The organism is Aquibium sp. A9E412 (assembly GCF_030398335.1).
GTDB lineage: Bacteria > Pseudomonadota > Alphaproteobacteria > Rhizobiales > Rhizobiaceae > A9E412.
This window is the reverse complement of the sequence record NZ_JAOAOP010000025.1, coordinates 1-51419: the sequence shown is the minus strand read 5'-3', so window position 1 is coordinate 51419 and position 51419 is coordinate 1. Positions and strand designations below refer to the sequence as shown.

Annotated in this window: 49 protein-coding genes; 28 read left to right on the top strand and 21 right to left on the bottom strand. The window is 72.6% G+C overall.

The annotated features are described in order from the left end of the window. The 4 genes from N1F89_RS11280 to N1F89_RS11265 all read right to left on the bottom strand — a co-directional run. Positions 1-371 (bottom strand): ATP-binding cassette domain-containing protein (locus N1F89_RS11280; RefSeq protein ID WP_290084157.1); only part of this gene is annotated, 371 nt, incomplete at its 3' end. Continuing rightward, positions 368-1234: an ABC transporter permease gene (locus tag N1F89_RS11275; protein ID WP_290084155.1), complete on the bottom strand. Its 867-nt coding sequence runs from the start codon at positions 1232-1234 to the stop codon at positions 368-370. The genes N1F89_RS11275 and N1F89_RS11280, both read right to left, overlap by 4 nt. After that, complete coding sequence (locus tag N1F89_RS11270) at positions 1231-2190, bottom strand: ABC transporter permease (protein ID WP_290084153.1); 960 nt, start codon at positions 2188-2190, stop codon at positions 1231-1233. The genes N1F89_RS11275 and N1F89_RS11270 overlap by 4 nt, the downstream gene beginning before the upstream one ends. A gap of 76 nt (positions 2191-2266) precedes the next feature. Next, a complete protein-coding gene (locus N1F89_RS11265; RefSeq protein WP_290084151.1) occupies positions 2267-3748 on the bottom strand; it encodes an ABC transporter substrate-binding protein in 1482 nt (493 codons plus the stop codon). Between the two features lie 117 nt (positions 3749-3865). Between N1F89_RS11265 and N1F89_RS11260 the strand changes: the two genes are divergently transcribed. Next, the gene (locus N1F89_RS11260; protein ID WP_290084149.1) at positions 3866-4189 is read left to right on the top strand and encodes a type II toxin-antitoxin system RelE/ParE family toxin; all 324 of its coding nucleotides are present in this window, start codon (positions 3866-3868) and stop codon (positions 4187-4189) included. Continuing rightward, positions 4186-4470: a helix-turn-helix domain-containing protein gene (locus N1F89_RS11255; RefSeq protein WP_290084147.1), complete on the top strand. Its 285-nt coding sequence runs from the start codon at positions 4186-4188 to the stop codon at positions 4468-4470. The genes N1F89_RS11260 and N1F89_RS11255 overlap by 4 nt, the downstream gene beginning before the upstream one ends. 133 nt (positions 4471-4603) lie before the next feature. Here the strand turns inward: N1F89_RS11255 and N1F89_RS11250 are convergent, their stop codons facing one another. Continuing rightward, positions 4604-5884, bottom strand: coding sequence for an acetylornithine deacetylase/succinyl-diaminopimelate desuccinylase family protein (locus N1F89_RS11250; protein WP_290084145.1), 1281 nt, complete (start codon positions 5882-5884; stop codon positions 4604-4606). Positions 5885-6112: 228 nt separating this feature from the next. On the opposite strand from N1F89_RS11250, the gene N1F89_RS11245 reads away from it, so the two are divergent. From N1F89_RS11245 to N1F89_RS11230, 4 genes are all read left to right on the top strand, one after another. Further along, a complete protein-coding gene (locus N1F89_RS11245) occupies positions 6113-6520 on the top strand; it encodes a L,D-transpeptidase (RefSeq protein ID WP_290084159.1) in 408 nt (135 codons plus the stop codon). 144 nt (positions 6521-6664) lie between these two features. Next, on the top strand, positions 6665-9511 hold the full coding sequence (locus N1F89_RS11240; protein ID WP_290084143.1) for a molybdopterin oxidoreductase family protein: 2847 nt from the start codon (positions 6665-6667) through the stop codon (positions 9509-9511). A gap of 931 nt (positions 9512-10442) precedes the next feature. Then, complete coding sequence (locus tag N1F89_RS11235) at positions 10443-11213, top strand: 4Fe-4S dicluster domain-containing protein (protein WP_290084141.1); 771 nt, start codon at positions 10443-10445, stop codon at positions 11211-11213. Between the two features lie 5 nt (positions 11214-11218). Next, entirely contained in the window at positions 11219-12139 is a 921-nt protein-coding gene (locus N1F89_RS11230) for a DmsC/YnfH family molybdoenzyme membrane anchor subunit (protein ID WP_290084140.1), read from the top strand. Positions 12140-12240: 101 nt separating this feature from the next. On the opposite strand, the gene N1F89_RS11225 is transcribed toward N1F89_RS11230, so the two are convergent. The 8 genes from N1F89_RS11225 to N1F89_RS11190 all read right to left on the bottom strand — a co-directional run bounded on the left by N1F89_RS11225 (position 12241) and on the right by N1F89_RS11190 (position 18695). Further along, a complete protein-coding gene (locus tag N1F89_RS11225; RefSeq protein WP_290084138.1) occupies positions 12241-13176 on the bottom strand; it encodes a lipid A biosynthesis lauroyl acyltransferase in 936 nt (311 codons plus the stop codon). After that, entirely contained in the window at positions 13173-14201 is a 1029-nt protein-coding gene (locus tag N1F89_RS11220; protein WP_290084136.1) for a zinc-binding dehydrogenase, read from the bottom strand. Before N1F89_RS11220 ends, N1F89_RS11225 begins: the two co-directional genes overlap by 4 nt. 43 nt (positions 14202-14244) lie before the next feature. Next, complete coding sequence (locus N1F89_RS11215) at positions 14245-15525, bottom strand: beta-ketoacyl-ACP synthase (protein WP_290084135.1); 1281 nt, start codon at positions 15523-15525, stop codon at positions 14245-14247. A 10-nt stretch (positions 15526-15535) separates the two neighbouring features. Then, the gene (locus N1F89_RS11210; protein ID WP_290084132.1) at positions 15536-16723 is read right to left on the bottom strand and encodes a beta-ketoacyl-ACP synthase; all 1188 of its coding nucleotides are present in this window, start codon (positions 16721-16723) and stop codon (positions 15536-15538) included. A 67-nt stretch (positions 16724-16790) separates the two neighbouring features. Further along, positions 16791-17072 (bottom strand): acyl carrier protein, encoded by a 282-nt coding sequence (locus tag N1F89_RS11205; protein ID WP_290084131.1) that lies wholly within the window; start codon positions 17070-17072, stop codon positions 16791-16793. A 166-nt stretch (positions 17073-17238) separates the two neighbouring features. Further along, positions 17239-17409: a hypothetical protein gene (locus N1F89_RS11200; RefSeq protein WP_290084129.1), complete on the bottom strand. Its 171-nt coding sequence runs from the start codon at positions 17407-17409 to the stop codon at positions 17239-17241. A 42-nt stretch (positions 17410-17451) separates the two neighbouring features. Further along, a complete protein-coding gene (locus N1F89_RS11195) occupies positions 17452-17637 on the bottom strand; it encodes a hypothetical protein (RefSeq protein ID WP_290084127.1) in 186 nt (61 codons plus the stop codon). A gap of 104 nt (positions 17638-17741) precedes the next feature. Further along, positions 17742-18695: a DMT family transporter gene (locus N1F89_RS11190; protein ID WP_290084126.1), complete on the bottom strand. Its 954-nt coding sequence runs from the start codon at positions 18693-18695 to the stop codon at positions 17742-17744. Positions 18696-18773: 78 nt separating this feature from the next. On the opposite strand from N1F89_RS11190, the gene N1F89_RS11185 reads away from it, so the two are divergent. The 6 genes from N1F89_RS11185 (at position 18774) to N1F89_RS11160 (ending at position 25043) form a co-directional block, all read left to right on the top strand. Continuing rightward, complete coding sequence (locus N1F89_RS11185; RefSeq protein ID WP_290084124.1) at positions 18774-19496, top strand: SDR family oxidoreductase; 723 nt, start codon at positions 18774-18776, stop codon at positions 19494-19496. Between the two features lie 129 nt (positions 19497-19625). Then, complete coding sequence (locus N1F89_RS11180) at positions 19626-20174, top strand: TRAP transporter small permease subunit (RefSeq protein WP_290084122.1); 549 nt, start codon at positions 19626-19628, stop codon at positions 20172-20174. 11 nt (positions 20175-20185) lie between these two features. Then, a complete protein-coding gene (locus tag N1F89_RS11175; RefSeq protein WP_290084120.1) occupies positions 20186-21808 on the top strand; it encodes a TRAP transporter large permease in 1623 nt (540 codons plus the stop codon). Between the two features lie 49 nt (positions 21809-21857). Beyond that, complete coding sequence (dctP, locus tag N1F89_RS11170) at positions 21858-22922, top strand: TRAP transporter substrate-binding protein DctP (RefSeq protein WP_290084118.1); 1065 nt, start codon at positions 21858-21860, stop codon at positions 22920-22922. Positions 22923-23103: 181 nt separating this feature from the next. After that, positions 23104-24000, top strand: a complete 897-nt coding sequence (locus N1F89_RS11165) for a PfkB family carbohydrate kinase (protein WP_290084117.1) — start codon at positions 23104-23106, stop codon at positions 23998-24000. Further along, positions 23997-25043 carry a tagatose 1,6-diphosphate aldolase gene (locus N1F89_RS11160; protein WP_290084116.1) on the top strand — a complete coding sequence of 349 codons (1047 nt, stop codon included), beginning with the start codon at positions 23997-23999 and terminating at the stop codon, positions 25041-25043. Before N1F89_RS11165 ends, N1F89_RS11160 begins: the two co-directional genes overlap by 4 nt. A 4-nt stretch (positions 25044-25047) precedes the next feature. On the opposite strand, the gene N1F89_RS11155 is transcribed toward N1F89_RS11160, so the two are convergent. Further along, positions 25048-25602 carry a histidine phosphatase family protein gene (locus tag N1F89_RS11155; RefSeq protein WP_290084115.1) on the bottom strand — a complete coding sequence of 185 codons (555 nt, stop codon included), beginning with the start codon at positions 25600-25602 and terminating at the stop codon, positions 25048-25050. Positions 25603-25650: 48 nt separating this feature from the next. Between N1F89_RS11155 and N1F89_RS11150 the strand changes: the two genes are divergently transcribed. Together N1F89_RS11150 and N1F89_RS11145 are read left to right on the top strand one after the other, a co-directional pair. After that, positions 25651-27057: a hypothetical protein gene (locus N1F89_RS11150; RefSeq protein ID WP_290084114.1), complete on the top strand. Its 1407-nt coding sequence runs from the start codon at positions 25651-25653 to the stop codon at positions 27055-27057. Next, positions 27005-28153: a Gfo/Idh/MocA family oxidoreductase gene (locus tag N1F89_RS11145; RefSeq protein WP_290084112.1), complete on the top strand. Its 1149-nt coding sequence runs from the start codon at positions 27005-27007 to the stop codon at positions 28151-28153. The genes N1F89_RS11150 and N1F89_RS11145 overlap by 53 nt, the downstream gene beginning before the upstream one ends. Positions 28154-28384: 231 nt before the next feature. On the opposite strand, the gene N1F89_RS11140 is transcribed toward N1F89_RS11145, so the two are convergent. After that, positions 28385-29119 carry a GntR family transcriptional regulator gene (locus tag N1F89_RS11140; protein ID WP_290084110.1) on the bottom strand — a complete coding sequence of 245 codons (735 nt, stop codon included), beginning with the start codon at positions 29117-29119 and terminating at the stop codon, positions 28385-28387. A gap of 139 nt (positions 29120-29258) precedes the next feature. Here N1F89_RS11140 and N1F89_RS11135 point away from each other — a divergent pair, with 139 nt between their 5' ends. The 4 genes from N1F89_RS11135 to N1F89_RS11120 all read left to right on the top strand — a co-directional run bounded on the left by N1F89_RS11135 (position 29259) and on the right by N1F89_RS11120 (position 33944). Further along, positions 29259-29546 carry a UxaA family hydrolase gene (locus tag N1F89_RS11135; protein ID WP_290084108.1) on the top strand — a complete coding sequence of 96 codons (288 nt, stop codon included), beginning with the start codon at positions 29259-29261 and terminating at the stop codon, positions 29544-29546. Between the two features lie 82 nt (positions 29547-29628). Continuing rightward, positions 29629-30810: a UxaA family hydrolase gene (locus tag N1F89_RS11130; protein WP_290084106.1), complete on the top strand. Its 1182-nt coding sequence runs from the start codon at positions 29629-29631 to the stop codon at positions 30808-30810. An 89-nt stretch (positions 30811-30899) separates the two neighbouring features. Beyond that, positions 30900-31856 carry a tripartite tricarboxylate transporter substrate binding protein gene (locus tag N1F89_RS11125; protein WP_290084104.1) on the top strand — a complete coding sequence of 319 codons (957 nt, stop codon included), beginning with the start codon at positions 30900-30902 and terminating at the stop codon, positions 31854-31856. A gap of 105 nt (positions 31857-31961) precedes the next feature. Next, positions 31962-33944, top strand: a complete 1983-nt coding sequence (locus N1F89_RS11120) for a tripartite tricarboxylate transporter permease (protein WP_290084102.1) — start codon at positions 31962-31964, stop codon at positions 33942-33944. Between the two features lie 17 nt (positions 33945-33961). On the opposite strand, the gene N1F89_RS11115 is transcribed toward N1F89_RS11120, so the two are convergent. Continuing rightward, positions 33962-35134, bottom strand: a complete 1173-nt coding sequence (locus tag N1F89_RS11115) for a serine hydrolase domain-containing protein (protein ID WP_290084101.1) — start codon at positions 35132-35134, stop codon at positions 33962-33964. Positions 35135-35265: 131 nt separating this feature from the next. On the opposite strand from N1F89_RS11115, the gene N1F89_RS11110 reads away from it, so the two are divergent. The 4 genes from N1F89_RS11110 to N1F89_RS11095 all read left to right on the top strand — a co-directional run bounded on the left by N1F89_RS11110 (position 35266) and on the right by N1F89_RS11095 (position 39798). Further along, positions 35266-36195 carry a hydroxyacid dehydrogenase gene (locus N1F89_RS11110; protein ID WP_290084099.1) on the top strand — a complete coding sequence of 310 codons (930 nt, stop codon included), beginning with the start codon at positions 35266-35268 and terminating at the stop codon, positions 36193-36195. Then, the gene (locus N1F89_RS11105; protein WP_290084097.1) at positions 36192-37202 is read left to right on the top strand and encodes an Ldh family oxidoreductase; all 1011 of its coding nucleotides are present in this window, start codon (positions 36192-36194) and stop codon (positions 37200-37202) included. Before N1F89_RS11110 ends, N1F89_RS11105 begins: the two co-directional genes overlap by 4 nt. A 22-nt stretch (positions 37203-37224) precedes the next feature. Beyond that, entirely contained in the window at positions 37225-38682 is a 1458-nt protein-coding gene (locus N1F89_RS11100) for an NAD-dependent succinate-semialdehyde dehydrogenase (RefSeq protein WP_290084096.1), read from the top strand. 90 nt (positions 38683-38772) lie between these two features. Beyond that, positions 38773-39798 carry an aldose epimerase family protein gene (locus tag N1F89_RS11095; RefSeq protein WP_290084095.1) on the top strand — a complete coding sequence of 342 codons (1026 nt, stop codon included), beginning with the start codon at positions 38773-38775 and terminating at the stop codon, positions 39796-39798. A 36-nt stretch (positions 39799-39834) separates the two neighbouring features. Here the strand turns inward: N1F89_RS11095 and N1F89_RS11090 are convergent, their stop codons facing one another. Next, the gene (locus N1F89_RS11090) at positions 39835-40764 is read right to left on the bottom strand and encodes a sugar kinase (protein ID WP_290084093.1); all 930 of its coding nucleotides are present in this window, start codon (positions 40762-40764) and stop codon (positions 39835-39837) included. A 318-nt stretch (positions 40765-41082) separates the two neighbouring features. Here N1F89_RS11090 and N1F89_RS11085 point away from each other — a divergent pair, with 318 nt between their 5' ends. Together N1F89_RS11085 and N1F89_RS11080 are read left to right on the top strand one after the other, a co-directional pair. Then, on the top strand, positions 41083-41511 hold the full coding sequence (locus tag N1F89_RS11085; RefSeq protein WP_290084091.1) for a FixH family protein: 429 nt from the start codon (positions 41083-41085) through the stop codon (positions 41509-41511). 8 nt (positions 41512-41519) lie between these two features. Continuing rightward, a complete protein-coding gene (locus N1F89_RS11080) occupies positions 41520-42722 on the top strand; it encodes a cytochrome c peroxidase (protein ID WP_290084089.1) in 1203 nt (400 codons plus the stop codon). Positions 42723-42823: 101 nt separating this feature from the next. Here N1F89_RS11080 and N1F89_RS11075 read toward each other — a convergent pair whose 3' ends face one another. Further along, positions 42824-43276 carry an Lrp/AsnC ligand binding domain-containing protein gene (locus N1F89_RS11075; protein WP_290084087.1) on the bottom strand — a complete coding sequence of 151 codons (453 nt, stop codon included), beginning with the start codon at positions 43274-43276 and terminating at the stop codon, positions 42824-42826. Between the two features lie 150 nt (positions 43277-43426). On the opposite strand from N1F89_RS11075, the gene putA reads away from it, so the two are divergent. Continuing rightward, positions 43427-47050, top strand: a complete 3624-nt coding sequence (putA, locus tag N1F89_RS11070) for a bifunctional proline dehydrogenase/L-glutamate gamma-semialdehyde dehydrogenase PutA (RefSeq protein WP_290084085.1) — start codon at positions 43427-43429, stop codon at positions 47048-47050. A 173-nt stretch (positions 47051-47223) separates the two neighbouring features. On the opposite strand, the gene N1F89_RS11065 is transcribed toward putA, so the two are convergent. The 3 genes from N1F89_RS11065 to rirA form a co-directional block, all read right to left on the bottom strand. After that, positions 47224-47769 carry a hypothetical protein gene (locus N1F89_RS11065; RefSeq protein ID WP_290084083.1) on the bottom strand — a complete coding sequence of 182 codons (546 nt, stop codon included), beginning with the start codon at positions 47767-47769 and terminating at the stop codon, positions 47224-47226. Between the two features lie 208 nt (positions 47770-47977). After that, positions 47978-48292: an antibiotic biosynthesis monooxygenase gene (locus N1F89_RS11060; protein ID WP_290084082.1), complete on the bottom strand. Its 315-nt coding sequence runs from the start codon at positions 48290-48292 to the stop codon at positions 47978-47980. Positions 48293-48336: 44 nt separating this feature from the next. Then, positions 48337-48801 (bottom strand): iron-responsive transcriptional regulator RirA, encoded by a 465-nt coding sequence (gene rirA / locus N1F89_RS11055; RefSeq protein WP_290084080.1) that lies wholly within the window; start codon positions 48799-48801, stop codon positions 48337-48339. Between the two features lie 233 nt (positions 48802-49034). On the opposite strand from rirA, the gene phaP reads away from it, so the two are divergent. Genes phaP through N1F89_RS11040 form a run of 3 tightly spaced genes read left to right on the top strand, consistent with a single transcriptional unit; the run spans position 49035 to position 51302 of the window. Next, positions 49035-49466 (top strand): TIGR01841 family phasin, encoded by a 432-nt coding sequence (gene phaP / locus N1F89_RS11050; protein ID WP_290084078.1) that lies wholly within the window; start codon positions 49035-49037, stop codon positions 49464-49466. Positions 49467-49494: 28 nt separating this feature from the next. Next, on the top strand, positions 49495-50805 hold the full coding sequence (locus N1F89_RS11045; protein WP_290084076.1) for an alpha-hydroxy-acid oxidizing protein: 1311 nt from the start codon (positions 49495-49497) through the stop codon (positions 50803-50805). Then, positions 50802-51302, top strand: a complete 501-nt coding sequence (locus N1F89_RS11040) for a MaoC family dehydratase (RefSeq protein WP_290084074.1) — start codon at positions 50802-50804, stop codon at positions 51300-51302. Before N1F89_RS11045 ends, N1F89_RS11040 begins: the two co-directional genes overlap by 4 nt. Positions 51303-51419 lie beyond the last annotated feature (117 nt).

The following is a 51419-nucleotide window of genomic DNA, read 5'->3' as shown; positions in this document are numbered from 1 at the left end:
GCCTCGGCCTCGGCGCGGCCGGCGCCGGTGTGCCAGCGGATGCCCTCGGCGACCTGCTCGCCGATCGTCTTGACCGGGTTGAGGGCGGTCATCGGCTCCTGGAAGACCATGCCGACGTCGTCGCCGCGCAGCCGGCACATGGCCCTCTCGGAGGCGGCCAGGATGTCGGTGCCGTCGAAGCGGATGCCGCCCGCGGCGCGCGCGGCGTGCGGCAGAAGCCGCATGACGGCGAGCGCGGTCATCGACTTGCCGGAGCCCGATTCGCCGACCAGGCCGAGCACCTCGCCGGCCTCGATGGCGAGGTCGACCTGGCGCAGGATGGGCTGGCCGGCGATCGACACCGACAGCCCGTCGATCTCGAGCAGGCTCATCGTTGCCGCCTCAGCCGCGGGTCGAGCACGTCGCGCAGCCCGTCGCCCAGGAGGTTGAGGCCGAGCACGGTGACGACGATGGCAAGACCGGGAAACAGCGCCAGATGGGGCGCCACGATCATCCGCGTCTGGGCGTCGAACAGCATGCGCCCCCAGGACGGCATCGGCGGCTGGGCGCCGAGCCCGAGATAGGACAGCGCCGCCTCGGCGAGGATGCCGAGCGCGAACTGGATGGAGCCCTGTACGAGAAGCAGGCTGACGATGTTGGGCAGGATGTGCTCGACCGTAATCAGCGTCTTGCCCTTGCCGGCGGCACGAGCGGCGAGGATGAACTCGCGCGGCCACAGCGCCAGCGCGCCGGCGCGCGCCACGCGCGCGAACACCGGCACGTTGAAGATGCCGATGGCGACGATGGCGTTGATCGCGCCGGGGCCGAAGATGGCGGTGATCATGATCGCCGACAGCAGTGCGGGGAAGGCGAAGACCAGGTCGTTGAAGCGCATCAGCATCTCGTCGACGAGTCCGCCGCGGGCCGCCGCCCAGCAGCCGAGCGGCACGCCGATGCCGATGCCGATGCCGACGGCGACCACGGCGACGGCGATCGAGTTGCGCGCGCCGACCATGATCATCGACAGGATGTCGCGGCCGAAATGGTCGGTGCCGAACCAGTGTTCGGGCGAGGGCGTCTGCAGGCGGTCGCCGAGCGCGAGCTCGGTCACGTCGTAGGGCGTCCACACGAAGGAGACGAGCGCCATGCCGGCGACGAGCAGCGTGACGGCGAAGCCGGCGAGGAAGGAGCGGTTGGCAAACGCCAGGCGCAGGAAGGCGCGCGGGCTCTCCGGCGGGGCGGCGGTCTCGCTCATGGGCGGCGCGTCCTCAGCCGCGGGTCGACCAGCGCGTAGCACAGGTCGACCGCCAGGTTGACGAGGATGACGCTGGCGACCAGCAGCATGACGACGCCCTCGACCACGATCAGGTCGCGCTGGGTGATCGCCTGGAAGACCAGCCGGCCGAGGCCGGGCAGGTAGAACACGTTCTCGATGATGATGGTGCCGGCGAGCAGGAAGGCGAACTGCAGGCCGAGGATGGTGAGCACCGGGATCATGGCGTTGCGCAGCGCATGGCTGCGCAGGACGACGCGCTGCGGCAGGCCCTTGGCGCGGGCGGTGCGGATGTAATCCTCGCCGAGCACCTCAAGCAGCGCCGAGCGGGTGACGCGGGCGAGGATGGCGGCCTGCGGCAGGGCGAGCGCCACGGCCGGCAGGACCAGCGCCCCGAGGCCCTGCCACAGCCCGCTCCAGCCCTCGCCCCAGCCGGGGAAGCCGCCGGCCGGCACCAGCCTGAGGCCGACGGCGAAGACGTAGATGAGCAGCAGCGCGAACCAGAAGTTGGGGATCGCCACGCCGATCTGCGCCGCGCCCATGGCGAGCGTGTCGCCGGCGCGGCCGCGCCGCGCGGCGGCGAAGATGCCGACGGGGATGGCGATCGCCGTCGACAGCGCGAGCGCGATGACTGCGAGCGGCAGCGACACGACGAGCCGCTCGGCGATCAGCTCGGTGACCGGCGAGGAATAGGTGTAGGAGGTGCCGAAGTCGCCCGTCAGCATGCCGCCGACCCAGGCGAGGTAGCGCGCGACCAGCGGCTGGTCGAGGCCCATCTCGCGGCGCAGCGCGGCGACCGCCTCCTCGGTCGCGTTGAGGCCGAGCATCAGCCGCGCCGGATCGCCCGGCAGCACCTCGAGCACGGCGAACACGACGAGCGAGGCGACCAGCAGCGTGGCGGCGCCGACGGCCAGGCGGTTGAGCAGATAGGCGGTCATGAGGGCCGGTATCGCAGCGACGGCGGCGCCCCGGACGCCGCGCGGGCGTCCGGGGCAGGGCGGGGCGCGGCCGGCCCTAGTCGGTCCAGCGCACGCCGGTCAGGTCGGTCGCCTGGATCGGCGCGTTCTCCCACATGCCTTCCAGCTTGGCGTCCCACACGCCGATCTTGGCGAGCTGGAACAGGAAGCCGTTGACGGCGTCCTCGGCCAGGATGCGCTGCGCCTCGGCATAGAGCTCCTTGCGGCGGGCCTCGTCGGCCGTGCGGTCGAGCTCCTCGATGACGGCGTCGAACGCGGGGTTGTCGTAGTTGAAGTAGTAGTCGTCGCGCGCGTAGATGCCGATGTCGTTGGGCTCGGTGTGCGAGACGATCGACAGGTCGTAGTCGGTGTTGGTGAAGACCTGCTCCAGCCACTGCGCCCACTCGACCGGGATGATCTCCAGCTCGATGCCGATGTCGCGGAGCTGGGCTGCGACCACCTGGCCGCCGTCGCGCGCATAGGGCGGCGGCGGCAGCTTGAGCGTGGCGGAGAAGCCGTCGGGATAGCCGGCCTCGGCGAGAAGCTGCTTCGCCTTCTCCGGATCGTGCGGGTAGGTGCCGGTGAGGTCGACATAGGCCTCGTTGGCCGGCGAGAAGTGCGAGCCGATCGGCGTGCCGTAGCCCGAGCCGGCGCCGGCGATGATGTCGTCGCGCTTGAGCGCGTGGGCGATCGCCTGGCGCACCTTGAGATTGTCGAACGGCTCCTTGGCGTTGTTGGTCGACAGGACGGTCTCGCCCTCGGTGGCGCCGACCACCACCTCGAAGCGCGGATCGGCCTCGATCTGCGCCAGCGCGTCGCCGGCCGGCATGTTGGGGAAGGCGTGCACGTCGCCCGACAGCAGCGCCGGCACGGCGGCGGCGGCGTCGGGGATGATGCGGAACTCGGCGCTTTCGAGCGCCACCGGCTCGCCCCAGTAGTCGGGGTTGCGGGAAAGCGAGATCGACGAGCCCTTGGCCCAGTCCTCGAAGGTGAAGGGGCCGGTGCCGACCGGCCGTTCCTTGTTGGTGTCGGCGCTCTCGGGCGCCACGATCACCGCGTCGCCCCAGCCCATGTTGTAGAGGAAGGCGCCCTGCGGGTGCTTGAGCGTGACCTTCACCGTCTGCGGGTCGACCGCCTCGACGGTGTCGATGGCGGCGAACAGCGGCTTCTGCGCGTTGGTCGAATCCTCGCCGCGCGCCCGGTCGAGCGAGAACTGCACGTCCTCGGCGTCGAACGCCGTGCCGTCGTGGAAGGTGACGCCCTCGCGCAGCGTGAAGGTGTAGACCGTGCCGTCGTCGGAGACCTCCCAGCTCTCGGCCAGCCCCGGCATCACCTCGCCGGCCGGCCCGATGCGCGTCAGCCCCTCGAAGACATTGGCATAGACGACCTCGTCGATGGCCGCGGCCGCACCGGCCGTGGGATCGAGATGCGGCGGCTCGAGCACGACGCCGATCACCACGTCGGTGCGCGCGGCGAAGGCGGCGCTGCCCGCGGCGAGCAGAAAGGTGGTCGCCGCCAGAACGGATTTCACGGTGGTCATGCGGTTCTCTCCGGCACTGCGTTGATGTCGGCGCGATCAAAGCGCGAAACGCCGCCGGAGTAAATCGCGCGGGCCGAGGGAATTGTGCGGCTATCGCCTTTACGCTATATTTGCACGGTGCGATGGACGGTCGAAATCCTCGAGGCGGCGGAGGCGGAGATCGTCGCGTTGGCTCCGGCGCTTCAGGCCCGTCTGATCCGCCTGATGGAGATGGTCGAGAGGGTCGGGTTGGAGCGGCTTCGCGAGCCGCATGTCCGCCATCTCGAAGGCAAGCTCTGGGAACTGCGGGCGAAGGCCCCGGGTGGGCTTGCCCGCGGAATCTATGTCACGGCGAGCGAGCGGCGCGTCATCGTCTTGCACGTGTTTGCCAAGAAGTCGCGCAAGACGCCGGCTGCGGCCCTGCGGATCGCCCGCGAGCGGATGAGGAAGGTGTTGTCGTGAAGACGGTGAACGAGCTGAAAAAGGGCCTGATGCAGGATGCCCGGTTCCGCGCGGCCTATGCCGAGGCGGACACCGAGTACGCCGTCATCGAGGCGCTGGTGCGGGCGCGGATGAAGGCCAGGCTGTCACAGGCAGAGCTGGCGCGGCGGATCGGCACGACGCAGTCGGCGATCGCCCGGCTCGAAGGCGGCGGCGTGTCGCCGACGCTGGCGACCTTGAGACGCTACGCCGAAGCAACCGGCACGGTGCTCCGCGTGGATCTGGTGAAGCCCGACCCGTGATCGCAGGCGCGGCCGGTCGCGAGACCGCCACCCGAGCCGGTCCGCCTCTCGCGCGCTCGCCGGCCGGCTCCGGCGCATCGTCGTGTCGCGGAGGGCGGAGCGGCGGCGCGCGGCGCCGGCGAACGCTTCGGCCTCAGCCGGCCCCCGCGCCGGTGAGGAGCGCGTGCAGGCCGATCGCCATCACCGTGGCGCTCTCGCGCATGTCGTCGATGCCGACCCATTCGTCGGGCCGGTGCGCCAGGTCGAGGATGCCGGGGCCGTAGGCGATGCAGTCGTGCAGGTGGCCGATGCGCGCCACGTGCTTCTGGTCGTAGGTGCCCGGCGAGACGACGTAGTCGGGCTCGCGGCCGAACACGCTGCGGATGCCCTCGGCGATCGCGGTGGGCACCGGCGCGTCGCGCTCGGTCATCAGCGGCAGCACCTCCATCAGGTCGCGGATGGCGTAGTCGAACTTCGGCCGCTCGCGCTTCAGCCGCTCGAGGATGCGCGTCACCTCGCCCTTCACCTCGGCGATGTCCTCCTCGATCAGGAAGCGGCGGTCGATCACCAGGCGCGCCGAATCGGCGACGTTGGGCGCCGGCAGGCCGGGGAAGAAGTCCTCCGTCTGGCCGCCATGCACCGAGTTGAGGTTGAGCGTCGAGCGCCGCGCGCCCTCCGGCACGACCGGCATGCGCGTCGTCTTGGCGTCGAGCAGGGGGAACAGCTCGGCCTCGAAGGCGGCGAGCACGGCGCCCATGTGGCGGATCGCCGAATCGCCGAGAAACGGCATCGAGCCGTGCGCGATGGCGCCGTGCGTCTCGATCTCGGCCCACCACACGCCGCGGTGGCCGAGGCAGATGCGGTCCTTGTTGAGCGGCTCGGGGATGATGACGTGGTCGACGCGCGGCCGGGAGAAGAAGCCCTGGCGGGCGAGATAGGCGACGCCGCCGAAGCCGCCGGATTCCTCGTCGGCCGTGCCGGAGATCTCGATGGCGCCGGCGAAGCCGGGATTGACGGCGAGATAGGCCTCGGCCGCGACGATCGAGGCGGCGAGCCCGCCCTTCATGTCGCAGGCGCCGCGGCCGAACACCTTGCCGTCGCGCACGACGCCGGCGAACGGGTCCACGGTCCAGCCGGCGCCGGCCTCGACCACGTCGATGTGCGAGTTGAAGTGCACCGTGGGCCCCGGGCGGCGCCCCTCGCGCCGCGCGACGACATTGGTGCGCGGATGCCGGTCGCTATCGCCCGGCGCGCCTTCGCCGCGGATCAGCGTCGTCTCGAAGCCGCTGGCGGCGAGCCGGCGGGCGATGAACTCGGCGCAGGGCGTGTAGGCCTCGCCCGGCGGATTGACGGTGGGAAAGCGGATCAGGTCGACGGTCAGCGCGACCAGATCCTCGACACGGCCGGCGACGGCGCGGGAGAGCTCTTCATGCATGGCCCGGCGACTTGAGCAGGCGACGGGCGGCCTTGGCAAGCCGCGATTCACCGCGATCGCAGCTTGTGCTTGCCGGCGATCACGGCTTGTTGTTCAATTGTTACAGTTCGGCTTTGGGGTTTCGTTAGACTGTCCGGGCCAGGTGGCGTTTGCCGGGCGACGATGCGGCCGGCCTTGCCCGGGACAGGGCGTGGGGTTGGACCGATGAAAAACTGCCTGCTCAGTGCCATGCTTGCGGTGGCGATGCTGTTTTCGGCACCGCAGATCGCGACGGCGGCCGCGCTGGTCGCCAAGATCAGCGTTTCCAAGCAGACGATGACGGTGACGCGGCACGGCAAGGTGCTCTACCGCTGGCCGGTGTCGACGGCGCGGCGCGGCTACGTCACGCCGCGCGGCCAGTGGCGGCCGGTGCGCATGCACAAGATGTGGCACTCGCGCAAATACGACATGTCGCCGATGCCGTACTCGATCTTCTACTACCGTGGCTACGCGATCCACGGCACCAACGCCGTCAGCAAGCTCGGCCGGCCGGCCTCGCACGGCTGCGTGCGGCTGCACACCGCCAACGCCGCGACGCTGTTCTCGCTCGTCAAGCGTATCGGGCCGGGCAACACGCGGATCGTCGTCGTCGACTGAGGCTGCCGCGGGGGCGGGCGCGCCCGCCCGCCGGCGACCGGCCGGACGAAGCCGTGCCAGGGCGCGGAAATTCGTCGCGCCAGCCGCCGAGGGCATTTTCATTCGGCCGGGTCTTATATAGGACTCGGTGTCGGAGGAGGGCCCATGACCGCACAGCCGCATCTCGATCTGTCGAAGCCGGTGGGCGACGAGCTGCGCCACACGACCTGCTACATGTGCGCCTGCCGCTGCGGCATCAACGTGCATCTGCGCGACGGCAAGGTGCGCTACATCGAGGGCAACCGCGACCACCCGGTCAACCGCGGCGTGCTGTGCGCCAAGGGCTCGGCCGGCATCATGCAGCACTACGCGCCGGCCCGCCTCAAGGCGCCGATGAAGCGCACCGGGCCGCGCGGCTCCGGCCAGTTCGAGGAGATCTCCTGGGACGAGGCGCTGGAGCTGGCCACCGGCTGGCTCGACACGGTGCGCGCCGACGACCCGAAGAAGCTCGCCTTCTTTACCGGCCGCGACCAGTCGCAGTCGCTGACCGGCTTCTGGGCGCAGCAGTTCGGCACGCCCAACTATGCCGCGCATGGCGGCTTCTGCTCGGTCAACATGGCGGCCGCCGGCATCATGACGATCGGCGGCGCGTTCTGGGAGTTCGGCGCGCCCGACTGGGAGCGCACGCGGCTGTTCGTGCTGTTCGGCGTCGCCGAGGACCACGATTCCAACCCGATCAAGCTCGGCCTGTCGAAGCTCAAGGAGACCGGCGCGCGCTTCGTCTCGGTCAATCCGGTGCGCACCGGCTACTCGGCGATCGCCGACAACTGGATCGGCATCCGGCCGGGCACCGACGGGCTGCTCATCCTGTCGCTCGTCCACCTGCTGCTCAAGGCGCACAAGATCGACGTCGACTACATCCGCCGCTACTCCAATGCCGGCTGGCTGGTGATCGACAGGCCGGGCACGGCCGAGCACGGCCTGTTCGCGCGCGACGGCGAGGGCCGGCCGCTGGTCTGGGAGACGGTGACGGAGCGCGCCGTGCCCGAGGGCGAGAAGGGCGCCCGGCCGGCGCTTTCCGGCCGCTACCGGCTCGACGACGGGCGCGCGGCGGTGCCGGTCTTCCAGCTTCTCGCCGACAGCTACCTCGATCCGCGCTACGCGCCCGAGGCGGTGGCGGAGGAGACCGGCGTGGCGCCCGAGACGATCCGCGGCCTGGCCGCCGAGATCGCCCGCGCCGCCTTCGAGGAGACGGTCGAGATCGCCCAGCCATGGACCGACATGCACGGCGAGCGGCACGAGCGCTTCGTCGGCCGGCCGGTCGCCTTCCACGCCATGCGCGGCATCTCGGCCCATTCCAACGGCTTCCAGACGGCGCGCGCGCTGCACATGCTGCAGGTGCTGATCGGCGCGGTCGACTGCCCCGGCGGCTTCCGCTTCGAGCCGCCCTATCCCAAGCCGGTCGACGCGCATCCCAAGCCGCACGGCAAGGCCGAGCATTTCGGCTCGCGCCAGCCGCTGGCTGGTCCGCATCTGGGCTTTCCGCGCGGGCCGGAGGACCTCTTGATCGACGACGAGGGGCGGCCGGCGCGCATCGACAAGGCGTTCTCCTGGGATGCGCCGATCGCCGCGCACGGGCTGATGCACATGGTGATCGCCAACGCCCATGCCGGCGATCCCTATCCGGTCGACGTGCTGTTCCTCTACATGGCCAACATGGCGTGGAACTCGTCGATGAACACGGCCGGCGTCATCCGCATGCTGGAGGACACCGACCCGGAGACCGGCGACTACGTGATCCCGAAGATCATCTGCTCCGACGCCTATGCCTCGGAGATGGTCGCCTATGCCGACCTGGTGCTGCCCGACACGACCTATCTGGAGCGGCACGACTGCATCTCGCTGCTCGACCGGCCGATCTCGGAGCCCGACGCGGTGCAGGACGCCATCCGCTGGCCGGTGGTCGAGCCGGACCGCGACGTGCGCGCCTTCCAGTCGGTGCTGATCGACCTCGGCGGGCGGCTCAGGCTGCCGGGCTTCGTCGACGGCCGCGGCAAGCCGCTCTACAGCGACTATGCCGACTACATCGTGCGCCACGAGCGGCGGCCGGGCATCGGCCCGCTGGCGGGGTTCCGCGGCAGCGACGGCACCCGCGTCGGGCGCGGCGCGGCCAATCCCGAGCAGCTCCGCCGCTACATCGACAACGGCGCCTTCTTCTCGGTCGAGATCCCGCCCGAGGCGCAGTTCATGAAGCACGCCAACCGCGCGTACCAGGACTTCGCGGTGAAGATGGGCTTCTTCGACGCGCCGCAGCCGGTCACCTTCCAGCTCTATTCGGAGATCCTGCAGCGCTTCCGGCTGTCGGCCGAGGGGCTGGCCGAGCCGGCGGCGCCGGAAAGCCACCGCGCGCGGCTCGTGCAGGCCTTCACGCCGCTGCCCGCCTGGTACCGGCCGCTCGAGGAGGCGGGCGTCGACCGCGCCGAGTTCCCCTATCACGCGGTCACCCAGCGGCCGATGGCGATGTACCATTCCTGGGGCTCGATGAACGCCTGGCTGCGCCAGATCCACACGTCCAACGTGCTCTACGTGCCGGGCGCGATCTGCCGGGCGCACGGGCTCGCCGATGGCGACTGGGTGTGGCTGATCTCGCATCACGGCCGCATCAAGGTGCCGGTGGCGCGCACCGAGGCGGCCAACGGCGACACGATGTGGACGTGGAACGCCATCGGCAAGCGGGCCGGCGCCTGGGGCCTCGATCCGAAGGCGCCGGAGGCCGAGAAGGGCTTCCTGATGAACCACCTGATCCACGAGCTGCTGCCGCCGAAGGGCGACGGGCTGCGCTGGTCGAACTCCGACCCGATCACCGGCCAGGCGGCCTGGTACGACCTGCGCGTGCGCATCGAGAAGGCCGATCCGGCCGAGCACAGCGAGCCGCATTTCGCCGCTTCGCCGGTGCCGCACGCCGCGCCGGCGCCCGACGAGCTGCGCTACGGCCAGGAGTGGAGCGAATGACGGGCGCCGGGGTGTGTGAGCACCGGTTGCGTGCGCGTCGCGAGGCGGCGGCGTGGCGGGCCCCCCTCTGGCCTGCCGGCCATCTCCCGCGCGAGGGGGAGATCGGCGGGCGCGGCGCCTCGTCTGCGGCGTCGGAAGGCCCCTCATCCGCCCCTTCGGGGCACCTTCTCCCCGCGGGCGGGGAGAAGGGGGGTGCGCGGCCTGGCCGGGGATGTGCGTCGTCGGTCGTGCGAGGGGAAACGAGAGATGCAGGACGGTGCGGCCGGCCGTCCTCTCCCCGCTGGCGGGGAGAGGATGCCGGCAGGCAGGTGAGGGGCGGTCGCCGGCGCGTTGTCGTGGTGCGGCGGCGTGGCGGGCCCCCCGCTGGCCTGCCGGCCATCTCCCCCGCGAGGGGGGAGATCGGCGGTGGCAGGGGCGGCGCCTCGCCCGCGGCGCCGGAAGGCCCCTCATCCGCCCCTTCGGGGCACCTTCTCCCCGCGGGCGGGGAGAAGGGGGGCGCGTGGCCTGGCCGGGGATGTGCGTCGTCGGTCGTGCGAGGGGAAACGAGAGATGCAGGACGGTGCGGCCGGCCGTCCTCTCCCCGCTGGCGGGGAGCGGATGCCGGCAGGCAGGTGAGGGGCGGTCGCCGGCGCGTTGTCGTGGTGCGGCGGGGCGGGCCCCCCTGTGGCCTGCCGGCCATCTCCCCCGCGAGGGGGGAGATCGGCGGTGGTGGCGTCTCGTCCGCGGCGCCGGAAGGCCCCTCATCCGCCCCTTCGGGGCACCTTCTCCCCGCGGGCGGGGAGAAGGGGGGCGCGCGGCCTGGCCGGGGATGTGCGCTGCCGGTCGTGCGACGGAGATCGAGAGATGCAGGACGGGTGGCGGCGGTTTCCGCTCCGCTTGCGAGCGGATGCCGGCGGGCCGGTGAGGGGCGGCGGCCGATGAGGAGGAGCGCATGACCAGCCTGCCGCGGCACGAGACGCCGAGGAAGCTCGGCCTCGTCATCGATCTCGACGTCTGCGTCGGCTGCCACGCCTGCGTCGTCAACTGCAAGGAATGGAACACCGGCGGCTATGGCAGCGCGCTGTCCGACCAGGACCCCTACGGGCCCGATGTCGGCGGCGCCTGGCTCAACCGCATCCACACCTTCGAGGTGGTGCCGGAGGGTGGCGAGACGGTCGGCGAGGCGGGCGAGGCGCGCATCGTGCACTTTCCCAAGTCGTGCCTGCACTGCGAGGACGCGCCCTGCGTCACCGTGTGCCCGACCGGCGCCTCCTACAAGCGGGCCGACGACGGCATCGTGCTGGTGGACGAGGACAAGTGCATCGGCTGCGGGCTGTGCGCCTGGGCCTGCCCGTACGGCGCGCGCGAGATGGATCTCGCGGCCGGCGTGATGAAGAAGTGCACGCTGTGCGTCGACCGCATCTACAACGAGACGCTGGAGCCGGTCGACCGCGAGCCGGCCTGCGTGCGCACATGCCCGGCGCATGCGCGCCATTTCGGCGATCTCGGCGATCCCGACTCGGCGGTCTCGCGGCTGGTCGCCGAGCGCGGCGGCGTCGACCTGATGCCGGAGCAGGGCACGCGGCCGGTCAACAAGTACCTGCCGCCGCGGCCGCGCCGGGCGCTCGCCGAGAGCGCCGGCGCGCTGCCGGCCGGCGACGACGAGACGGCCGGCGCCAGCGGCTTCTTCGCCTGGCTCGACCGCACCCTCGACAGGATCTGACGCCCGTGCATCCCGCCTATTCGATCATCGTCTTCACCACGCTGTCCGGTCTCGGCTACGGGCTGGCCGCCTGGCTCGGCCTCGGGCTGCTCGACCCGGCGGCGATCGCCACGCGCCTCGCGCATGTCGTGGCGCTCGGGCTGATCGGCCTCGGGCTGTTGTCCTCGACGCTGCATCTCGGCAACCCGCAGCGCGCCTGGCGGGCCCTGTCGCAGTGGCGCTCGAGCTGGCTGTCGCGCGAGGGCGTGATGGCGATCGTCACCTTCGTGCCGCTCGTCATCGCCGCCTGGGGCAGCGTCATCGAGGGGCGCTACTGGGCGCTGCCGGGGCTTCTCGGCATCGTGCTGAGCGGCGTCACCGTCTACTGCACGGCGATGATCTACGCCTCGCTGCGCACCGTCGATTCCTGGGCGACGCCGCTGACGCCGGCCTCCTACCTGCTGTTCTCGGCCGCCGGCGGGGCGCTTCTGGCCGCGCTCGCCGGGGCGGCCGGCGGCGGCGCGGTGCTGCCGCTGTCGCTGGCCGCGCTGGCGCTGCTCGCCGCGGCCTGGGCGGTCAAGCTCGCCTGGCGCCGGCGCGCCCGCAGCCTGGCGCCGACCTCGACGCCGGAAAGCGCCACGCAGCTCGGCGGCATCGGCCGCGTGCGGCTGATGGAAAGCCCGCACCAGACGCCCAACTACCTGACGCGCGAGATGGGCTACCGGGTGGCGCGCAAGCATGCCGACAAGCTGTTCGGCCTGGCGCTCCTGGCCGGCGGGGCGCTGCCCTTCGTCGCCGCGCTGGTCGCGCTGGCGCTCGGCGCCGGCGCGGCGGCCGCCGTCATCCTCCTGGTCGGCATCGCCGGCCACGCGGCCGGCATGCTGACGGAGCGCTGGCTGTTCTTCGCCGAGGCGCGGCACGCCGTGTCGGCCTATTACGACGGCTGAGGCGCACGGGCCGCCGCCCGGCGGGCGCGGTGGTCATTCACGCAAATCAACGAGGCGGAGCGTGCGGCCGAAAGCCGTCTCGCGGTCCTGGCGCGTGCGGCTCAGCGCGTCTTCCAGCGCTTGTGGAACCACATCCACTGGCCGGGGTCCTCGCGCACCCAGCGCTCGACAACGTCGGTGAGAAGCTGCGCGGTGCGCGCCACGTCGACGACGCCGTCGGCGCCGCGCGGCAGCACGAGCCGGTCCTCGACGTCGAGCCGAAAGCGGCCGCCGGGCAGCCGCGTGCAGCGCGCCGGGTAGACGTCGCAGTCGAAATGGCGCGCCAGCTTGGGCACCAGCGGGCTGGTCAGGCAGTCGCGGCCGAAGAAGCGCGTCGTCACGCCGCCCCAGAACTTCTGGTCGACCAGCGCGCCGACATTGCCGTCGCGCTCCAGAACGCGGGCGAGCTCGAGCGCAGCGCCGGCGCGCGAGGCGACCAGCGGCCCCATCTTGGCGCGTCGCGTGGCGTTCACGTAGTCGGCGATGTAGGGGTTGTTGGGCGGCCGGAACAGCGCCGTGATCTCCAGCCCGAAGGCGGCGGCGGCAACCGGCAGCATCTCGAAATTGCCGAGATGGGCGGTGAAGAAGATGTGCGGCCGCGCCTCCTCGCGCACCTTGAGGAAGACCTCGATGCCGTTGACCTCGACGCGGCCCGGCGCGCTCTGCGCGGGGTCGAAGTCGAACAGCCTGTCGAGGAACAGATACTCGACCGACAGCCGCGCCATGTTGGCCCACATGTCGGAGGCGATCGCCTCGCGCTCGGCCCCGGACTTGTCGGGAAAGGCGTGGCGCAGGTTGTCGAGCGCGACGCGGTGGCGGCCGACCCAGGGGCCGAAGCGGCGCGCCAGCCGCTCGGCCAGGCCGAGCGCGCGGTCGGGCGGCAAGAGCCGCAGCAGCCGCAGCCCGGCCAGCGCGAGCTGCGCGGTCAGCCAGTATTCGGCGGTCTTCAGCCGGCGGAGGGTGCGGTAGGCGAAGCGCCTGAGCCGCCCATGCCTCATGCCATCCTCAGCATGATCTTGCCGAACACGGCGCGGCTTTCCATGCGCGCCAGCGCGTCGCCGATGCCGTCCATGTCGACGACGGTGTCGACGACCGGCGCGACCTGGCCGGCGGCCATCTTCTGCATGGCGTCGGCCATGTTGTGCATGCGGCAGCCGAACGAGCCGAGGATGCGGATCTGCTGCTGGAAGAGCTGCATCAGGTTGATCTGCGCCGACACGCCGGAGGTCGAGCCGCAGGTGACGATGCGCCCGCCGCGCCGCACGGCCAGCATCGAGCCGGCGAAGGTGTCGGCGCCGACATGCTCGAACACGACGTCGACGCCGCGCTTGGCGGTGAGCTTGCGCACGACGCCCTCGAAGCGCTCCTCGCGGTAGTTGATGACGTGGTCGGCGCCGAGCGCAGCGGCCCGCTCCATCTTGTCGGGCGAGCCGACCGTGGTGATGACCGTGCAGCCCATGCGGCGGGCGAGCTGGATCGCGGCCGAGCCGATGCCCGAGCCGCCGGCATGCACCAGAACGGTCTCGCCGGGCTCCAGCCGGGCGTTGTCGAACAGCATGTGCTCGACGGTGCCGAAGGTGACGGGGGCGACCGCAGCCCCGATGGCGTCGACGCCGGGCGGCGCCGGCACCAGCAGGCGGGCCGGCATGTTGACGCGTTCGCAGGCGAAGCCGTCGAGGTGGAAGCCGTGCACGCCGCCGACATGGCCGCACAGATTGTCGCGCCCCTCGCGGCAGGCGCGGCACAGGCCGCAGGTGCGCGCGCCGTAGATCGACACGAGCTGGCCGGGCACCAGGCCGGCGACGCCGGGGCCGACCGTCTCGACGATGCCGGAGGCCTCGGCGCCGATGACGAGCGGCAGCTTGCGCTTGGCAAACGCCATGCCGCGCCAGCCCCACACGTCGATGTGGTTGAGCGCGACGGCGGCGATGCGCAGCGTCACCTCGCCATCGGCCGGGGCGGGCGGCGGGTCGATGTCGACGGCGTCCAGCCGCCGGTCCGCGACGAGTTGCAATGCGCGCATGGTGCGTCCGGGTCGGGTTGTGGTGCGGGTCGAGGCCGGTCGCTTAGACCGGTTCGCGGGTCATGACAAGGCAGGTGTTCTGACCGCCGAAGCCGAACGAGTTGGACAGCACCGAGGCCACGTCGGCGCGGCGCGCGACGTTCGGCACCACGTCGAGCTCGATCGCCGGATCGGGAACGTCGTAGTTGATGGTCGGCGGGATGACGCCCTCGCGCATGGTGAGGATGGAGAACACCGCCTCGATGGCGCCGGCCGCCGACAAGGTGTGGCCGATCATCGACTTGTTGGACGACACCGGCACGTCGCGCAGATGCGCGCCGAACACGGTCGACAGCGACAGGTGCTCCATCTTGTCGTTCTCGGGCGTCGAGGTGCCGTGCGCGTTGACGTAGTCGATGCCGGCGACGTCGAGCCCGGCATCCTCGAGCGCGGCGCGCACGGCGCCGATCGCCGGCGAGCCGTCCGGCTTGGAGCGGGTCCGGTGGAAGTCGTCGACCTTCTCGCCGCAGCCGCGCAGCACCGCCAGAACGGTGGCGCCGCGCGCCCGCGCGGCGTCGAGCGATTCGAGCACCAGCGCGGCGCCGCCCTCGGCCAGCACGAAGCCGTCGCGGTCCTTGGAGAACGGCTTGGAGGCCTTCTCCGGCCGCGCGTTCTGGGTCGACAGGGCCGACAGCAGCGAGAAGCGGACGAGCGCCTCGGCGGTCGCCGAGCCGTCGCTGCCGATGGCGAGCGCGCGCTCGCACTCGCCGCGCCGGATCGCCTCGACGCCGAGCTGGATGGCGGTGGCGCCCGAGGCGCAGGCCGTCGACAGCGTGACCGGCAGGCCGCGCGTGCCGAAGCGCTCGGCCAGCCGGTCGGCGATGGTGGCGAACTGGGTGCTGCGGAAGATGTCGACGGCGTTGAGCGCGCGGGCGCTGGCCAGCAGGCTGCGGTAGCCGTCGTGCTCGGGCGCGGCGGCGTAGAGCGCCAGCCGGTCGTGCCAGTCGAGCTCGACGGGCGGCGCGGCGAGGAACAGCGGGCCGGCGAAATTGGCCGCCGACAGGCCCGATTCGCCGATCGCCTCGTCGGCGGCGCACGCGGCGAGCTCGTAGGTCAGCGCCGAGGGGCCGCGGGTGCTGGAGTCGAGGAAGTCGACGGTGCCGGCGATGGTGGTCGCCAGATGCTCGGTGGGAAAGCGGCCGATCGCGTGGATGCCCGAGCGGCCGGCCGTCAGCGCGGCCCAGTTGTCCGTCTTGCCGGTGCCGAGCGAGGAGATCACGCCCATGCCGGTGACGGCGACCGCGGGTCGTCCGAAGGCGTCGGTGCTGCCGTTGCTGCTTGCCATCGTCGCGTCCTCAGGCCCTCGTCACCAGGCCGATGCCCTCGAAGCGGTGGTAGCCGATCGCGGTGACCAGCGCGCACTGCGGCGCGCCGTCGAGCGGCGCCTCGAACCCGGCATCGAAGGGCGGATAGGCGGCGCCGTGGCGGATCGCCAGCGCGGCGAGCGCCACGGCGAAGGGAAACTGCGCTTCCTTGAGGTGGCCGGTCAGCGTCGCGAAGCCGCGGATGGCGAGCCGGTCGGCGCCGCGTAGCGCGTCGCGCTCGACCGCGGTCGCCGCATGGGCGCCCGACGCGCCCGACAGCGCCATCGTCGGCGCCGCCGGCAGCGCCAGCGAGCGCAGCATGCCGCTGACGGCGTCGGGGAAGGAGCCCTCGTCGCGCCGCGCCCGGCCGGACAGGACCGGGCCCATGGCGGCATAGGCGGTGCGGCCGCGGCGCTCGGCCTCCTCGCGCGCCTCGAGCACCAGGAAGGCGGCGCCCGAGCCGGTGACCACGCCGCCGCCGGCGCGCCCGGCGCGCTGCCAGACCGGCCGCCACGCCTCGCGGTGCAGGTAGCCGCCGAGCTCGTAGCCGAGCAGCATGTCGGGATGCTCGGTCTGGAAGGCGGCGCCGACGAGCGCGCGGTCGGCCTGCCGGGTGCGGATGCGCGCGGCCGCCGTCTCGACGGCCGACACGCCGGCGCCTTCCTCGCCCATGAAGGTGCGCGAGGAGCCGGTGACCTTGTGCACGATCGAGATGTTGCCGGCCAGCAGGTTGGAGAGCTGGGCGAGGAACAGGGTGGGGCGCAGCTCGGTGGTCAGCTTGTCGTTGAGCAGCACGCCGTGGTCCTGGCGGGCGAGCGATTCGGCGAGGATCGCCTCGTCGACCGCCACGTCGCGCTCGCCGCCGCCGGCCGCCACCACCATGTCCATGGCGCCGCACAGCGCCTCGTCGCCCCTGGCGCCGGCGTCGTCGAGGGCGAGCCCGGCGGCATAGGTGCCGAGCCGTTGCCAGGTGCCCATCTGGCGCTGGTCGCCGCGGCGCGGGATCTGCGCCGTCCAGTCGATCTCGGGCAGCGGGTGGACGGTGTAGGGGGCGTAGCCCTCCGCGTCGAGGACCGGTGCGGCACCCGGCGCCGACAGGACCCGCCAGTGCGCGTCCGCGCCCTCGCCGAGCGAGGAGACCAGGCCGATGCCGGTGATCAGGACGTCGCGGGCCGTCATGGGGCAGAAGTCCTCGCGCGGGGTCGGGAGCGGGCGAAGGGGCGGCCGGGGCGCCGGCGCGCCTGCCTCAGGCGGCCTTGGCGGCGACCAGGCCGTCGATCTTGGCGCACAGGTTCTTCATGACGAAGTACTCCTCCGTCGAGACCTTGCCGTCGTTGACCTCCTGCGTCCACTTCTCGAGCGGCACCTTGATGCCGAACTCCTTGTCGATGGCGAAGACGATGTCGAGGAAATCGAGGCTGTCGATGCCCAGATCGTCGATGGTGTGGCTTTCGGGCGTGATCTGGTCGCGGTCGATCTCGCTGGTCTCGGCGATGATGTCGGCAACCTTGTCGAATGTCGTTGTCACGGGAGCGTGCCTCGGAATGCGCTTGGGAAAGGCGGAACTGGCGGCTGTCTAAAGGGTTTTGGCCGGCAGGAAAAGTGCCAATCGCCGGGCGCGCCCGGGGGCGTGCCGTCGCATCGCCGGCGGCGCTCGCCGGCGGCCGGCCGTGTCGTGCGGGCGCGTGCCGCCCTCAGGCGAGCGGCATGTGGATTCCGGTCGCCAGGTCGTCGTCGGCCGTCGTGCCGGGGGCGCCGACATAGACCTCGCAGGCGGGCGGGCCGGTCTTCAGGCCGCGCTCGGCGACGTGGCGCTCCACCGCCGCATAGCTCAGGCGCAGCGTGGCATGGGAGCCGCGGCGCACCGCCTTGCGCGCCTTGCCGGCGGGAGCCGGCAGCGGCGCGGCCTATTGCGCGGCGGGCAGCGTGGCGAGGCCGGCGAGATCGGCGCCCAGCACGTAGGGCCACAGCACGATCGCCAGCACGCCCCACCAGAAGCCGAGGCCGCTGAAGCCGATGGTGAACAGCCAGCCGGCGATCCACAGCAGCCCGAGGCCGCCGTGCTGCTCGACCTTGATCCTGTCGTTGCTCATGGATGCGTTCCTTCCGTCCGGCGGCCGCGCTGCCGCATGCGCTGCGCCCCGCGACACTGGCACGGCCGGCGGGTGCCGCGTTTGACGCAGGTCAAGCACCGCCGTCAGCGGCGCGGCGGGCGGCGGTGCTGCGGCGCGGCGGCGCTCGCGGCGGCGGCGTGCGCGCGGCCGCCCGGCGTCAGCCGCATGAGATGGGGGAAGGCGATGCCGGCGACGATGATGGCGATGCCGAGCGCGTCGGCCGGCCGCACCACCGAGCCGAGCAGGACGACGGCGGCCAGCGTGCCGATGGCCGGGGCGAGCGAGACGTAGAGCGACACCCAGGCGGCCTGGATGCGGCCGAGCGCGAAGTTGAAGGCGAGGAAGTTCACCACCGTCATGACGAACACGACATAGAGGAAGCCGGCGAGCGTGGCCGGGTCGGCGCTCGCCGGCAGCCGCCAGCCGGTGAGCGCGGCCAGGACGCCGGCGGCGAGCGCGGCGCCGGTCACCTGCAGCGTGGCGGTCTGGTACCACGGCACCGTGCCGGTGTTGAGGAAGCGGCCGATCACGTGGCTGATCGAGGCGCACAGCACGCCGGCGAAGACGAGCAGGTTGCCGGCCATGTCGCTGGCGCCGAGGCGCTGGCGGTCGAGCGTGATGACGATCAGGCCGAGCAGGCCGACCAGCCCGCCGACGGGAAAGCTCCAGTGCAGCGGCTCGCGCAGGATGAGGCGCGCCAGCACCGGGCCGACCAGCGGCACCAGGCCCCAGATCATCGACACGCTGACGCCGTCGGTGCGCGCGGCGCCGGCCAGGCCGAAGATCAGCACCAGGCCCGGCGCGAGCAGCCCCCAGGCGACGTTGACGAGGTTGCGCCGGGTGAGCGCCGGCAGGCGGCCGGCGAGCGCCAGGGCGAGCCACAGCACGGCCGCCGCGCCGGCGAGCTGGACGAGCAGGATGCTGCCGACGCTCGCCGCCGGCGTCAGCGTCTTCTGCACGATCAGGCCGCTCGTCCACACGGTGATCGACAGCAACTGTGCCAGGTGACCGGCCACGGTCGGCGAAAGGGAGGTCATCGGCGGGTCCGGCGTTTGCGGGCGGCGGGCGGATGGTATCTTATATAAGATACATGACCTGAGGGGGAGGGCCAGTCCGTGCAGACGATCATCGTGACGGGAGCGGGCGGCGGCATCGGCCGCGAGACGGTGAAGGCGCTGGCGGCGGCGGAGCGGCGGCTCGTCTGCGTCGACGTGGACGCGGCGGCGCTGGCGCGGCTCGACGACATCGCCGAGCAGCTGCCGGGCGCGCTCGTGCGGCACGTCTCGACGCTGGCCGATCCCACCGCCTGCCGCGCGGCCGTCGCGGCAGCCGGCGCGGATCTGGTCGGCCTGGTCCATCTGGCCGGCGTGTTCGAGGCCGATCCGCGGTCGATCGACGACATGGGCGTCTACGAGCGCGCCATCGCCCACAACCTGACCAACGGCTACATGATGGCCAACGCGGTGGCCGAGCGCATCGCGCCGGAGGCGGCGGGCGCGATGGTGTTCACCTCCTCGCTCGCCTTTCGCCGCGGCGCCTGGGAGCACGTGCCCTACGCCGCGGCCAAGGGCGGGCTGGTCGGCATGACGCGGGCGCTGTCGCGCCGGCTGGCGCCGCGCATCCGCGTCAACGCGCTGGCGCCGGGCATCATCGACACCGGCATGCCGGCCCGGCTGATCGCCGAGCGCGGCATGGCGCGGGTGACGGCCGAGATCCCGCTCGGGCGGGTCGGCGCGGCGGCCGAGGTGGCATCGGTCGCCGCCTTCCTGATGAGCCCGGCCGCCTCCTACATCACGGGGCAGACGATCAACGTCGATGGCGGTATCATCAACGGCTGACGCGACGGCGGGGCCGGGCGGGCGGGCGATGTTCGCGGCTCGTTCAAGTCTTGTAAAAGATATAAGACATGTTATCGTCGCGTCGTGGTCCCCAGCGCCGGGAGACCGCGTCAGGGAGGAGACAGGCGCATGGACGCGACGCGCGCGGCGATCGAGGGATTCGGCCGGGTGAACGCGATCATCGGGCGTGTCGGCGTGGTCGCCGGCGCCGGCCTGATCGCGCTGATGACCGTCGTGGTCGTCGTCGGCGTCTTCTTTCGCTACGTGCTCAACAACTCGATCTCCTGGGTCGAGGACGTGTCGCTCATCATGATGGTGTCGACCGCCTTCCTCGTCGCGCCCTTCGCCTACCGCACCGGCGCCAACGTGGCGATCGAGATGCTGACGGCGCAGCTGCCGCAGCTGGCGCTGCGGGTGCTGCGCATCGCCATCAACGTGATGGTGCTGTGGATCCTCTACCGGCACTTCTTCGAGAGCCTGCTCCTGGTCGAGCGCGGCTGGGCGATCCGCGTCAACACCGTGCCGGTCGCCTGGGCCTGGCCCTACATGGTGGTGCCGGTCGCCTTCGTCGGCATGGCGCTGATCGGCTTCGAGCTGATCCTGCGCGACTTGTGGGCGCTGATGGCGCGCTCGCCGGCGCTCGACCTGCCGCACCACGCGCCGCAGGAACCGGAATAGGGGACCCCGCCATGTCGCTCGCCTACTTCTGGATCTTCTTCCTGCTGTTGGCGATCGGCATGCCGGTGGTCTTCGCGCTGATGATCGCGCCGGGCCTGTCGCTGGTCATCGACGGCCGCGACGGGGTGTTCTTCTCCAAGCTGCTGACGACGCTCTACAACGGGATGTACTCCTTCCCGCTGATGGCGGTGCCGTTCTTCATCCTGGCCGGCGAGCTGATGAACTCCGGCGGCATCACGCGCTCGATCGTGCGCTTCTCCGAATCGATGATCGGCCATGTGCGCGGCGGCCTGGCGCAGGTCAACATCCTGTCGTCGATCCTGTTCGCCGGGCTGTCCGGCTCGGCCGTCGCCGACACCTCGGCGCTCGGCAAGATGCTGATCCCGGCGATGCAGGAGAACGGCTACTCGCGGCGCTTCGCCGCCGCCATCACCGCCGCCTCGTCGGTGATCGGGCCGATCATCCCGCCGTCCGGCATCATGGTGCTCTACGCCTTCGTGATGAACGTGTCGGTGGCCGGCCTCTTCCTCGCCGGCTTCGTGCCCGGCCTGACGATCGGCCTCGGGCTGATGGTGCTGACCGGCTGGCTGGCGCGCCGGCGCAACTATCCCGTGGCGGCGCGCCGCTCGACCTGGCGCGAGCGCTCGGTGTCGTTCCTGCAGACCTTCCCGGCGCTGATGACGCCGGTGCTTCTGCTCGGCGGCATCCTGTCGGGCATCTACACGCCGACCGAGGCCGCCGCGGTCGCCGCCGTCTACGCGCTGTTCGCCGCCGCGCTGATCCGGCTCGCGCTGTGGAAGCGCTTCATCGCCGACCCGCCGCGCGCCTATCTGCACGTCGCGCCGCTGACGCTGCTCGTCTTCGCCGGCTTCACCGACTATCTCGGCTTCAACCTGTTCTTCGCGCTGTCGGTCGGCTGGATCGTCTTCGCCGAGACGCTGTGGCGGCTGGTCTTCGCGCGGCGCCGGGCGGTGGCGCTGTCGGCGGCGGCGATCGGCGAAGCGCCGGCCGGACCGCCGCCGCCGAGCGTGGCCGAGGAGCCGGGCGACAGCCTCGGCGAGGCGGTGCGGGCAACCGCCGCGCGGCTGCCGACGGTGCTGCGCGACACGGCGATCCAGTCGGGCGTCATCCTGCTGCTGGTCGGCGCCGCCGTCACCTTCGGCTGGATGGTCACCGTGTCGGGGCTGGCGCGCGAGGCGGCGAGCCTGATCCAGTCGGTGTCGGACAACCCGCTGGTGCTCCTGTTCCTGGTCAACATCCTGCTGTTCGTGGTCGGCATGTTCCTCGACGCCGGCCCGGCGATCCTCATCATCGGCCCGGTGCTGGCGCCGATCATGACCAGCATCGGCGTCGACCCGCTGCACTTCGCCATCGTCATGTGCGTCAACGTCACCGTCGGCCTGGCGACGCCGCCGATGGGGCTGGTGCTGTTCGTCGCCTCGTCGGTCTCGGGCGAGAAGATCGAGCGCATCGTGCAGGCGATCTGGCCGTTCCTGCTCGTCGAGATGGCGGTGATCTTCCTGATCACCTTCTTCCCGAGCCTGTCGATGACGCTGCCCGCGCTGGCGGGCTTCGCGAAATGCCCGCCGGGCGCCGCGCTGTGCGAGGCGGTGGTGGGTCTGGCCGGCGGGTAGAGCGCCCGGCGGTCCGCATAAGAAACTGCGAAACCAAGGAGGAGAACACATGCTGATGAAGAAACTGCTCGCCACGGCGGGAGGCCTCGCCTTCGCGGCCGCGGCCAGCCTGTCGCTGGCCACCGTCGCGCAGGCCCAGGAGGTGACGATCAAGATCGCCTTCCTCGGCTCGCCGGAGGACGAGGACTACGACGGCTCGATGGTCCTCAAGGACTATGTCGAGAGCCGCTCGAACGGCCGCGCGGCCGTCGAGATCTACCCCTCCGGCCAGTTCTGCTCGAACGAGCGCGAGTGCCTGGAAAACCTCCATGCCGGCACGCTGGAGGTCTACATCACCACGATCGGCGGCTTCGGCAACGTGTTCGGCCCCGGCCAGGTGCTCGACCTGCCCTACATGTTCCCCAACGACCGGGTGGCCGAGTGCGTGTTCGACGGGGCGTTCGTCGACGAGCTGCGCACGGGCGTGCTCGCCGAGGACATCCCGATGCGCCTGATGGTGGTGTCGAACACCGGCGGCTGGCGCAACTTCGCCACCACCACCGGCCTGGTGAAGACGCCCGACGACATCGACGGGCTGAAGATCCGCACCATCCCGGCCGAGATCCAGCAGGAGCTGGTGCGCCAGCTCGGCGGCAACCCGACGCCGATCGCCTGGCCCGAGGTCTACACCTCGCTCGCCACCGGCGTCGTGGAGGGCACCAAGAACGGCATCACCGACATCATGAACATGAAGTTCCCCGAGGCGGGGCTGAAGTACATGACGCTCGACGGCCACGCCTATATGGGCGCCCTGTGGTGGTACTCCGAGCCGGCCTGGCAGGCGCTGCCGGACGACCTCAGGCGCATCGTCTTCGACGGCATGAACCACCTGAAGACGGTGACGCGCGCCTTCCCGATGCGCCGCCAGATCGAGGCCTACGAGGCCTTCCGCGCGGAGGGCGGCGAGATCTACGTGCCGACGCCGGAGGAGAAGAAGGCCTTTCAGGAGGCCTCCTCGGGCATGCGCCAGTGGTACACCGACAAGTTCGGCGAGGAATGGCTGAACAAGCTCGATGCCGCGGTCGAGGCCTGCGAGGGCGACGTCGAGGACGCGTTCGCGGCGGCCAACCAGTAGGCCGCCGGCGCGCGGGTGCCGCGGCGTCCGCGCATGCCTGCCGGGGGCGGGGCGACCCGCCCCCGGATCGCGCGCGGCCGGCGCGGCACGGCGGTCGCGGCGCGATTGCACAAGTCTTGTAACTTATATAAGACTTCGTCCGGAGGTCCGCCGGCCGCGCCGGCGGTGCGAAGAAGGCGCAATGACGACCGTTCTCATCGCAGGCGTCGCCGTGATCGATTTCGTGATGTCGCTCGACGCGATGCCGCGGCGGGCCGAGAAGTACCGCGCGCGCGACGCAACGGTGGTCGGCGGCGGCTGCGCGGCCAACGCCGCGGTCGCCGTCGCCCGGCTCGGCGGCCGGGCGCGCCTGGCGACCCGGCTCGGCGGCGACGCGATCGGCGACATGATCGTCGCCGGGCTCGAGGCCGACGGCGTCGACTGCACGCTGGCGCGGCGCTTTTCCGGCGCGCGCTCGCCGTTCTCCTCGGTCTATGTCGACGCGGCCGGCGAGCGCCAGATCGTCAGCTATCGCGACTGGTCGATCAGCCCGGCGGCCGACTGGCTGGAGGCGGCGATGCCCGACGCCTTCGACGCGGCGCTGGCCGACACCCGCTGGCCGGAGGGGGCGCGCGCGGCGATGGCGGCGGCGCGGGCGCTGTCGCGGCCGGGCATCATCGACGCCGAGCCGCCGGTGGCCGAGGCGGGCGAGGCCATCGCGCTCGCCTCGCACGTCGCCTTCTCCGCCCAGGGGCTGGCCGACTATGCCGGCGTCGACGGGCTCGAGGCGGGCCTGCGCGCGGCGGCGCGCGCCTGCGGCGCCTGGGTCTGCGTCACCGACGGCGGCAACGGCGTCGCCTGGCTCGACGGCGACACGGTGCGCCGGCTGCCGGCCTACCCGGTCGAGGCGGTCGACACGCTGGGCGCCGGCGATGTGTGGCACGGCGGCTTCGCGCTGGCGCTCGGCGAGGGGCGCGACGTCGCGCAGGCGCTGCGCTTCGCCGGCGCGGTGGCGGCGATCAAATGCACCCGCTTCGGCGGCGGCCGCGGCACGCCGACGCGTGCGGAGGTCGACAGCTTCATGGGGGAAAGAGCATGACCAGCCCGACGCCCGGCAAGTGGTGGGGCCTGCGCCGCATGGCCGACGCCGGCGGCCGCTTCAAGATGACCGCCGTCGACCAGCGCCCGCCGATCAAGGGGCCGATCGCCAGGCACTACGGCACCGAGGAGGCGCCGTACGACGACGTCGCCGGCTTCAAGGCGCTGCTGATCGAGACGCTGCAGGGCGAATCCTCGGCCATGCTGCTCGACCCGCATTTCGCCATCCCGCGCGGCCTGCCGCTGATGTCGCCGCACAAGGGGCTGATCGTCACGCTCGAGGATTCGCTGTTCGAGGAGACCGCCGAAGGCCGCCTGTCGGGCCCGATCGACGGCTGGTCGGTGGAGAAGATCAAGCGGCTCGGCGGCGATGCGGTCAAGGTGCTGGCCTGGTACCGGCCGGACGCCGGGGCCCGCGTCAACGAGCACCAGAAGGACTTCGTGCGGCGCGTCGGCGAGGCCTGCCGGCGCTACGACATCCCGTTCCTGTTCGAGCTCCTGGTCTATCCGCTGGCCGGCGACCGGCACCACACGGCGGACTATGTCGAGATGCGCGGCAAGAAGACCGACGACGTGCTCGCCTCGGTCGAGACCTTCGCCGCGCCGGAGTTCGGCGTCGACGTCTTCAAGCTGGAAAGCCCGGTCGCCGCCGATGCGGTGCCGGGCGTCGGCAATCCCGGCTGGGAGGCGGTGCAGGCGGCCTTCGACGAGATGGGGCGGCTCGCCGGCCGGCCCTGGGTGATGCTGTCGGCGGGCGCCGGCAAGGCCGCCTTCCGCAACATCCTGAGCCACGCCTACCGGGCCGGCGCGTCGGGCTATCTCGCCGGCCGCGCCATCTGGCTCGACGCCTTCGGCCGGTTTCCCGACTGGCCGGCGATGCGCGCGGCGCTGGACGGCGAGGCGGTCGACTACATGCGCACGCTCAACGCGCTGACCGATGCCGAGGCGCGGCCGTGGCACGCGCATCCCGGCTTCGGCGACGGCGGCGCGGCGTTGCGGCCGGCCGACGCCGGCTTCCGCCACGCCTATGGCGGCTTCGGCTGACGGCTCAGTTGAAGACGATGCGCGCCATCACGCCGAGACCGTCCGCCGCCGGACGCACGATCACCGCCTCGCCCTCGCGCGCCGGCGCGCCGACGAGCGCCTCGATGGTCGACAGATGGGTGACGAGGAACAGGTTGCCGCGGCCCGAATACGCGTCGACCACGCCGCGGATCTCGGCCAGCGCCGCGCTGCGCGCGGCCGCGTCGTCGGGCAGCGGGTCGAGCGGCGCGAACGGCTCGACGCGGCTTTCGCCGAACACCAGCTCGGCCGTCTCCAGCGTGCGGCAGTACCGGCTGGCCAGCGCCCGCTCGGTGGGCGCGGCGCGCGCGGCGATCAGCGCGCCCATGCGGCGCGCCTGCAGCCGGCCGCGCTCCGACAGGTTCGACTGGGTGCGGCAGTCCTCGACGTCGACGGTCGCCGGGTCGCCGCCGCCGAACGTCTTGGCATGGCGCATCAGCACCACCTGGCCGCCGGCGCGCAGCAGCGCCCAGCCGGCCTCCGTCGCCATCGCCGGCAGCGGCGTCAGGAGGGCAAGCGTGACGAGGCACAGGCGCAGCATGAAGCATCCTTCTTTCCGTTGGCGCCCGTATAGGGAAGGGAAAGGCAGATGAAAGACAAGCCCACCCTGGGCATTCTCCCGCTCGGCCGGCCGACCTTCGACGTGCCGTTCGCCGAGGCGACGCTGGCGCGGATGATCGGCGCGCTGGAAGCGACGGGCCAGACGATCGCCGGGCCGCGGCACCTGCTGCTCGACGGCGCGGCGACCGAGGCGGCGATCGCGGAGCTGGCCGCCGCCGAGCCGGACCGCCTGCTCATCCTGCAGGTCACCTTCACCGACGCGGCGATGACGGCGGCGGCGGCCAACGCCTATGGCGGGCCGCTGGCGCTGTGGGCGCCGCCCGAGCCGCGCTGCGGCGGCCGGCTGCGGCTCAACGCCTTCTGCGGCCTCAACCTGGCGGCGCACGCGCTGGGGCTGGCCGGCCGCGCCTTCTCCTATCTCTATGCCGCGCCCGAGGCGCCCGGCATCGCCGACGCGCTCGGCGCGCTGCTGGCCGGCCACCGCCGGGCCGAGCCGGAACGGCCGCAGCCGGCGGCGGCCGGGGCGGCCGACGATCCGGCCGCCGCGCGCGCGGTGGCGGCGCTGCGCGGTGCGCGCATCGGCCGCATCGGCCGCCACCCGGACGGCTTCGACACCTGCCGCTACGACGCCGCCCGGCTCAAGGCGCTCGCCGACGTGACGGTCGAGCCGATCGCGCTCGACGGGCTTTTCGCGCGCGCGCGCGCCGTCGAGGCGGGCCGGGCGGCGGCGCTGCGCCGGGAGGCCGAAGGCGTGCTCGTCGGGCTCGACGCGGTCGACCAGGCCGAGCTCGACCGCTCGCTGCGCCTCAAGGCCGCGCTCGAGGGCCTGCGCGGGGAGGGCGGCTACGACGCCTTCGCCATCCGCTGCTGGCCGGAGACCTTCACCGACTACGGCGGGGCGGTGTGCGGGCCGGTCTCGATGATGGGCGAGGCGCGCGTGCCGTGCGCCTGCGAGGCCGACGTCTACGGCGCGCTGACGGTCTTGATGCTGCAGGCGGCGGCCGAGGCGCCGGCCTTCCTGGCCGACCTCGTCGACCTCGACGCGGCCGACGACAGCGGCGTGGTGTGGCACTGCGGCCAGGCGCCGGTCTCGATGGCCGCGCCGGGCTTGCGGCCGCGCGCGACGATCCACAGCAACCGCAAGATGCCGCTGCTGTTCGAGTTTCCGCTGAAGCCCGGCCGCGTGACGCTGTTCCGGCTGAGCCAGGCGCGCGGCCGGCCGATGGCCGTGATCGGCGGCGGCAGCATGCTCGACCGGCCGCTCGCCTTCACCGGCACGGCCGGCGTCATCCGCTTCGACCGGCCGGCCGGCGCCGTGCTCGACCGCGTGATGGGCGCCGCGCTGGAACACCATGTCGCCCTCGTCTACGGAGATCACCGCGATGCTCTCAGAGCCGCAGCCGCGAGCCTCGACCTTCCCGTCCTCGAGCTGTGAGGGCGACGCCGTGCCGGTGCGCTACGGCATCGTCGGCTCGGGCATGATGGGCCAGGAGCACATCCGCAACATCCAGCTCCTGCCCGGCGCCTCGGTCGCCGCGGTGGCCGATCCGGACGCCGGCATGCGCGCCATGGCCGCGGCGCTGGCCGGCCCCGGTTGCGCCGCCTTCGCCGACCACCGGGCGCTGCTCGCCGCGGGCGGCTGCGACGCGCTGGTGGTGGCCAGCCCCAACCACACGCACGCGCCGATCCTGGCCGAGCTGCTCGCCGGCGACCTGCCGGTGCTGGTGGAAAAGCCGCTGTGCGCCACCGTCGCCGACTGCCGGCGCGTGCTGCGGCTGGCCGAGGGACGGCGCGCGCCGGTCTGGGTGGCGATGGAATACCGCTACATGCTGCCGCTGCAGCGCCTGATCGACGAGATCGGCGCCGGCACGGCCGGCCGGCCGCGCATGATCGCCATCCGCGAGCACCGCTTCCCGTTCCTCAAGAAGGTCGGCGACTGGAACCGCTTCACGCGCAACACCGGCGGCACGCTGGTCGAGAAGTGCTGCCACTTCTTCGACCTGATGCGGCTCCTGGTCGGCGCGGAGGCGGTGCGCGTCTACGCCTCAGGCGGGCGCGACGTCAACTTCCTCGACGAGCGCTATCCCGACGGCACGCCGGACATGCTCGACAACGCCTTCGTCGTCGTCGACTTCGCCAACGGCGTGCGCGCCATGCTCGACCTGTGCATGTTCGCCGAGGGCGCGCACTGGCAGGAGACGGTGTCGGTGACCGGCGACGCGGCGCGCGTCGAGGCCTTCATCCCCGGCCCGGCGCGCTTTGCCGCCGACGGCCGCGAGCGGCCCTCGGAGATCGTCGTCTCGCCGCGCACCACCAAGCGGCCGGTGCGCGAGGAGCTGCACACCGACCAGAGCATCCTGCAGGCGGGCGACCACCACGGCTCGACCTACTTCCAGCACGTCAAGTTCAACGCGCTGGTGCGCCAGGGCGGCCGGCCGGAGGTGACGCTCGAGGACGGGCTGAAGGCGGTGCTGATCGGCGCGGCGGCGGAGGAATCGGCGCGCACCGGACAGCCGGTGACGCTCGCCTGAGGCGGCCGGCGGCGCGCCGCGCCGCGTCACCGCATGTCCCGGATTCTCCGAACGCCTCGCGCCGGGCGCGCCGGCGCCTCGTCTGCGGACGTTGCCACGCGGCGAACCGGTCGCCGCGGCCCTGGCAGGCTGTAGCGTTTCGAGGCGAAGTGAAAACCGGTTCGCCGTTCGCAAACGCGTGAAAACAATGCGTTGGAGCCGATCTGCGATTGCGTGAAACGCAGGGCGGCTCTAGCGCAGCTCCGACGAGTAGTGCGCGTCGCGCGTCAGGCAGCGCGAGAGGCGCAGCTCGACGGGGTTGTTCTCCAGGTCGAAGGCGACGCGCGCGATGCGCAGGAGCGGCGTGGCGCGCGGGCAGCCGAGCGCCTTGGCGTCGTCCGGGGTGGCCGCCACCGCCTTGAGCCGCTCGGAGGCGCGCGCCACGGTGATGCGCCAGCGCTCGGAATAGAGCCGGTAGACGTTGTTGGGGATCTCGCCGAGCGCGTCGAAGCCGGGAAAGCGCGCCGCCGGCAGGACGATCGTCTCGGCCATCAGCGGCGCGCCGCCGAGCTCGCGCACGCGCTCGATGCGCCACACCGCGGCGCCCGTGCCCAGCGCCAGCGCGGCGCGCTCCTCGCGGTCGGCCGCCCCGCGCGTGCGGCGCAGCACCTGCGAGGTGGGAAACGTCGGCTCGCCGCTGTCGGGCATCAGGCGGAAGAACTGGAACAGGATGCGGCTTTCCTCGGGCTCGGCGACATAGGTGCCGCGGCCCTGGCGGCGAATCAGCAGGTTCTCGCCGGCCATGGCGTCGAGCGCCTTGCGGATGGTGCCCTGGCTGACGCCGATCTCGCGGGCGAGCTCCATCTCGGATGGGATGAGCTGGCCGGGCTGCCACTGGCCGTCGATCAGCCGGCGGATCAGGCTCTCCTTAACCTGCAGATAGAGCGGTCTGTAGGCGAAAGTGGCGGCGTCGCCGGCCTCGGCCATGCCTGCGGCCCTCCTCAGCGTTGCGGTCCCCGTTTGTAGTCCGGAACGGTTGACTTTGCCAGAAGCTATATCTTATGTCTTATACAAGACTTGCCGGCCCCGTTCGTGCGGCCGGAGCGCCACGACCAGGGGGACCGCAATGCCCGCTCCGCATCTTCTCGCCCACGAGCATGCCGACAATGTTGGGGTGGTTGTCGTCGAGGGGCTGACCGCCGGCACCCGCATGCTCGGCGTGGTGACGGCCGACAATTCGAGCTTCGAGCTCGAGGCCAGGGCCGACGTGCCGATCGGCCACAAGGTGGCGCTCAAGGACATCAAGAGCGGCGACACCGCGGTCAAGTACGGCGAGGACATCGGCCGCTTCGTGGCCGACGTGGCGGCCGGCGAGCACGTCCACGTGCACAATCTGAAGACCAAGCGCTGGTAGGGCGCGGCACGCCGCCGGCGGGACCGGCGGCCGCGGCGGGCGTCGTTGCGGCGCCCGACGACAAGGCGGAGAGAGGACCGAGATGAGCGCGAGCTACGGCAACGTCACCGTGAAGGGCTACCGGCGCGACAACGGCCGGGTGGGCGTGCGCAACCACGTGGTCATCCTGCCGGTCGACGACATCTCCAACGCCGCCTGCGAGGCGGTGGCCAACAACATCAAGGGCACGCTGGCGCTGCCGCACGCCTATGGCCGGCTGCAGTTCGGCGCCGACCTCGACCTGCACTTCCGCACCATGATCGGCACCGGCGCCAACCCCAACGTGGCGGCCTGCGTGGTGATCGGCATCGAGCCGGGCTGGACGCAGAAGATCGTCGAGGGCATCGCCGAGACCGGCAAGCCGGTGGCCGGCTTCTCGATCGAGCAGAACGGCGACCTGAAGACGATCATGGACGCCTCGCGCAAGGCCAAGGCGTTCGTCCACTACGCCAGCGAGCTGCCGCGCGAGGACTGTCCGCTGTCGGAGCTGTGGGTGTCGACCAAGTGCGGCGAGAGCGACACGACGACCGGCCTCGGCTCGTGCCCGACGGTCGGCAACATGTACGACAAGCTGCTGCCGGAGGGCATCTACGGCTGCTTCGGCGAGACCTCCGAGATCACCGGGGCCGAGCACATCTGCAAGGAGCGCGCCGCCACGCCCGAGGTCGGCGAGCGCTGGTACCGGATGTGGAAGGCCTACCAGGACGACGTGATCTTCGCGCACCAGACCGACGACCTGTCGGAAAGCCAGCCGACCAAGGGCAACATCGAGGGCGGGCTGACGACCATCGAGGAAAAGGCGCTCGGCAACCTGGAGAAGATCGGCCGCACGTCGCGCTACATCGACATCCTCGAGCCGGCCGAGAAGCCGGCCGCGGGCCCCGGCCTCTACTTCATGGACACCTCGTCGGCGGCGGCCGAATGCGTGACGCTGATGGCGGCCGGCGGCTACGTGGTGCACACCTTCCCGACCGGCCAGGGCAACGTGATCGGCAACCCGATCGTGCCGGTCATCAAGATCTCGGCCAATCCGCGCACCGTGCGCACGATGGGCGAGCACATCGACGTCGACGTGTCGGGCATCCTGCGCCGCGACATGACGATCGAGGAGGCGGGCGACGCGCTGATCGACATGATCGTGCGCACCGCCAACGGCCGCGCGACGGCGGCCGAGGCGCTCGGCCACCGCGAATTCGTGATGACGAAGCTCTACCGCAGCGCGTAAGAATGGCGGGTCGCTGCCGGGATCCGCGGGGAGGAGCCGTGCGGACCGGCCGCGCACCGCCTGACGGTCCAAGCCCAAGGGAGGAGCCCATGCTGACCCGACGCCAGTTTTCCGCCACCGCGCTCGCCGCCGGTCTCGCCGTCGCGCTTGCCGGTCCGGCGCTCGCCTTTCCCGACAAGCCGGTCGACTACATCATCCCGTTCGGGCCGGGCGGCGAATCCGACATCTCCGCGCGCCTGCAGCAGCCCTTCTTCAAGGAGAAGTTCGGCCAGGACCTGGTGATCTCCTACAAGGAGGGCGGCGGCGGCGCCGTCGGCTGGTCGCAGCTCAACGGCCTGTCGGGCGACGGCCACACGATCATGGGCATCAACCTGCCGCATGTCGTGGTGCAGCCGGCGACCAAGGACGTCGGCTACACGACCGACGAGCTGGTGCCGGTCTACTGGTTCCACTACACGCCCGACGCCATCGTCGTGCGCGCGGATTCGCAGTTCCAGTCGCTGCAGGACCTGATCGACTACGCTAAGGAGAACCCCGGCCGGCTGACCATGTCGGGCTCGGGCAAGGGCACCGCCAACCATCTCGCCCAGGTGCAGTTCGACGGCATGGCCGACATCAAGACCACCTATGTCGCGTTCAAGGGCACGGGTGCTGCGGTCACCGCGCTGCTCGGCGGCCAGGTGATGGCCGAATGGGGCTACACCACCGTCGGCGCCGCGCAGGGCGACAAGGTGCGGCTGCTCGCCGTGGCCATGGAGGAGCGCCATCCGCTGTTTCCCGACGTGCCGACCTTCGCCGAGCTCGGCTACGACATGGTCGGCGGCGCCTGGCGCGGCATCGCGGTGCCGAGCTCGGTGCCGGAGGAGCAGCGCCAGGCCTGGTCGGACATGATCGCCGAGATCAACGCCGACCCGGACTTCGTCAAGAAGATGCAGGACGGCGGCTTCGCGCTCTCCGACGTGCCCTATGGCGAGATGGACGCCTTCATGGCCGAGCGCGAGGCGCAGTACACCGAGCGCGCCCGCGAAGCCGGCATCATCAACTGAGCCCGGCCGGCACGGCCCGGCCCGCGCCGCCGGCAGCGGCGGGCGGGCCGGACCTGCCGCCGACCCATCGCCCGCGCGGCCCGGCACCGGACACCGCTCCCGCCCATGACCGGCTTCGACAGCTTTTTGCAGGCGCTGACCCCGCTCAACGTGCTGTTCGCGCTGTTCGGCGTGGTGGCGGGAACGGTGATCGGCTCGATCCCCGGGCTGACGGCGACCATGGCGGTCGCCGTTCTCGTGCCGCTCACCTTCACGCTCGATCCGGCCTCCGCGCTGATCCTGATGGGGGCGATCTACACCGGCGCGATCTACGGCGGCGCCTATGCCGCGATCCTGCTCAACACGCCCGGCACGCCGTCGGCGATCGCCACCACCTTCGACGGCTACCCGATGGCGCGCCGGGGCGACGGCGACCTGGCCGTGACGCTGGCCTGCCTCGCCTCGGTCTGCGGCGGCCTGGTCGGCGCCTTCTTCCTGCTGACGCTGGCGCCGCCCTTGTCGCAGGTGGCGCTCGCCTTCGGCCCGGTGGAGTATTTCTGGCTGGCGATCTTCGGCCTGTCGCTGATCGCCGCGCTGTCGGAGGGCAACCTGTTCAAGGGGCTGGCCGGCGGCGCGTTCGGGCTGCTGTTGTCGACCGTCGGGGTGGCCGAGGTGTCGGCCGACGTGCGGCTGACCTTCGGCTCGACCGTGCTGCTCGGCGGCATCCAGGTGGTCGCCGCGCTGATCGGCCTCTACTGCATCCCGGTGCTGATCGACCTGGTGGCGACGCCCGACCGGCACCTGCGCGTCGAGAGCGAGCCGCGCGGCTTCCGGCTGCCGGAGGCGGCGGCGATCGTGCTGCGCAACAAGCTCAACCTGGTGCGCTCGTCGGTGGTCGGCACGCTGGTCGGCATCCTGCCGGGCGCCGGCGGCTCGGTGGCCGGGCTCGTCGCCTATTCCGAGGCGCGCCGCACCGCGCGGCGCGGCGAGGACTACGGCAAGGGCGCGCCGGGCGGCGTGCTGGCGACCGAGGCGGCCAACAACGCCACCGTGGGCGGCGGCTTCATCCCGACGCTGGTGCTCGGCATTCCCGGCACGCCGCCCGACGCCGTCATCCTCGGCGCGCTCTTGGTGCAGGGCGTGCGCACCGGGCCGCAGCTCTTCACCAGCCAGGGCGCCATCGTCTACACCTTCATCTGGGGGCTGTTCCTGGCCACCATCCTGATGCTGCCGACCGGGCTGCTGATCGGCCGCTACGCCTACCGCTCGATCGTCGGCGTGCCCAAGGCGCTGCTCGTGGCCGGCGTCGCCTTCATGACGGTGATCGGCACCTTCGCCATCCGCAACAACACCGCCGACGTGGTCATCATGATCCTGCTCGGCGTGGTCGGCTGGCTGGTGTCGCGCGTCGGCTTCGCCGTCTCGCCGATCGTGCTCGGCCTGATCCTCGGGCCGATCGCCGAGCAGGGCTTCGTGCAGGCGTGGACGATCGGCAGCGCCATGCAGGACCTGCCCGGCATGTTCTTCGGCCGCAGCCTGTCGCTCGGCATCATCGGCTTCACGCTGCTGTCGCTGCTGTGGCCGCTCGGCAAGGCCTGGCTGGCGCGGCGCGCCGAGGGGCCGGCGCTGACGCGGCTGACGCGCAGCGCCTCGGTGCGCGGGGCGACCGACTGGCCGACCGTGGTCGTCGCGCTCGGCATGATCGGCTTCGGCCTGCTGGCGCTCTACGACGCGGCGGGCTACCGCGACGCCGACTCGGCCGTCTTCCCGGTGACCGTGGCGGGCGCGCTGATCGTCTTCGCGCTCGTCGTGCTGCTGCGCGCGGCGCTCGGCTTCCGCAACCGCGAGACGCCGCAGCCGGGCTCGACGGTGCGCCGGGTGGTGCTGGTCCTCGCCATGCTGGCCGGCGCGGTGCTGCTGCCGCTGATCGGCTTTCTGGCGAGCGCGCTGCTCGTCTTCGCGGTGCTGACGGTGACCGCCATGCACGACCGCTGGACGGCGCGCCGGGCGGTCGTCTTCGCGCTGTCCGGCCTTTTCGTCGTCATCGGCTTCACCTGGCTGTTTCGCAGCGTGCTGCTCGTGCCGCTGCCGACGCCGGGGCTGTTCTGAGGCCGGCGATGGGCGCCTCAGGCGGCCTGCGGCGCGCGGCCGACGAGATGCGCGTAGACGGCGCGCTCATAGGCCTCGTAGACGGCGGCGAAGCGCGGCTCGACGAAGGGCAGCGACTGGGTCATCAGCACGGCGGCGACGTCGCTCGCCGGGTCGAGCCAGTAATGCGTGTTGCACACGCCGGCCCAGCCCTGCGCGCCGGCCCTGCGCATGCCCGGCACGTCCTCCTCGGTGCGCATGAAGCCGAAGCTGTGCGTCTTGCGGATGCCGGGGAACAGCTCGACGTCGGCGCTGAGCGGCGGCGCCACGCTGGTCATGCGCTCGACCGACAGCGCGCCGATGGCGTTGGCCAGCATGTGCGCCACGCCGTCGGGCGACAGGATGCGCCGGCCGTCGAGCGCGCCGCGGTTGAGGAACATGCGCAGGAAGCGCAGATAGTCGGGCGCCGTGCCGTAGAGCGCGTGGCCCATGCCGTAGACCTCCGGCCGCGGCGGCGGCGCCATCTCGTGCGGCCGGAAGCTGCCGTCGCGGCGGCGCATGCGCACCTCGGCCAGGCGCGCGGCGCGCGCGGCGTCGAGCTCGAAGCCGGTGTCGGCCATGTGCAGCGGCGCGAAGATCTCCTCGGCGCAGAAGCGGTCGATCGGCCGGCCGTCGACCGCCTCGACGACCTGGCCGAGCCAATCGATGCCGATGCCGTAGTCCCAGCGCGCGCCGGGGTCGAAGACCAGCGGATAGTCGAGCCCGGCGGCGCGGCCCGACAGCACGCTGGGCCGGCCGCCGGACTCCAGATAACGCGCCATGTCGGGGTTCCAGAACTCGTAGACCAGACCCGAGGTGTGGCTTGCCAGATGGCGCACGGTGAGCGGCGTCTTCGGCGCGCGCAGGCGCGGCCGGTCGCCGTCGAAGCCCTCGAGCACCCTGAGCCCGGCCGCGCGCGGCAGCACGTCGGCGACCGGCGTGTCCATGGCCAGCCGGCCGCGCTCGATCAGGATCATCGCGGCGGTGGCGCCGACCGCCTTGGTCATCGAATAGAGCCGGAAGACGGTGTCCTCGGCCGCCGGCCGGCCGGCGGCGGCCTCGCCGAAGGCGCCGGAATAAAGCGTGCCGCCGGCATTGCCGACCATGGCGACGACGAACGGCAGGTCCTCGGCCTCGACGGCGCGGCGCAGAACGGCGTCGATCGCTTGCATGCTGCATCCTCCGGTTGGCACGGCGCGGCGGCGCGTCCGGCGCGGAGTGTCGCCGGCCGCTCCCCCTTTGGCAAGCCCGGCGGCGCGGCCGGCCGGGCGCCGCGATCCCGCATTGAGAAGAGGTGCAAGACATGCCCGACATCGTGATCCCGGAGTTCATGGACGAGGCGGCGGTGGCCGCGCTCGCCCGGCGCTTCGACGTGCGCTACGACCCCGACCTGGTCGACGATCCGGCGGCGCTGGCGGCGGCGGCGGCCGAGGCGCGGGCGCTGATCGTGCGCAACCGCACGCAGGTGCGCGGCGCGCTGCTCGACGGCGCGGCGCGGCTCGCCTGCGTCGGCCGGCTCGGCGTCGGCCTCGACAACATCGACACGCAGGCCTGCGCGGCGCGCGGCATCGCCGTCTATCCGGCGACCGGCGCCAACGACCAGTCGGTCGCCGAGTATGTGGTGACGGCGGCGCTGATGCTGCTGCGCGGCGCCTATCTGGCGCGCGACGCGGTGGCGGCCGGCGCGTGGCCGCGCCAGCGGCTGATCGGCCGCGAGATCGCCGGCAAGACGCTCGGCCTCGTCGGCTTCGGCGCGATCGCCCGGCAGGTCGCCTGGCGCGGCGCGGCGCTCGGCATGCAGGTGGTCGCGCACGACCCGCATCTTAAGGCCACCGACCCGGCCTGGGAGATGGCGCGCAACGTCTCGCTCGACGGGCTGCTCGAGGTCGCCGACGTGGTCAGCCTGCACGTGCCGCTGACCGAGGGCACGCGGCACATGATCGACGGCGCGCGGCTGGCCGCGATGAAGCCGGGCGCGGTGCTCGTCAACGCCGCGCGCGGCGGCGTGGTCGACGACGACGCGCTGGCGCGGGCGCTGCGCGAGGGCCGGCTCGGCGGCGCCGCGCTCGACGTGTTCGAGGCCGAGCCGCTGTCGGCGGAGGCGGGCGGCGCCTTCGCCGGGCTGGACAACTGCGTGCTGACGCCGCACATCGCCGGCGTGACGGAGGAATCGAACGGCCGCGTGTCGCGGCTCATTGCCGAGCGGGTGGCGACGCATCTGGAGGCAGCATGACCGACGGGATCACGCTTGGCGCGGACGAGGCGCATACGCTGGTGGTGGCGGCGCTGACGGCCTGCAACACCAGCGCCGACAACGCGGCCGCGGTGGCGCGCGCGCTGGTCGGCGCCGAGCTCGCCGGGCAGGGCGGCCACGGCCTGCGCCGGGTGCCGGCCTACGCCGCGCAGGCGCGCGTCGGCAAGGTCGACGGCCAGGCGGTGCCGCAGGCGCGCCGCACCCGGCCCGGCGCCGTCGCGATCGATGCCGGCTTCGGCTTCGCCTATCCGGCGCTCGAGCTGGCCGTCGCCGAGCTGGCGGCGGCGACGCCCGGCCAGGGCATCGCGATCGCCGGCATCCGCCGCTCGCACCATGCCGGCGTCGCCGGGCTGACGGTCGAGGCGCTGGCCGAGGCCGGGCTGGTCGGCCTGATGCTCGCCAACGCGCCGGCGGCGATGGCGCCGTGGGGCGGCCGGCGGCCGCTGTTCGGCACCGATCCGGTCGCCTTCGCCTGTCCGGCCGGCGGCGACGGCCCGGTGGTGGTCGATGTGTCGCTGTCGCGCGTGGCGCGCGGCAAGATCATGGCCGCCCGGCAGAAGGGCGAGCCGATCCCCGAGGGCTGGGCGCTCGACGCCGAGGGCCGGCCGACGACCGACGCGGCGGCCGCCATGGCCGGCACGATGATCCCGCTCGGCGAGGCCAAGGGCACGGCGCTGGCGATGATGGTGGAACTGCTTGCCGCCGGGCTGACGGGCGCCAACTATGCCTACGAGCAGTCGTCGTTCTTCGATGCCGAGGGCGCGCCGCCGGGAACGGGCCAGACGCTGATAGCGATCGATCCAGCCGCCTTCGGCGGCGATGCGGCGGTTGCCCGCTTCGCGGAATTGGCGCAGGTTGTCGCCGCGAGCGAGGGCGCCCGCGTGCCCGGCAGCCGTCGGCGCGCCGTCCGCGCCGCGCTCGAGCGGACCGGCATCCCGGCCGACGCCGCGCTCATCGACGAGATCCGAAGCATCGGCGCCGGCTGACGGCGCCCGACAGGAGGCACGCATGCTCCAGAAGACCAGTCATTTCCTGCGCCAGGCCAACTACATCGACGGCGAATGGGTGCAGGCCGATTCCGGCGAGACGATCGACGTCGTCAACCCGGCGACGCTGCAGGTGATCGGCACGGTGCCGAAATCGGGCAAGGCGGAGACGCGGCGCGCCATCGAGGCGGCGCAGCGCGCCTTCGAATCGTGGAAGAAGACGTCGGCCAACGACCGCGCCAAGCTGATGCGCGCGCTGCACGACGCGATCATGGACAACCAGGACCCGCTCGCCGAGCTGCTCGTCATGGAGCAGGGCAAGCCGTTCGCCGAGGCCAAGGGCGAGGTCGGCATGTCGGCCGCCTACATCCTGTGGTTCGCCGAGGAGGGCCGGCGCGTCTACGGCGACGTCGTGCCGTCGCCGTGGGCCGATCGCCGCGTGCTGGTGACCAAGGAGCCGGTCGGCGTGATCGGCGCCATCACGCCGTGGAACTTCCCGTCCTCGATGCTGGCGCGCAAGATCGGCCCGGCGCTCGCCGCCGGCTGCACCTCGGTCGCCAAGCCGGCCTCGCAGACGCCCTATTCGGGGCTGGCCTGGGGCGCGCTGTGCGAGGAGGTCGGCATTCCCAAGGGCGTCGTCAACGTGGTGACCGGCTCGGCCTCGCAGATCGGCGACGAGATCTGCAGCAACCCGCTGGTGCGCAAGATCACCTTCACCGGCTCGACCGAGGTCGGCAAGACGCTGATCGAGAAGTCGGCCTCGACGGTCAAGAAGGTGTCGATGGAGCTCGGCGGCAACGCGCCCTTCCTAGTGTTCGACGACGCCGATGTCGACCGCGCGGTGGCCGGCGCGATGATCGCCAAGTACCGCAACTCCGGCCAGACCTGCGTGTGCACCAACCGCTTCTTCGTGCAGGCCGGCGTCTACGACGCCTTCGTCGAGAAGCTCGCCGCGGCCAGCGAGAAGCTGAAGGTCGGCCCCGGCCTGGAAGACGGCACCGAGCAGGGACCGCTGATCGACGACGGCGCCGTCGGCAAGGTCGAGGAGCTGATCGCCGACGCCACCGGCAAGGGCGGCAGCGTCGTCACCGGCGGCGGCCGCCACGCGCTCGGCGGCACCTTCTTCCAGCCGACGGTGATCCGCGACGCGACCGCCGACATGCGGGTGATGAAGGAGGAGATCTTCGGCCCGGTGGCGCCGATCTTCCGCTTCGAGACCGAGGAGGAGGGCGTGGCGCTCGCCAACGACACCGAGTTCGGCCTCGCCTGCTACTTCTACACCGGCGATCTGGGCCGCACCTTCCGCGTCATGGACGGGCTGAAATACGGCCTGATCGGCGTCAACGAGGGGCTGATCACCACCGTCGAGGCGCCGTTCGGCGGGCTCAAGGAATCCGGCCTCGGCAAGGAGGGCGGCCACCAGGGCATCGACGACTATCTGGACACCAAATATGTCTGCATCGGCGGCCTCGGCCTGTGAGGCGCGCCGGCAACTGACCGGCGCCCGGCGCGGCTTGCCGCGCCGGGAATTGACCGGGAGGCGGCGCGGCTTGCCGCGCCGCTCGCTCCGATGAGCGCGGCCGGCGCGCCGTTCGGCGCCACCGGCGCGGGCGAGCCGGTGCACCGGCTGACGCTCGCGGGCGGCGGGCTGCGCGCGGCGGTGCTGACCTGGGGCGCGGTGGTGCAGGACCTGCGGCTCGCCGGCCACGACGCGCCGCTGGTGCTCGGCTTCGAGACGTTCGAGGCCTATCCGGCGCACTCGCCCTATTTCGGCGCCATCGCCGGGCGCTTCGCCAACCGCATCGCCGGCGGCCGCTTCACGCTCGACGGCGAGCGCCACCAGGCCGACACCAACTTTCTCGGCCGCCACCTGCTGCACGGCGGCGCGCGCGGCATCGGCAAGCGGGTGTGGCGGGTCGACGAGAGCGGCGCCGACTTCGTGCGCCTGACGCTGACCGACCCGGCCGGGGCGATGGGCTTTCCCGGCACGCTGACGGTCGCCTGCACCTACCGGCTGAAGCAGCCGGCGACGCTCGCCGTGGAGCTCGCCGCGACGAGCGACGCGCCGACGCTGTGCAACCTGGCGCACCATTCCTACTTCAACCTCGACGACGGCGGCGCCGGCTCGATCCTCGACCACCGGCTGACGCTCGACGCGGCGGCCTATCTGCCGGTCGACGAGGAGATGATCCCGACCGGCCGGGTCGAGCCGGTCGACGGCGGTGACTTCGACTTCCGCCTGGCGCGGCCGATCCGCAGCGCCGACGGGCCGCAGCGTGCCTACGACCACAATTTCTGCCTCGCCGCCGCGCGCCGGCCGCTGGCGCGCGCCGCCTGGGCGCAGGGCGCGCTTTCGGGCCTGGAGATGGAGGTGTGGACGACGGAGCCGGGCGTGCAGTTCTATGCCGGCCACAAGCTGCAGCCGCCGGTGGCGGGGCTCGGCGGCCGGCGCTACGGCGCGCATGCCGGCTTCTGCCTGGAGCCGCAGGTGTGGCCCGACGCGCCGAACCGGCCCTACTTTCCCTCCGCCCGCCTCGACCCCGGCGAGACCTACCGGCAGCACACCGAATACCGCTTCCGGCACGGCGCGCCGTGAGCCGGCGGCACTGCGCGGCGCGGCCGGCGCCGACGGTCAGCCGGCGAAGGCGGCGCGCAGCGCCTGCGGCGCGGCGAGCGCGCCATGCGTCGTCACCGCCGCGCCGGCCGCGCGGTGGGCGCGCGCCAGCGCCTCGGCGGGGCCGTGGCCGGTGAGGCGTGCGGCGAGATAGCCGCCGTTGAAGGCGTCGCCGGCGCCGGTGGTGTCGACCGGCACGATCGCCGGCGGGGCGGCCTCGGCCCGCCCGCCGCCGCCGGCCGTCCAGCCGGCGAGCGCCGTGCCGGCGCCGTGCTTGACCACCACCTCGCCGACGCCCTCCGCGCGCAGCCGGGCGAGCGTGGCGGCCGGATCGGCGTCGCCGAACAGCGCGGCCTCGTCGTCGAAGGTCGGCAGCGCGATGTCGGTGACGGCGAGCGCGGCGACGATGCTGCGCCGCGCCGTCTCGGCATCCGGCCAGAGCCGCGGCCGGTGGTTGGGGTCGAAGGCGATCCGCGTGCCGGCGGCGCGCGCCTCGCCGAGCGCGGCCAGGAGCCGGCCGCGCGCGGCCGGCTCCAGAATGGCCAGGGTGATTCCGGAAAAGTGCGCAAGCGTGCGGCCCGATAGGCTTTTTCGCAGCAGGGCAGGGTCGTCGGCGAGCCGCCGGGCGGCCGAATCGCCGCGCCAGTAGGTGAAGGAGCGCTCCGCGCCGTCGAGCGCGATGGCGTAGAGGCCGGGCCGCAGGCCGGCATGGCGCGGGCTCGCCGCCACGCCGATGCCGGCGGCGGCGAAGAAGGCGATCTGACGGTCGGAGAACGGGTCGTCGCCGAAGGCGGTGACGTAGTCGCACGCCGCCTGCGGCAGCAGCGCACGCAGCGCCCACAGCGTGTTGAAGGTGTCGCCGGCATGGCCCATGCGCCACAGCTCGTCGCCGCGCGCCGACAATTCGAGCATGCATTCGCCGATGGCGGCGACGGACAGGTCTGGCATGCGGACACATTCCCCCGGTCGTTGCGCCGCGCCATCCGGCGGACGTCGGATGCCGCGCAGGAGCGCTGGTAGCGCATCGCCGGCGGCGGCGGAAGGGGCGGGCGCATCGGCCGGGCGGCGCGGCCAGCGCCACGCGGCGGGGGCGGACGCGGGTCCGGCCCGGCGCCGGGGTGCGGCGGCGCGACGGGTTGCGATGCGAGCGGACGGCGTGGTTTATCGGCTTGTCAGCGCAGCGGCGTTGGCGGAAAACCGGGCATCGGCCCGGCCGCATCACGGTTTGCCCCGGCGGCACGGCCCATAAGCACAGGAGCGCCGAGCGTGCGCCATGCGATCACAGCGCTGGGCATCGCGGTCGCCGTGGTGGCGATCTATCTCGCGGTGCAGCTCTTCACGCCGCCGCCGGCCGAGCCGGACCTCGGCCCCCAAAAGAGCAGCGCGGCGGGGCTGTTCACCGTGGCGCTGGCGCCGGAGCGCGAGCCGGTGCCGATGAACGCGCTGCACGGCTGGACGGTGACCGTGACGACGCCGGACGGCGCGCCGGTGACCGACGCCACGCTCGCCATCGACGGCGGCATGCCGGCGCACGGCCACGGCCTGCCGACGGCGCCCACGGTGGGCGGCCATCTGGGCGAGGGGCGCTACCGCGTCGAGGGCATGCGCTTCAACATGGGCGGGCTGTGGGAGCTGCGCGTGAGGGTCGAGACGCCGCGCGGAGGCGACGAGGCGGTGTTCGACCTGATGCTGTGAGGCGCGCGATGCCGGGCCGCCGCGTCCTGCTCGGCGTGCTGCCGGCGCTGGCGCTGCTTGCCGCCTGCGACCCGACGGCGCTCGACGAGGCGGAGCGCGAGACGGTGATCGGGCTGTCGCTGTCGGCGCTGCCGGCGCTGCCGGAGGACCCGAGCAACCGCGTCGCCGACCTGCCGGCGGCGGCCGCCTTCGGCGCCACGCTGTTCTTCGACACCCGGCTCAGCGCCGACGGGCGGGTCGCCTGCGCGACCTGCCACCAGATCGACCGGCAGTTCCAGGACGACCGGCCGCGCGGCGAGGGGCTGGGGCTCACCGAGCGGCGCACCATGCCGCTGGCCGGCGTGGCGTGGAGCCCGTTCCTGTTCTGGGACGGGCGCAGCGACAGCCTGTGGGCGCAGGCGCTGCAGCCGCTGGAGGACCCGCGCGAGCACGGCTTCACGCGCACCGCGCTGGCACACGAAATCGCCGCGCGCTACGGCGAGCGCTATGCCCGCATCTTCGGGCCGCTGCCGGCGCTCGACCACCTGCCGGCCGCCGCCGGGCCGCGCGGCAGTGCTGCCGAGCGGGCCGCCTGGCAGGCGATGGCGGCGGCCGACCGGGCGGCCGTCGACCGAGTCTTCGCCAATGCCGGCAAGGCGATCGCCGCCTTCGAGCGCACGCTGCGCCACCCCGAGACGCGCTTCGACCGCTTCGCCGCCGCGCTGGCGCGCGGCGAGACGCCGACCGGCGATGCCGCGCTCGACGGGCTCGAGCGCGAGGGGCTCAAGCTGTTCATCGGCAAGGGCGCCTGCATCGACTGCCACAACGGGCCGCGGCTGACCGACGAGCACTTCCACAACACCGGCGTGCCGGCCGTCGCCGGGCTGCCCGACGACACCGGCCGGGCGGGCGCCATCGGCGCGCTGGAGACCGATCCGTTCAACTGTCTGGGGCCGCATTCCGACGCGCCGGCCGAGGCGTGCACGGCGCTGCGCTTCATGGTCCGGCAGGGCGCCGAGTTGGTGCGCGCCTACAAGACGCCGTCGCTGCGCGGCGCGGCAAGCCGGCCGCCCTACATGCATGCCGGCCAGTACGCCACGCTGGAGGCGGTGATCGAGCACTACGCGACGGCGCCCGAGCCGCCGGCCGGCCGCAGCGAGCTCACCGGCATCGTGTTCACCGAGCGCGGCCGCAAGGCGCTGATCGCCTTCCTGAAGACGCTGGAGCCGTAGCGCCGATCCGCCTTCACCGAATCGCGGATCGGCTCCGGGTTCCCGTCGCGACGCGTCTGCGGACGGCGAACCGGTGTCCACCTCGCCGGCAAACGCTTCGCTCAGCGGTCCTTGACCGTCTCCATGGCGACGAAGGTGGAGGTCTGCGCCACGTGCGGCAGCGCCGAGATGCGCTCGCCGAGCACGCGGCGATAGGCGGCGATGCCGCGCGTGCGCACCTTGAGCAGGTAGTCGAAGCCGCCGGCGATCATGTGGCACTGCTCGATCTCCGGCACGGCGAGCGCGGCGCGGTTGAAGGCGTCGAGCGCGGCCGAACGGGTGTCGGACAGCGTCACCTGCACGAAGGCGATGTGGCCCTCGCCCATGCGCTCGCGGTCGACCAGCGCGGCATAGCCGCGGATGTAGCCCTCGCCCTCGAGCCGGCGCACGCGCGCCTGCACCGGCGTCTTCGACAGGCCGACGCGGCGCGCCAGCTCGGCGGCCGACAGCCGGCCCTCGCGCGCCAGCGCATCGAGGATGGCGCGGTCGATGCGGTCCAACTGGCCTTCTTCCATCGGTTTCGCCCGTCTTTCGATCTGTCGATGGGCCGCAGATAAGGGCAAACGGGCTGCATGGCCAGCGATTTCGTGCCGCGTCGCAGGCCGCCGCCGTGCTAAAGGCGGTCTTGCCGCGCAAAGGGCGCGCCGTAGATGCCGGGAATGACCATGCCGAAGCCAGACCTCGATGCCGCCCGCGGTGCCATCCGCGCCGCCTATCTCGCCGAAGAGGGGCCCACCCTCGACCGCCTCGTCGCGCTGGCCGACCTGTCGGCCGACGACCGCGCGGCGATCGGCGCGCGCGCCGTCGCGCTGGTCGAGGAGGTGCGGCGCTCCTCCGACCGCCACCTGATGGAATCCTTCCTGTCGGAATACGGCCTGTCGACGCGCGAGGGCGTGGCGCTGATGTGCCTGGCCGAGGCGCTGCTGCGGGTGCCGGATTCGGAGACCATGGACGACCTGATCCGCGACAAGATCGCGCCGCACGACTGGTCGACCCATTCCGGCGAATCCGCCTCGATCTTCGTCAACGCCTCGACCTGGGCGCTGATGCTGACCGGCCGCGTGCTCGAGGAGGGCGGCGGCGGCATCGAGAGCACGCTGCGCGGCATGGTGCGCCGGCTCGGCGAGCCGGTGATCCGCACCGCGGTGGCCGCGGCGATGCGCGAAATGGGCGAGCAGTTCGTGCTCGGCCGCTCGATCGACGAGGCGCTCAAGCGCGGCCGGCCGATGACCGCCAAGGGCTATCTCTATTCCTACGACATGCTGGGCGAGGCGGCGCGCACGGAGGCCGACGCGCAGCGCTACCACAAGGCCTATGCCGACGCGATCGCCGCCTTGAAGCGGCAGTCGAACCTCGACGACATCCGGTCCAATCCCGGCATCTCGGTCAAGCTGTCGGCGCTGCATCCGCGCTACGAGGCGACGCATGCCGAGGCGATGATGCCGGTGATGTGCGAGCGGCTGCTGTCGCTGGCGCAGGCGGCGCGCGATGCGCGCATGGGCCTCAACATCGACGCCGAGGAGGCCGACCGGCTCGACGTGTCGCTCGACGTCATCGAGCGCGTGCTCGCCGATCCCTCGCTCGCCGGCTGGGACGGCTTCGGCGTCGTCGTGCAGGCCTACGGCCAGCGCGCGCCGCACGTCATCGACTGGCTCTACGGGCTGGCCGAGCGGCTCGACCGGCGCATCATGGTGCGGCTCGTCAAGGGCGCCTACTGGGACACCGAGATCAAGCGCGCCCAGGTGATGGGGCTCGCCGGCTATCCGGTGTTCACCCGCAAGGCCAACACCGACGTCTCCTACATCGCCTGCGCGCGCAAGCTCATCGGCATGACCGAGCGCATCTATCCGCAGTTCGCCACGCACAACGCGCACACGGTCGCCGCCATCCTGGCGATGGCCGGCGAGCGGCGCGAGCGCTTCGAGTTCCAGCGCCTGCACGGCATGGGCGAGGCGCTGCACGAGACGGTGCGGGCCGGCGAGGGCACGCGCTGCCGCATCTATGCGCCGGTCGGCGCGCATTCCGACCTGCTCGCCTATCTGGTGCGCCGGCTGCTGGAAAACGGCGCCAACTCCTCCTTCGTGCACCAGATCGTCGACGAGGCGGTGAGTGCCGAGGAGATCGCGCGCGACCCCTTCGCCGCCGTCGCCGCGCAGGACGGCGCGCACAACCCGGCGATCCCGATGCCGGCCGAGATCTTCGGCGCGGGACGCGTCAACGCGCGCGGCTGGGACCTGACCGACGCTGCCACGCTGGCCGAGATCGAGGCCGGCCGGCAGGCCTATCTGGCGCCGCACCGCTGGCAGGCCGGACCGCTGACGCCGGCGGCCGGCGGCGGCGCGGAGCGCACCGTCGTCAACCCGGCGCGCACCGACGAGGTGGTCGGCACGGTGCGCGACGCGACGGCCGAGCAGGCGCGCCAGGCGGTCGGCCTGGCGGTCGCCGCCCAGCCGGCCTGGGCGGCGCGGCCGGTGGCCGAGCGCGCCGGCATCCTGCGCCGCGTCGCCGACCTCTACGAGGCGCATGCGGCGGAATTCTTCGCGCTGGTGGCGCGCGAGGCGGGCAAGTCGCTCAACGACGGCGTGGCGGAGGTGCGCGAGGCGGTCGACTTCCTGCGCTATTACGCGGCCCAGGCGGCCCGTGCGGAGGCCGGCACCGAGGCGCGCGGCGCGGTCGTGTGCATCTCGCCGTGGAATTTTCCGCTGGCGATCTTCACCGGCCAGGTCGCCGCCGCGCTGGCGACCGGCAACGCGGTGCTCGCCAAGCCGGCCGAGCAGACCTGCCTGATCGCCGCGCGGGCGGCGGCGCTGATGCACGAGGCGGGCGTGCCGGGCGACGTCCTGCACCTGTTGCCGGGCGACGGACCGTCGGTCGGCGCGCCGCTGACGGCCGATCCGCGGATCGCCGGCGTGTGCTTCACCGGCTCGACCGAGGTGGCGCGGCTGATCGAGCGCCAGCTCGCCGACACGGCGGCGCCCGACGCCATGCTGATCGCCGAGACCGGCGGGCTCAACGCGATGATCGTCGATTCCACCGCGCTGCCCGAGCAGGCGGTGCGCGACATCGTCGCCTCGGCCTTCCAGAGCGCCGGCCAGCGCTGCTCGGCGCTGCGCATGCTCTACGTGCAGAAGGACGTCGCGCCCAAGGTCATGGAGATGCTGACGGGCGCCATGCAGGCGCTGTCGCTCGGCGACCCGTGGGCGGTGTCGACCGACGTCGGCCCGGTGATCGACGCGCAGGCCGAGCGCGACATCGCCGGCTACTGCGCCGACATGGAGGCGCGCGGGCGGCTGGTCGCGCGGCTCGAGACGCCGGGCGGCGGCCGCTTCGTGGCGCCGCACATCATCGCGCTGCCGGGCATCGAGGCGCTGGAGCGCGAGGTCTTCGGCCCGGTGCTGCACGTCGCCACCTTCGAGGCCGAGGCGATCGACGGCGTGGTGGCGGCGGTCAACGCCAGGGGTTACGGCCTGACCTTCGGCCTGCACACGCGCATCGACGCGCGCGTGCAGCACGTCGTCGACCGCATCCATGTCGGCAACGTCTACGTCAACCGCAACCAGATCGGCGCCGTGGTCGGCTCGCAGCCCTTCGGCGGCGAGGGGCTGTCGGGCACCGGGCCGAAGGCGGGCGGGCCGCACTATCTGCGCCGCTTCCGCCGCGGCCCGCAGGCGGCCGGGACGGAGCCGGCCGGCGCCGCGCCGCTGGCGGCCGAGGCGCTGGCGGCGGCGATGCCGGAGGCGGCCGACGGGCCGTGGGCGCGGCGCGCCGACCGCATCGCGGCCTTGCGCAGCCATCTGCGCGGGCGCGCCGACGAGGCGATCGCGGCGGCCGCGGCGCTCGACATGGGGCCGGTCGACCTGCCCGGACCGACCGGCGAGAGCAACACGCTGACGCTGGTGCCGCGCGGCCGGGCGCTGTGCCTGGGGCCGGACGGCGAGACGCTGACGGCGCAGGTGGTGCAGGCGCTGGCCGCCGGCAACGCGGTGCTGGCCGTGGCGCCGGGCGCGCGCAAGGCGCTGCAGCCGCTGCTCGACAAGGGCCTGCCGCTCGCCGCGCTCGACGGAACGGCGGAGCCGCAGGCGCTGACGCATCTGCCGGTCGAGGTGGTGGCGGCATCCTTCGCGGAGGAGACGCAGCGCGCGCTGCGCCGGGCGCTGGCGGTGCGCGATGGGGCGATCGTGCCGCTGGTGGCCGAGATCCTCCGCCCTGCCGCCTATGTGCACGAGCGCGCGGTGTGCGTCGACACCACGGCGGCCGGCGGCAACGCCAGCCTGCTCGCCGCCGCCTGAGCGGGGTCCGGCCAGGAGCGGCGGCAGCGGCGCGGCACGGTGCGGCCGCCGGCAGGCGGGCGGGCGTCGCGCCCGCCCCGGCGAAAGCCGTTTCGCATCGGGCGGAAGCGCCGAGCGGCGCTCATGCCGGCGGCCCGAGCCGCCGTTATGCGGGGGATGGGCGCGGGCGCCGTTCAGCCCGCGACATGAAGCTCCGTGTCGAACGTCCCCTCGACCGTGATGCAGTCGTCGGCGTCGAGCTCGGACATCATGTCCTCGCGCTTGCACAGCACGGCGGAGAACGCGCCGCGGGCGCTGCCCCTCTCGCCCTCGACCGTGAGGGTCTCGACGGTGACCGAGGCGCGGGCGGGGGCCTCGTCGCTGACGTAGAAGTTCCGCAGCCCGTCGGGGAAGTAGCTCACCGACGCCTCGGCGGCCGAGGCGTCGGCCCCGCTGACCGGACCGATCTCGATGCTCAGCACGCCGCGCATGAGGCTGTCGGCATCCGGGTCGTGCGCCTGGATGTCCACCATGCGAATGGGGCCGAAGTCGCGGACCTCCGCCGTGGCCGTGCCTTCCGAGGGGACATGCAGGGTCTCGCCGCGATAGGACGCGCCGTCGATGGTGGCCTCGACCGTGCCGATGGGCACTGTCGTCTGCGCCGAGGCGGCGCCCGAAAGAAGAAGAGCTGCGAGAACGGTCCGGGCATAAAGCCCGAACGGCCTTGGTGATGATGTCATGATCCCTGTCCGTTGGTTCCGGTGATGCCGGTGTGCGCGGCAGGGTCTAGCACCGGCGCCGGGACGCCGCCCCACTCGTTCAGACGGGGCGGTGCGATCGGAGCATGGCGCGGTTCGACGGGGACCGGGACGGCGACCCTCGGCGGCGGATGGCCGCGCGTGGCGAAGCGACGCCGGCAATGGCGTGGGCGCGCGCCCGACGGCAGGTTCAGGCGCCCTCGACCGGGTGGAAGCCCTCGAAGACCGGCGGGCCGAGATACATCGCCTTGTTGTCGCCGGCGTTCTTGTGCACGCGGCGGAAGTTCTCCGACTTCGTCCAGGCGAGGAAGGCGTCGTGGCTCTGCCACACGCTGTGCGAGGCGTAGAGCGTGTAGCCCTCCGCCGCGTCGTGCGGGCCGCGCAGGAGGTGGAAGGAGACGAAGCCCGGCATCTCCTTGAGGCTCGACTCGCGGTTCCGCCAGACGGCCTCGAAGTCCTCTTCGGAGCCGGCGACGACCTTGAACCGGTTCATGGCGACGAACATGGACGCTCCCTGTCTGTCGGGCGAAAAATGCGATGGAAAGGCGGTCAGCCGAGGCGAGGCGGCGCGGCGACGGCGGCCTCGAGGCCGAGCAGGCCGCGAATCTGCGGCTTGCTTTCGACCAGATCGGCGATCGTATGGCGCGACAGCACGGCGAAGAAGGCGTCGAGCGCCTCGCGCAGCGCCGAGTTGAGGCTGCAGTCGTCGACCAACGGGCAGTTCGTCGTGTCGTCCTCGAAGCAGTCGGCCATGGCGAAGCTGTCCTCGGTGACGCGCACCACGTCGAACAGGGTGATCTGGTCGGCCGGCCGGGCGAGGCGGACGCCGCCGTTGCGGCCGCGCACGGTCTCCACCAGGCCGTTGGCGACCAGCGGCTGCAGGATCTTGAACAGGAACAGCTCCGACAGGCCGTAGGCGCGCGCCACCTCGGGCACGCGGCTGAGGCCGCGGTCGTTGGCCGCGCAATACATCAGGATGCGCATGGCGTAGTTCGTCTGGCGGGTGAGCCGCATGGCGCGGACCTCCAAAACGGTGCGAACGGCGTTCGCCCGGAATATGGCGCAGCCGGGCGCGCGACGCCAGTCCTCGACGCCCGAAAAGCTGAAAAAGACACTCCACTTTGCTTCGTCGCCCGCCGCGTTGCCCGTCGGCGCGCGAATCGGAGGCCGATTTTCTTCACAATCGGTCGTGCAGACCCTAGTGTAACGGCGCGGCGACCCCTCGGGGGGCCGAAAGGGAGGTCGGTATGGCAGAAAAATCCGAATCGGAATCCATCATCGACATGTTCGCGCAGCTCGGCCGCGAGCTGCAGCTGCCGAATGTCGAGATCGAGCAGATCATCGATCATCACCGCAAGAACCTCGAGGCGTTCGAGAAATCGGCGCGCGCGGCGTCGACCGGCGCGTCCTCGATCCTCGAGAAGCAGCGCCAGATCCTCGAGAACACGCTGCGCGAGGTCTCCGAGATGGCCGAGAGCTACCGCTCGGCCGGCAGCCCGCAGGAGATCGCCACGCGGCAGAGCGAGTTCGCCCGCCGCTCCTTCGAGTCGACGGTGAAGAACGCCAGCGAAATGGCCGAACTGGTGAAGAAATCCAGCGACCAGTCGCTCGACATCCTGCGCCGGAGGCTGCGCGACAGCCTGCAGGAGATGCAAGGGGGCTTCCAGAAGCGGGCATGACGCGACGCGCTGCGGCGGAAGCGGGCCGATGAGCGCCGACAGGCCGGCCGGCGAGCCCGGCCCCGGCCGGCTGCGCCAGACGGAGATCTTCGTCACCGGCGCCGGCGGCCGGCGGCCGGCCGTGCCGGTCGACCCGCGGGTGCTCGAGGAGGAGGCGCGGCGCAGGATGACGGCCGACGCGGCCGCCTACGTGCTGGGCGGCGCCGGCTCCGAGGCGACCATGGCGGCCAACCGCGCCGCCTTCGAGCGGCAGCGCTTCGTGCCGCGGGTGCTGGCCGGGGTCGGCCGGCGCGACCTGTCGGTCGAGCTGTTCGGCCGGCGCCATGCCGCGCCGCTGCTCCTGGCGCCGATCGGCGTGCTGGAGATGGTGGCGGCCGAGGCCGACCGCGCGGTGGCGCGCGCGGCCGCGGCCGAGGGCGTCGGCATGGTGTTCTCCAACCAGGCGTCGGTGGCGATGGAGGACTGCGCGGCGGCGATGGGCGCCGCGCCGCGCTGGTTCCAGCTCTACTGGTCGAGCGACGACGCCTGCGTGCGCTCGCTGGTCGGGCGGGCCGAGGCGTGCGGCTGCGAGGCGCTGGTGCTGACGCTCGACACGACGCTGCTCGGCTGGCGCCCGCGCGACCTCGACCGGGCCTATCTGCCGTTCTTGCGCGGGCTCGGCCTGGCGCAGTATCTGAGCGATCCGGTGTTCCGCCAGGCGGTGCCCGAGCAGGCGGCCGACAGCGGCTTCGGGCCGCAGGGGCTGCGCATCGTGGAGACCGCGCTCAGCCTGCGCCGCAAGGGCCGGGCGCACGGCCTGACGCTCGGGCAGATGCGCGCGGCGGTGGCGCATTTCGTCGCCACCTATTCGCGGCCCGACCTCGCCTGGAGCGACATCGCGCGGCTGCGCGCCATGACGCGGCTGCCGATCGTGCTGAAGGGCGTGCGCCATCCCGACGACGCGCGGCTGGCGCGCGAGCACGGCGTCGACGGGCTGGTCGTGTCCAACCATGGCGGGCGCCAGGTCGACGGCGAGATCGCCGCGCTCGACGCGCTGCCGGCGGTGGTGGCGGCGGCCGGCGATCTGCCGGTGCTGTTCGATTCGGGCATCCGCTCGGGCGCCGACATCGCCAAGGCGCTGGCGCTCGGCGCGCGCGCCGTCCTCGTCGGCCGGCCCTACGTGCACGGCCTGGCGATCGCCGGCGAGACCGGCGTGCGCGAGGTGATCCGCAACCTGGTGGCCGAGCTCGACCTGACGCTGGCGCTGTGCGGGCGCGCCAGCGCGGCCGCGCTCGACCGCAGCGTGCTGGCGCCGGCCGACGCGCCCGCGCCGCGCGCCGGGGAGCAGCCGCCGGCATGACCGCGAGCGAGGCCGAAGGCGCGCCGCCGCGCAGCTTCGCCGCGCTGAAGGCGCGGGTCGGCCGCGAGCTCGGCGTCTCGCGCTGGCTGACCGTCGACCAGGCGATGATCGACCAGTTCGCTGCCTGCACGCACGACCGGCAGTGGATCCATGTCGACGTCGCGCGGGCGCGGCGCGAGAGCCCCTACGGCGCGCCGGTGGCGCACGGCTTCCTGACGCTGTCGCTGATCGCCGGGCTGTCCTACGAGATCGGCGGCCAGCCGGAGGGGCTCGCCGCCTCGGTCAATTACGGGCTCGAGGGGGTGCGCTTCCTGGCGCCGGTCAGGGCCGGCCAGCGCGTGCGGCTGCGGACGCGGCTGACCGGCTTCGAGGAGAAGGCGCCGGGCCGCTTCCTGATGCGCCAGGCCGCCACCGTCGAGATCGAGGGCGAGGCGCGGCCGGCGCTGGTCGCCGAGACCCTGGTGCTGCTCGTCGCCGCCGACGCGGCGGCGGGGTAAAGCGTTTGCCGGCGACGTGGAAACCGGTTCGCCGTCCGCAAGACGCGTCAAGACAACCAGCCGGAGCCGATCTGCGGTTCCGTGACGCGCAGATCGGCTCGAGCGGCGGCGCCGGCC

Bases quoted from the DNA above. Each gene is read 5' to 3' on its own strand.
- N1F89_RS11275 (WP_290084155.1), bottom strand. From the start codon at position 1,234: ATGAGCGAGACCGCCGCCCCGCCGGAGAGCCCGCGCGCCTTCCTGCGC.
- N1F89_RS11270 (WP_290084153.1), bottom strand. From the start codon at position 2,190: ATGACCGCCTATCTGCTCAACCGCCTGGCCGTCGGCGCCGCCACGCTG.
- N1F89_RS11265 (WP_290084151.1), bottom strand. From the start codon at position 3,748: ATGACCACCGTGAAATCCGTTCTGGCGGCGACCACCTTTCTGCTCGCC.
- N1F89_RS11250 (WP_290084145.1), bottom strand. From the start codon at position 5,884: ATGCATGAAGAGCTCTCCCGCGCCGTCGCCGGCCGTGTCGAGGATCTG.
- N1F89_RS11245 (WP_290084159.1), top strand. From the start codon at position 6,113: ATGCTTGCGGTGGCGATGCTGTTTTCGGCACCGCAGATCGCGACGGCG.
- N1F89_RS11240 (WP_290084143.1), top strand. From the start codon at position 6,665: ATGACCGCACAGCCGCATCTCGATCTGTCGAAGCCGGTGGGCGACGAG.
- N1F89_RS11235 (WP_290084141.1), top strand. From the start codon at position 10,443: ATGACCAGCCTGCCGCGGCACGAGACGCCGAGGAAGCTCGGCCTCGTC.
- N1F89_RS11225 (WP_290084138.1), bottom strand. From the start codon at position 13,176: ATGAGGCATGGGCGGCTCAGGCGCTTCGCCTACCGCACCCTCCGCCGG.
- N1F89_RS11220 (WP_290084136.1), bottom strand. From the start codon at position 14,201: ATGCGCGCATTGCAACTCGTCGCGGACCGGCGGCTGGACGCCGTCGAC.
- N1F89_RS11215 (WP_290084135.1), bottom strand. From the start codon at position 15,525: ATGGCAAGCAGCAACGGCAGCACCGACGCCTTCGGACGACCCGCGGTC.
- N1F89_RS11210 (WP_290084132.1), bottom strand. From the start codon at position 16,723: ATGACGGCCCGCGACGTCCTGATCACCGGCATCGGCCTGGTCTCCTCG.
- N1F89_RS11195 (WP_290084127.1), bottom strand. From the start codon at position 17,637: ATGAGCAACGACAGGATCAAGGTCGAGCAGCACGGCGGCCTCGGGCTG.
- N1F89_RS11190 (WP_290084126.1), bottom strand. From the start codon at position 18,695: ATGACCTCCCTTTCGCCGACCGTGGCCGGTCACCTGGCACAGTTGCTG.
- N1F89_RS11180 (WP_290084122.1), top strand. From the start codon at position 19,626: ATGGACGCGACGCGCGCGGCGATCGAGGGATTCGGCCGGGTGAACGCG.
- N1F89_RS11175 (WP_290084120.1), top strand. From the start codon at position 20,186: ATGTCGCTCGCCTACTTCTGGATCTTCTTCCTGCTGTTGGCGATCGGC.
- dctP (WP_290084118.1), top strand. From the start codon at position 21,858: ATGCTGATGAAGAAACTGCTCGCCACGGCGGGAGGCCTCGCCTTCGCG.
- N1F89_RS11165 (WP_290084117.1), top strand. From the start codon at position 23,104: ATGACGACCGTTCTCATCGCAGGCGTCGCCGTGATCGATTTCGTGATG.
- N1F89_RS11160 (WP_290084116.1), top strand. From the start codon at position 23,997: ATGACCAGCCCGACGCCCGGCAAGTGGTGGGGCCTGCGCCGCATGGCC.
- N1F89_RS11155 (WP_290084115.1), bottom strand. From the start codon at position 25,602: ATGCTGCGCCTGTGCCTCGTCACGCTTGCCCTCCTGACGCCGCTGCCG.
- N1F89_RS11150 (WP_290084114.1), top strand. From the start codon at position 25,651: ATGAAAGACAAGCCCACCCTGGGCATTCTCCCGCTCGGCCGGCCGACC.
- N1F89_RS11145 (WP_290084112.1), top strand. From the start codon at position 27,005: ATGCTCTCAGAGCCGCAGCCGCGAGCCTCGACCTTCCCGTCCTCGAGC.
- N1F89_RS11140 (WP_290084110.1), bottom strand. From the start codon at position 29,119: ATGGCCGAGGCCGGCGACGCCGCCACTTTCGCCTACAGACCGCTCTAT.
- N1F89_RS11135 (WP_290084108.1), top strand. From the start codon at position 29,259: ATGCCCGCTCCGCATCTTCTCGCCCACGAGCATGCCGACAATGTTGGG.
- N1F89_RS11130 (WP_290084106.1), top strand. From the start codon at position 29,629: ATGAGCGCGAGCTACGGCAACGTCACCGTGAAGGGCTACCGGCGCGAC.
- N1F89_RS11125 (WP_290084104.1), top strand. From the start codon at position 30,900: ATGCTGACCCGACGCCAGTTTTCCGCCACCGCGCTCGCCGCCGGTCTC.
- N1F89_RS11120 (WP_290084102.1), top strand. From the start codon at position 31,962: ATGACCGGCTTCGACAGCTTTTTGCAGGCGCTGACCCCGCTCAACGTG.
- N1F89_RS11115 (WP_290084101.1), bottom strand. From the start codon at position 35,134: ATGCAAGCGATCGACGCCGTTCTGCGCCGCGCCGTCGAGGCCGAGGAC.
- N1F89_RS11110 (WP_290084099.1), top strand. From the start codon at position 35,266: ATGCCCGACATCGTGATCCCGGAGTTCATGGACGAGGCGGCGGTGGCC.
- N1F89_RS11105 (WP_290084097.1), top strand. From the start codon at position 36,192: ATGACCGACGGGATCACGCTTGGCGCGGACGAGGCGCATACGCTGGTG.
- N1F89_RS11100 (WP_290084096.1), top strand. From the start codon at position 37,225: ATGCTCCAGAAGACCAGTCATTTCCTGCGCCAGGCCAACTACATCGAC.
- N1F89_RS11095 (WP_290084095.1), top strand. From the start codon at position 38,773: ATGAGCGCGGCCGGCGCGCCGTTCGGCGCCACCGGCGCGGGCGAGCCG.
- N1F89_RS11090 (WP_290084093.1), bottom strand. From the start codon at position 40,764: ATGCCAGACCTGTCCGTCGCCGCCATCGGCGAATGCATGCTCGAATTG.
- N1F89_RS11080 (WP_290084089.1), top strand. From the start codon at position 41,520: ATGCCGGGCCGCCGCGTCCTGCTCGGCGTGCTGCCGGCGCTGGCGCTG.
- N1F89_RS11075 (WP_290084087.1), bottom strand. From the start codon at position 43,276: ATGGAAGAAGGCCAGTTGGACCGCATCGACCGCGCCATCCTCGATGCG.
- putA (WP_290084085.1), top strand. From the start codon at position 43,427: ATGCCGAAGCCAGACCTCGATGCCGCCCGCGGTGCCATCCGCGCCGCC.
- N1F89_RS11065 (WP_290084083.1), bottom strand. From the start codon at position 47,769: ATGACATCATCACCAAGGCCGTTCGGGCTTTATGCCCGGACCGTTCTC.
- N1F89_RS11060 (WP_290084082.1), bottom strand. From the start codon at position 48,292: ATGTTCGTCGCCATGAACCGGTTCAAGGTCGTCGCCGGCTCCGAAGAG.
- rirA (WP_290084080.1), bottom strand. From the start codon at position 48,801: ATGCGGCTCACCCGCCAGACGAACTACGCCATGCGCATCCTGATGTAT.
- phaP (WP_290084078.1), top strand. From the start codon at position 49,035: ATGGCAGAAAAATCCGAATCGGAATCCATCATCGACATGTTCGCGCAG.
- N1F89_RS11045 (WP_290084076.1), top strand. From the start codon at position 49,495: ATGAGCGCCGACAGGCCGGCCGGCGAGCCCGGCCCCGGCCGGCTGCGC.
- N1F89_RS11040 (WP_290084074.1), top strand. From the start codon at position 50,802: ATGACCGCGAGCGAGGCCGAAGGCGCGCCGCCGCGCAGCTTCGCCGCG.